General features: G+C 71.4%; 52 protein-coding genes (2 of these 52 only partly in view). 33 read left to right on the plus strand and 19 right to left on the minus strand.

Annotation, left to right across the window (positions count from 1 at the left end; genetic code table 11):
* Together ORG17_RS05385 and ORG17_RS05390 are read left to right on the plus strand one after the other, a co-directional pair.
* Window positions 1-1053: the 3' portion of a phosphotransferase enzyme family protein gene (locus ORG17_RS05385; protein ID WP_214527975.1), read on the plus strand. 192 nt of this gene lie to the left of the window's left edge; only the last 1053 of its 1245 coding nucleotides appear in the window; its start codon lies beyond the left edge, outside the window; its stop codon occupies window positions 1051-1053.
* 452 nt (window positions 1054-1505) lie between these two features.
* Window positions 1506-3632, plus strand: a complete 2127-nt coding sequence (locus ORG17_RS05390) for a DEAD/DEAH box helicase (RefSeq protein WP_071245021.1) — start codon at window positions 1506-1508, stop codon at window positions 3630-3632.
* Between the two features lie 120 nt (window positions 3633-3752).
* On the opposite strand, the gene ORG17_RS05395 is transcribed toward ORG17_RS05390, so the two are convergent.
* Window positions 3753-4025: a mycoredoxin gene (locus tag ORG17_RS05395; protein WP_027464730.1), complete on the minus strand. Its 273-nt coding sequence runs from the start codon at window positions 4023-4025 to the stop codon at window positions 3753-3755.
* 58 nt (window positions 4026-4083) lie between these two features.
* Here ORG17_RS05395 and ORG17_RS05400 point away from each other — a divergent pair, with 58 nt between their 5' ends.
* Complete coding sequence (locus ORG17_RS05400) at window positions 4084-5613, plus strand: CYTH domain-containing protein (RefSeq protein ID WP_214527974.1); 1530 nt, start codon at window positions 4084-4086, stop codon at window positions 5611-5613.
* Window positions 5614-5736: 123 nt separating this feature from the next.
* Here ORG17_RS05400 and ORG17_RS05405 read toward each other — a convergent pair whose 3' ends face one another.
* Together ORG17_RS05405 and ORG17_RS05410 are read right to left on the minus strand one after the other, a co-directional pair.
* A complete protein-coding gene (locus tag ORG17_RS05405) occupies window positions 5737-7908 on the minus strand; it encodes a S9 family peptidase (RefSeq protein ID WP_214527973.1) in 2172 nt (723 codons plus the stop codon).
* A gap of 29 nt (window positions 7909-7937) precedes the next feature.
* A complete protein-coding gene (locus tag ORG17_RS05410) occupies window positions 7938-9137 on the minus strand; it encodes a Fic family protein (protein WP_214527972.1) in 1200 nt (399 codons plus the stop codon).
* A gap of 104 nt (window positions 9138-9241) precedes the next feature.
* Here ORG17_RS05410 and ORG17_RS05415 point away from each other — a divergent pair, with 104 nt between their 5' ends.
* On the plus strand, window positions 9242-10441 hold the full coding sequence (locus ORG17_RS05415) for an amidohydrolase (RefSeq protein WP_071245016.1): 1200 nt from the start codon (window positions 9242-9244) through the stop codon (window positions 10439-10441).
* 167 nt (window positions 10442-10608) lie between these two features.
* Here ORG17_RS05415 and ORG17_RS05420 read toward each other — a convergent pair whose 3' ends face one another.
* Together ORG17_RS05420 and ORG17_RS05425 are read right to left on the minus strand one after the other, a co-directional pair.
* Window positions 10609-11499, minus strand: a complete 891-nt coding sequence (locus ORG17_RS05420) for an aminodeoxychorismate lyase (protein ID WP_111023183.1) — start codon at window positions 11497-11499, stop codon at window positions 10609-10611.
* 68 nt (window positions 11500-11567) lie between these two features.
* Window positions 11568-11918 (minus strand): tryptophan synthase subunit alpha, encoded by a 351-nt coding sequence (locus tag ORG17_RS05425; protein ID WP_027464736.1) that lies wholly within the window; start codon window positions 11916-11918, stop codon window positions 11568-11570.
* Between the two features lie 64 nt (window positions 11919-11982).
* Between ORG17_RS05425 and ORG17_RS05430 the strand changes: the two genes are divergently transcribed.
* Window positions 11983-12501: an 8-oxo-dGTP diphosphatase gene (locus ORG17_RS05430; protein ID WP_214527971.1), complete on the plus strand. Its 519-nt coding sequence runs from the start codon at window positions 11983-11985 to the stop codon at window positions 12499-12501.
* Between the two features lie 3 nt (window positions 12502-12504).
* On the opposite strand, the gene ORG17_RS05435 is transcribed toward ORG17_RS05430, so the two are convergent.
* Genes ORG17_RS05435 through ORG17_RS05445 form a run of 3 tightly spaced genes read right to left on the minus strand, consistent with a single transcriptional unit; the run spans window position 12505 to window position 16195 of the window.
* Window positions 12505-12792: a hypothetical protein gene (locus ORG17_RS05435; RefSeq protein WP_027464737.1), complete on the minus strand. Its 288-nt coding sequence runs from the start codon at window positions 12790-12792 to the stop codon at window positions 12505-12507.
* 27 nt (window positions 12793-12819) lie between these two features.
* Window positions 12820-14454, minus strand: coding sequence for an ABC transporter permease (locus ORG17_RS05440; protein WP_111057468.1), 1635 nt, complete (start codon window positions 14452-14454; stop codon window positions 12820-12822).
* Window positions 14455-14506: 52 nt separating this feature from the next.
* Window positions 14507-16195 carry a cation:proton antiporter gene (locus ORG17_RS05445; protein WP_110859250.1) on the minus strand — a complete coding sequence of 563 codons (1689 nt, stop codon included), beginning with the start codon at window positions 16193-16195 and terminating at the stop codon, window positions 14507-14509.
* A gap of 115 nt (window positions 16196-16310) precedes the next feature.
* Here ORG17_RS05445 and ORG17_RS05450 point away from each other — a divergent pair, with 115 nt between their 5' ends.
* The 3 genes from ORG17_RS05450 to ORG17_RS05460 all read left to right on the plus strand — a co-directional run bounded on the left by ORG17_RS05450 (window position 16311) and on the right by ORG17_RS05460 (window position 20371).
* On the plus strand, window positions 16311-17567 hold the full coding sequence (locus tag ORG17_RS05450) for an inorganic phosphate transporter (protein ID WP_035807670.1): 1257 nt from the start codon (window positions 16311-16313) through the stop codon (window positions 17565-17567).
* A 55-nt stretch (window positions 17568-17622) separates the two neighbouring features.
* Window positions 17623-17919, plus strand: coding sequence for a hypothetical protein (locus tag ORG17_RS05455; protein ID WP_027464739.1), 297 nt, complete (start codon window positions 17623-17625; stop codon window positions 17917-17919).
* 991 nt (window positions 17920-18910) lie between these two features.
* Window positions 18911-20371: an aspartate ammonia-lyase gene (locus ORG17_RS05460; protein WP_232749784.1), complete on the plus strand. Its 1461-nt coding sequence runs from the start codon at window positions 18911-18913 to the stop codon at window positions 20369-20371.
* A gap of 59 nt (window positions 20372-20430) precedes the next feature.
* On the opposite strand, the gene ORG17_RS05465 is transcribed toward ORG17_RS05460, so the two are convergent.
* Window positions 20431-21516, minus strand: coding sequence for a YihY/virulence factor BrkB family protein (locus tag ORG17_RS05465; RefSeq protein WP_051596533.1), 1086 nt, complete (start codon window positions 21514-21516; stop codon window positions 20431-20433).
* A 190-nt stretch (window positions 21517-21706) separates the two neighbouring features.
* Window positions 21707-23026: an MFS transporter gene (locus ORG17_RS05470; protein WP_027464741.1), complete on the minus strand. Its 1320-nt coding sequence runs from the start codon at window positions 23024-23026 to the stop codon at window positions 21707-21709.
* Between the two features lie 69 nt (window positions 23027-23095).
* On the opposite strand from ORG17_RS05470, the gene ORG17_RS05475 reads away from it, so the two are divergent.
* The 3 genes from ORG17_RS05475 to ORG17_RS05485 all read left to right on the plus strand — a co-directional run bounded on the left by ORG17_RS05475 (window position 23096) and on the right by ORG17_RS05485 (window position 26625).
* Window positions 23096-23467, plus strand: a complete 372-nt coding sequence (locus ORG17_RS05475; RefSeq protein WP_173035534.1) for an FKBP-type peptidyl-prolyl cis-trans isomerase — start codon at window positions 23096-23098, stop codon at window positions 23465-23467.
* Entirely contained in the window at window positions 23467-24303 is an 837-nt protein-coding gene (locus ORG17_RS05480) for an aldo/keto reductase (RefSeq protein ID WP_027464743.1), read from the plus strand. The genes ORG17_RS05475 and ORG17_RS05480 overlap by 1 nt, the downstream gene beginning before the upstream one ends.
* A gap of 78 nt (window positions 24304-24381) precedes the next feature.
* The gene (locus ORG17_RS05485; protein ID WP_301565382.1) at window positions 24382-26625 is read left to right on the plus strand and encodes a HelD family protein; all 2244 of its coding nucleotides are present in this window, start codon (window positions 24382-24384) and stop codon (window positions 26623-26625) included.
* Window positions 26626-26775: 150 nt separating this feature from the next.
* Here the strand turns inward: ORG17_RS05485 and ORG17_RS05490 are convergent, their stop codons facing one another.
* The 3 genes from ORG17_RS05490 to ORG17_RS05500 are packed head-to-tail and all read right to left on the minus strand — an operon-like array spanning window position 26776 to window position 29260.
* Entirely contained in the window at window positions 26776-27045 is a 270-nt protein-coding gene (locus ORG17_RS05490; protein ID WP_051596534.1) for a protealysin inhibitor emfourin, read from the minus strand.
* A 29-nt stretch (window positions 27046-27074) separates the two neighbouring features.
* Entirely contained in the window at window positions 27075-28124 is a 1050-nt protein-coding gene (locus ORG17_RS05495) for a M4 family metallopeptidase (protein ID WP_214526498.1), read from the minus strand.
* A 59-nt stretch (window positions 28125-28183) separates the two neighbouring features.
* A complete protein-coding gene (locus ORG17_RS05500) occupies window positions 28184-29260 on the minus strand; it encodes a glycoside hydrolase family 6 protein (protein WP_214526497.1) in 1077 nt (358 codons plus the stop codon).
* Window positions 29261-29443: 183 nt separating this feature from the next.
* On the opposite strand from ORG17_RS05500, the gene ORG17_RS05505 reads away from it, so the two are divergent.
* The 3 genes from ORG17_RS05505 (at window position 29444) to ORG17_RS05515 (ending at window position 31251) form a co-directional block, all read left to right on the plus strand.
* On the plus strand, window positions 29444-29893 hold the full coding sequence (locus tag ORG17_RS05505) for a VanZ family protein (protein ID WP_035807673.1): 450 nt from the start codon (window positions 29444-29446) through the stop codon (window positions 29891-29893).
* A gap of 100 nt (window positions 29894-29993) precedes the next feature.
* Window positions 29994-30263: a 30S ribosomal protein S15 gene (gene rpsO, locus ORG17_RS05510; RefSeq protein WP_017885935.1), complete on the plus strand. Its 270-nt coding sequence runs from the start codon at window positions 29994-29996 to the stop codon at window positions 30261-30263.
* Window positions 30264-30633: 370 nt separating this feature from the next.
* Window positions 30634-31251 (plus strand): CE1759 family FMN reductase, encoded by a 618-nt coding sequence (locus ORG17_RS05515; protein WP_214526496.1) that lies wholly within the window; start codon window positions 30634-30636, stop codon window positions 31249-31251.
* Window positions 31252-31269: 18 nt separating this feature from the next.
* Here ORG17_RS05515 and ORG17_RS05520 read toward each other — a convergent pair whose 3' ends face one another.
* A complete protein-coding gene (locus ORG17_RS05520; RefSeq protein ID WP_214526495.1) occupies window positions 31270-32487 on the minus strand; it encodes a coiled-coil domain-containing protein in 1218 nt (405 codons plus the stop codon).
* Between the two features lie 281 nt (window positions 32488-32768).
* On the opposite strand from ORG17_RS05520, the gene ORG17_RS05525 reads away from it, so the two are divergent.
* On the plus strand, window positions 32769-35048 hold the full coding sequence (locus tag ORG17_RS05525) for a polyribonucleotide nucleotidyltransferase (RefSeq protein ID WP_214526494.1): 2280 nt from the start codon (window positions 32769-32771) through the stop codon (window positions 35046-35048).
* A 183-nt stretch (window positions 35049-35231) separates the two neighbouring features.
* On the opposite strand, the gene ORG17_RS05530 is transcribed toward ORG17_RS05525, so the two are convergent.
* Both ORG17_RS05530 and ORG17_RS05535 read right to left on the minus strand, forming a co-directional pair.
* On the minus strand, window positions 35232-35759 hold the full coding sequence (locus ORG17_RS05530; RefSeq protein WP_111033188.1) for a YbhB/YbcL family Raf kinase inhibitor-like protein: 528 nt from the start codon (window positions 35757-35759) through the stop codon (window positions 35232-35234).
* A gap of 170 nt (window positions 35760-35929) precedes the next feature.
* Window positions 35930-36577: a TetR/AcrR family transcriptional regulator gene (locus ORG17_RS05535; RefSeq protein ID WP_071245004.1), complete on the minus strand. Its 648-nt coding sequence runs from the start codon at window positions 36575-36577 to the stop codon at window positions 35930-35932.
* A gap of 252 nt (window positions 36578-36829) precedes the next feature.
* Between ORG17_RS05535 and ORG17_RS05540 the strand changes: the two genes are divergently transcribed.
* Window positions 36830-38164, plus strand: a complete 1335-nt coding sequence (locus ORG17_RS05540) for a M16 family metallopeptidase (protein WP_071245003.1) — start codon at window positions 36830-36832, stop codon at window positions 38162-38164.
* An 8-nt stretch (window positions 38165-38172) separates the two neighbouring features.
* Complete coding sequence (locus tag ORG17_RS05545) at window positions 38173-38775, plus strand: histidine phosphatase family protein (RefSeq protein ID WP_027464756.1); 603 nt, start codon at window positions 38173-38175, stop codon at window positions 38773-38775.
* Window positions 38776-38827: 52 nt separating this feature from the next.
* Here ORG17_RS05545 and ORG17_RS05550 read toward each other — a convergent pair whose 3' ends face one another.
* Window positions 38828-39319 (minus strand): GNAT family N-acetyltransferase, encoded by a 492-nt coding sequence (locus ORG17_RS05550; RefSeq protein WP_214526493.1) that lies wholly within the window; start codon window positions 39317-39319, stop codon window positions 38828-38830.
* A gap of 23 nt (window positions 39320-39342) precedes the next feature.
* Between ORG17_RS05550 and ORG17_RS05555 the strand changes: the two genes are divergently transcribed.
* Window positions 39343-40089: a 4-hydroxy-tetrahydrodipicolinate reductase gene (locus ORG17_RS05555; protein WP_250892194.1), complete on the plus strand. Its 747-nt coding sequence runs from the start codon at window positions 39343-39345 to the stop codon at window positions 40087-40089.
* 15 nt (window positions 40090-40104) lie between these two features.
* Window positions 40105-40569, plus strand: coding sequence for a tetratricopeptide repeat protein (locus tag ORG17_RS05560; RefSeq protein ID WP_214526491.1), 465 nt, complete (start codon window positions 40105-40107; stop codon window positions 40567-40569).
* Between the two features lie 18 nt (window positions 40570-40587).
* On the opposite strand, the gene ORG17_RS05565 is transcribed toward ORG17_RS05560, so the two are convergent.
* The gene (locus ORG17_RS05565) at window positions 40588-41502 is read right to left on the minus strand and encodes a TIGR01777 family oxidoreductase (protein ID WP_071245000.1); all 915 of its coding nucleotides are present in this window, start codon (window positions 41500-41502) and stop codon (window positions 40588-40590) included.
* A gap of 38 nt (window positions 41503-41540) precedes the next feature.
* Between ORG17_RS05565 and ORG17_RS05570 the strand changes: the two genes are divergently transcribed.
* The 14 genes from ORG17_RS05570 to dapF all read left to right on the plus strand — a co-directional run bounded on the left by ORG17_RS05570 (window position 41541) and on the right by dapF (window position 56270).
* Entirely contained in the window at window positions 41541-42371 is an 831-nt protein-coding gene (locus ORG17_RS05570) for a thymidylate synthase (RefSeq protein WP_111057452.1), read from the plus strand.
* Window positions 42371-42856 carry a dihydrofolate reductase gene (locus ORG17_RS05575; protein WP_111057451.1) on the plus strand — a complete coding sequence of 162 codons (486 nt, stop codon included), beginning with the start codon at window positions 42371-42373 and terminating at the stop codon, window positions 42854-42856. The genes ORG17_RS05570 and ORG17_RS05575 overlap by 1 nt, the downstream gene beginning before the upstream one ends.
* Before the next feature lie 125 nt (window positions 42857-42981).
* The gene (dapA, locus tag ORG17_RS05580; RefSeq protein WP_017885921.1) at window positions 42982-43959 is read left to right on the plus strand and encodes a 4-hydroxy-tetrahydrodipicolinate synthase; all 978 of its coding nucleotides are present in this window, start codon (window positions 42982-42984) and stop codon (window positions 43957-43959) included.
* 49 nt (window positions 43960-44008) lie between these two features.
* The gene (locus ORG17_RS05585) at window positions 44009-45685 is read left to right on the plus strand and encodes a ribonuclease J (RefSeq protein WP_027464761.1); all 1677 of its coding nucleotides are present in this window, start codon (window positions 44009-44011) and stop codon (window positions 45683-45685) included.
* Window positions 45686-45781: 96 nt separating this feature from the next.
* Window positions 45782-48715 (plus strand): FtsK/SpoIIIE family DNA translocase, encoded by a 2934-nt coding sequence (locus ORG17_RS05590; protein WP_176708449.1) that lies wholly within the window; start codon window positions 45782-45784, stop codon window positions 48713-48715.
* Between the two features lie 5 nt (window positions 48716-48720).
* Window positions 48721-49365 carry a CDP-diacylglycerol--glycerol-3-phosphate 3-phosphatidyltransferase gene (gene pgsA, locus ORG17_RS05595; RefSeq protein ID WP_250892193.1) on the plus strand — a complete coding sequence of 215 codons (645 nt, stop codon included), beginning with the start codon at window positions 48721-48723 and terminating at the stop codon, window positions 49363-49365.
* On the plus strand, window positions 49362-49889 hold the full coding sequence (locus ORG17_RS05600) for a CinA family protein (RefSeq protein ID WP_173035507.1): 528 nt from the start codon (window positions 49362-49364) through the stop codon (window positions 49887-49889). Before pgsA ends, ORG17_RS05600 begins: the two co-directional genes overlap by 4 nt.
* Window positions 49890-50043: 154 nt before the next feature.
* Window positions 50044-50352 carry a helix-turn-helix domain-containing protein gene (locus ORG17_RS05605; RefSeq protein ID WP_027464765.1) on the plus strand — a complete coding sequence of 103 codons (309 nt, stop codon included), beginning with the start codon at window positions 50044-50046 and terminating at the stop codon, window positions 50350-50352.
* A gap of 86 nt (window positions 50353-50438) precedes the next feature.
* The gene (locus ORG17_RS05610) at window positions 50439-50663 is read left to right on the plus strand and encodes a DUF3046 domain-containing protein (protein ID WP_027464766.1); all 225 of its coding nucleotides are present in this window, start codon (window positions 50439-50441) and stop codon (window positions 50661-50663) included.
* A 272-nt stretch (window positions 50664-50935) separates the two neighbouring features.
* Window positions 50936-51997, plus strand: a complete 1062-nt coding sequence (gene recA / locus ORG17_RS05615) for a recombinase RecA (RefSeq protein WP_027464767.1) — start codon at window positions 50936-50938, stop codon at window positions 51995-51997.
* The gene (locus ORG17_RS18290; protein ID WP_214526489.1) at window positions 51994-52908 is read left to right on the plus strand and encodes a regulatory protein RecX; all 915 of its coding nucleotides are present in this window, start codon (window positions 51994-51996) and stop codon (window positions 52906-52908) included. Before recA ends, ORG17_RS18290 begins: the two co-directional genes overlap by 4 nt.
* A gap of 26 nt (window positions 52909-52934) precedes the next feature.
* Entirely contained in the window at window positions 52935-54431 is a 1497-nt protein-coding gene (gene miaB / locus ORG17_RS05625) for a tRNA (N6-isopentenyl adenosine(37)-C2)-methylthiotransferase MiaB (protein ID WP_027464768.1), read from the plus strand.
* Window positions 54418-55383, plus strand: coding sequence for a tRNA (adenosine(37)-N6)-dimethylallyltransferase MiaA (gene miaA / locus ORG17_RS05630; RefSeq protein ID WP_301565383.1), 966 nt, complete (start codon window positions 54418-54420; stop codon window positions 55381-55383). The genes miaB and miaA overlap by 14 nt, the downstream gene beginning before the upstream one ends.
* Window positions 55380-56270: a diaminopimelate epimerase gene (gene dapF / locus ORG17_RS05635; RefSeq protein WP_027464770.1), complete on the plus strand. Its 891-nt coding sequence runs from the start codon at window positions 55380-55382 to the stop codon at window positions 56268-56270. The genes miaA and dapF overlap by 4 nt, the downstream gene beginning before the upstream one ends.
* A gap of 191 nt (window positions 56271-56461) precedes the next feature.
* Here the strand turns inward: dapF and ORG17_RS05640 are convergent, their stop codons facing one another.
* Window positions 56462-56735: the 3' end of a class I SAM-dependent methyltransferase gene (locus ORG17_RS05640; protein ID WP_214526488.1), read on the minus strand. It continues 338 nt past the right edge of the window; only the last 274 of its 612 coding nucleotides appear in the window; its start codon lies beyond the right edge, outside the window — the gene reads right to left on this strand; its stop codon occupies window positions 56462-56464.

Consider the following 56735-nt stretch of genomic DNA (forward strand, 5'->3'; position numbering starts at 1 on the left):
CAGAACAGCGCGATCGTCACCGATCCGGCGACGGGCGACCCGGTGTCGGTGTGGGCGTACCCGAACGACCCCGGTCTGCCGGTGCTGCCGCAGGTCACCTACCGCGACGCCGTCGCCGAGCTCCTGACCACGCTCGGCATGCCCGTCACCGACCCGGTGCTCACCGTGGCGGCGTACCGGCCCGGCAAGCGCGCGGTCGTGCGCGTCGACGCCCCCGAGCGCACCCTGTTCCTGAAGATCGTCCGTCCGCACCGGGTCGCACCGATCGTGCAGTCGCACGAGCAGTTCGTCGCGGCCGGTCTGCCCGTGCCGCGTGTGCTGTCCAGCCGTGGCGACGGCCTGCTCGTGCTCGAGCGCATCCGTGGCGTGCCCGCCGGCAGCCGCATCCTCGACATCGCCGACGACCCCCGCTTCGTGGCGTCGCTCGCCGCGCTGAGCGGCCGGGTCGCCACCGTCCCGATGACCCAGCAGGCGCGCGCCGACGCGATGGACCACGCCGACTGGCACCGTCGCACGCTCATCGCCGCGCTGCCGCGCGACGCCGAGGAGATCGACCGCCTGTACGACGCCATCGGCCGCCGCTCCATCGGCTGGTCGAGCTCGACCAAGCAGGTCGTGCACGGCGACCTGCACCTGGAGCAGGTGTTCGTCGACGAGGACGAGCCGTGGCGCATCTCCGGCCTGCTCGACATCGACACCGCGGGCTGGGGCTTCCCGGTCCGTGACGTCGGCGCCGTCGTCGCCCACCTCGTGGTCACCGGGCTCTGGCACCGGTCCCGCGGGGACGCCGAGCGCGGCGCCGCCGCCGAGCGCCTGGCCGACGCGATCGCCCGCGACTGGGTCGCGCGCAACCCGCGCGAGGCGGACCGCATCGGACCCGCCATCGGCGCCCAGCTGCTCGCCCACGCCGGCGGCCAGGCGACCACCGGCTCCGCCAACGGGATCCAGACCGCCCAGCAGCTCCTCGCCGCGACGCAGGCCGCCCTGGCGGACGCGGCCCGGAGCCTCCCGACCGGTGGTTCGACCCGCCCGCGGTCCGCACCGCAGGTCTGAGACGCGACCGGAGGACGGACGGGAGGCGCGGGTCGGGCCCGCCACGGGCCTCCCGTCCGCTGTCGCGACGCGCGCGGGCAACGCGCCGGTCGCCTCTGTCGGTGGTCCGGGAGTAAACTGAGCGCGCACGCACCGCGTTCCCGCGTGCCGCGTCGATTCCGGACGCAGCCGTCGATCACTTGATCGACGCGGGGACCGGGCCGTGACCGCCCCGAGGGGGCATCACGTGCGTGTGACGACGCCGGATCCCGGCGCGGACCGTCCGAACCTGCTCCCGGCAGGTGCTCGTGTGGAACGGCTCGCGGGAGTCCACCGGACGTCCCGATGCGGGGACCGGCGATGCGGTGGGCCACGGTGGCCCGCAGCCGAACCGGAGCCGCGCCAGGCCCCGGTGCAGGACTTCCCGCCCCACGGGCGGATCGCCCCGACGTGTGGGCGGAACAGGAGGAGCGTTGGCTCGATCAGGCACCCGGCGTGCTGCCGGCGGGACGCGGACCGCGTCACGTCGCACCAGGCCGCTGGACAACGACGGCGTCATCCCCGTCCTCGCCCGCGCTGTGCGCGAGGTCGAGGCCGCGGCACAGCGCGGACCGCTCAAGGCATCGAACCGGACGAAGTTCCAGGCGGTCGCCCTGCTCATGCGCGAAGAGCGCGCGCGGGTGAAGGCCGACACGGAGCTCACCGACGCGCAGCGCGCCGAGCAGCTCAAGCGGCTCGACGGCGTGGCCACGATCCTGGCGAAGACGGCGGCGCGGGACACCAGCGTCATCCAGCTCCTCGCCGAAGAGGTCCAGGTGTCCGAGGCGACGCGTGCGGTCAAGCGCGACATGATGATCGCCGGTGGCATGGAACTGCAGCCGGAGGACCTCGTCATCGCGTCCGAGCCCGCCGCGGTGGTCGAGACCCCGGTGCGGGCCGTCGTGCCGCAGGCGGTCGTGCAGCGCCAGCTCGCGAACCCGTTCATGCCGCCGGACTTCGCCCTCGCCGACCAGCCCGTCGCACACCCGCGTCGTCTGGCGAACTGGGAACTGTTCGGACCGCTGTTCAAGTCGTTCGAGTACGGCGCGGGCGGGGGAGCGGCGTCGATGCCGCTGCCGGAGCCCACGACGCTGCACTCGCGCTCGGGCACCACGCTCATGAAGCACCAGGCGGAACTCGTCGCCGCAGCGGCGCAGGGGCACCGCACGTTCCTGCTCGCCGACGAGCCCGGCCTCGGCAAGACCGCACAGTCGCTGCTCGCCGCCGATGCCGCGAACGCGTTCCCGCTGCTGGTCGTCGTGCCGAACGTCGTCAAGACGAACTGGGCGCGTGAAGCCGAGCGCTGGGTGCCGAACCACCGCGCCACGGTGATCCACGGGGACGGCAACGACCTCGACGGGTTCGCCGACATCGTCATCGTGAACTACGAGATCCTCGACCGGCACGCCGGGTGGCTCGGCAACTTCGGGTTCAAGGGGATGGTCGTCGACGAGGCGCACTTCATCAAGAACAAGGACTCGCAGCGCGCCCGGTTCGTGCTGCAGATCGCCGAGCGGATCCGGCAGCGCACCGCCGCGCCGCTGCTCATGGCGCTGACCGGTACCCCGCTGATCAACTCGGTCGAGGACTTCCGCACCATCTGGGAGTACCTCGGCTGGATCGACGACAAGAAGCCGCGCGCGAAGCTCATGAACGAACTCGAGGAGATCGGCCTGACGCCGGCCGACCCCGGGTTCTTCGTCGAGGCCCGCCGTGCCGTCATCGACCAGGGCATCGTCCGACGCCGCAAGGTCGACGTCGCCGCGGACATCCCCGCCCGCCGGATCGCCGACATCCCCGTCGAGCTCGACGGTGACGAGGGTCGCTCCATCCGCGACGCCGAGCGCGAGCTCACCGCGAAGCTCGTCCGTCGCTACCACCAGGCGCTCGACGCCCGCACCGGGCAGGACCCGGTCGTCGGCATCGACCACAAGCTGGTCCGCCAGGTCGCGCGCTGGGAGCTCGAGGACCAGGACGCCTCGTCGACCGGCGAGAACGTGTTCTCGATGGTCCGCCGCATCGGCCGGGCCAAGGCCCAGCTCGCGGCCGACTACGCGGCACAGCTCGCCTCGAACGTCGGCAAGGTCGTGTTCTTCGCGAAGCACCTCGACGTGATGGACCAGGCGGAAGAGGTGTTCGCCCGTCGCGGGCTGCGCACCGCCACGATCCGCGGCGACCAGACCCCGACGCAGCGCACGGCCGAGATCGACTCGTTCGTGAACGACCCCGACGTCGCCGTCATCGTCTGCTCGCTGACCGCCGCCGGTGTCGGGCTGAACCTGCAGGTGTCGTCGAACGTCGTGCTCGCCGAGCTGTCGTGGACGAGCGCCGAACAGACCCAGGCGATCGACCGTGTGCACCGCATCGGACAGGAAGAGCCCGTCACCGCGTGGCGCATCATCGCCGCGCAGACGATCGACACCAAGATCGCTGAGCTCATCGACTCGAAGGCGTCCCTGGCCGCCCGCGCGCTCGACGGTTCGGACGAAGAGGTCGTCGACTCCGGTGACATCCAGCTCGACGCGATGGCTGCGCTGCTGACCGAGGCGCTCGGCGGCTAGGGCCGGCGCGCGGCGCGTCCGGCGCGCGGCTCTGACAGCAAAACACCGGTGTTCACACTCTGAACCGCGTCATGCGCGTGTTCGGAGCGTGAACACCGGTGTTTTGCGGAGGGCCGCCGCTCAGATGCGGGACTGTACCTCGGCCAGGGACGGGTTCGTCGCCGTCGTGCCGTCGGGGAACACGAGCGTCGGCACGGTCTGGTTGCCGCCGTTGACCTCGGCGACGAGTTCGGCGGTGCCCGGGGTCTGCTCGATGTCGACCTCGGTGAAGGGCACCCCTGCCTTCGACATCTGGTTCTTCAGCCGGGCGCAGTAGCCGCACCACGTGGTGGTGAACATCGTGACGCCGCCGGCTTCGGGCGTGAACTGCTCGCGGGTGATCGTGTCGCTCATCCCTGCAGGCTAACCCCGGGTGCGGGGAAACCTCGCAGTGCCTGGTAGACAAGAGCGTGTGAGCCACACGCACCTCGAGATCGAGCGCACCTACGACCTGCCCGAGGGCGGTGCCCTCCCCGACCTCCTCGGCGCGGGCGGCATCCTCCGCACCGAGCACCAGGAGCCGTTCGAACTGGACGCGACCTACTGGGACACCGAGCGGTACGACCTGGTGGCCGCGCGGGTGACCGTGCGCCGCCGCACGGGCGGCCCCGACGCCGGCTGGCACATCAAGCGCTCGGAGTCGGACACGGTCCGCCACGAGCAGCAGTTCCCCCTGACCGACGACGCCGACACGGTGCCCGACGAGGTCCTCGCCGCGCTCTTCACGGAGCGTCGCGGTCGCGGGCTGCGTCCCGTCGTCCGGATCACCACCACCCGCACCGTCACCCGACTGCTCGACGAGGACGGCGACCAGATCGCCGAACTCGCCGACGACCAGGTCACCGCCCAGCGCCTCGACGACGACGCTCCGGAGACCCCGCGCACCTGGCGTGAGGTCGAGGTCGAGACCGTCGACGGCGTCGACCCGCAGATCGCCCACGAGCTGTTCGCGGCCCTCGACGGGCGCTTCGCGGCCGTCGGTGCCGGCCCCGCCGCCGTCGCGTCCAAGCTGGCACGCGGGCTGGCAGGAGCACCGGCACCGCGCCTCCAGACCGAGGAGAAGCCGGCCAAGGGCACGACCGCACGCATCCTGGCGAAGCGGGTGCGCAAGCTGCGCGTCGCGCTGCTCGGCCAGGAGGCCCGGCTCCGCTCCGGCGACACGGCCGACCTCCGGCAGGCGGCCGACACCACCCTCGAGATCGCCGCGATCCTAGGCGCCTACCGCCCGGCGTTCCCCGACGGCGAGGCCGTCGACCGCGCCGCCGAGGCGGCGGACGGCCTGGCGGGCGTCACCGCGCGTGCGGCGCTGGCCGAGTACCTGATCGACCGGCTGCCGCGGGCGTCGTCGCCAGCGCAGGACGACCTGGTCGATGCGATGACCCGCGAGCGCATCCTCGCCTCGACCCGGGAACGTCGCGACCAGGCGGTGCGGGACGTCGTCGCGTTCCTGCACGGCGAGCCGTTCCTCGAGCTGCTCGACGCCCTCGACGACGCTGCCGAGCGCCCGGTGCCGACGGCGTGGTCGCTCCGCGCACCGAAGCAGGTCGCGCAGGACGTCGGCGCCGACGTGAAGCCGCGTGTGCGCGAACTCGTCCGGGCCGCCGTCGCCGACGACACCTCGGACACCGCCGCCGAGCGCGAAGCCGCTGACCGGACCACCACCGAGGCCGCGTGGCAGGAGACGATGCGCGCCCGGATGGCGATGGACGTGCTCGGCGACGACGCGTTCCCGCACGCGCTGTGGAAGCGGATCGGCACCGCGGCCGACGTGCTGACCGAACGGGTGCGGTCCCTGCACGCCCTCGACATCCTGCGGGCGAACGCGGCGATCGCGGAGCGCGGGGGTGAGGGCACGTTCGGGTACGGCGTGCTCGCGGGGGACCGGGTGCGCCTGGCCGAGGAGTCCTACGACGAGGCGGTGCACGCGCTCAACCGCGTGTGAGCGGGGTGCGTGCGCCGCGTGCGCCGGGTGCGCCGGGTGCGCCGCTGATCGCTTGGTGAGCAGAAGAGGTCGGGTCCCGCGTTCGGACCCGACCTCATCTGCTCACGAAGTGCGCGGTGCGGCTCAGCCCGCGGCGATCGGGTTGGTGGTCGCGGCGGCGGGCGTCTCGTCGGCGAGCCCGAGCACGTCGAGCAGCCAGGCGAGTTCGAACGCCCGCTCCTTCCACGACGCGTAGCGACCGCTGACACCACCGTGGCCGGCGGACATCTCGGTCTTCAGCAGCACCGGAGCGCCGACCTCGCGGAGCTTCGCGGTCCACTTCGCGGGCTCGACGTAGAGCACGCGGGTGTCGTTGATCGAGGTCACGGCGAGGATCTGCGGGTACCGCACGTCGTCGCGGACGTTCTCGTACGGGGTGTACTCGCTCATGTAGCGGTAGACCTCGGCGTCGTGCAGCGGGTCGCCCCACTCGTCCCACTCGATGACGGTGAGGGGCAGGTCCGGGTCGAGGATGCTCGTCAGCGCGTCGACGAACGGCACGGCGGCCAGGATGCCGGCGAACCGCTCGGGTGCGAGGTTGGCGACCGCGCCCATCAAGAGTCCGCCCGCGCTGCCGCCCTCGGCCACGAGCCGGTCGGCGCTGGTCCGGCCGGACTCGATCAGGTGCTCGGCGACCGCGACGAAGTCGGTGAACGTGTTCTTCTTCGTCAGGGTCTTGCCGTTCTCGTACCAGTGCCGGCCGAGCTCACCGCCACCACGGACGTGCGCGACGGCGAAGACGACACCGCGGTCGAGCATCGACAGGCGCATGACGCTGAAGCCGGGGTCGATCGAGTGCTCGTACGAGCCGTAGCCGTAGAGGTGCAGCGGTGCCGGGGTACCGTCCTCGACGGCGTCACGACGCCAGACGAGCGAGATCGGCACACGGGTGCCGTCCGACGCGGTCGCCCAGTCGCGCTCCTGCACGTAGTCGGCCGGGTCGTAGCCGCCGAGCACGGGCTGGCGCTTCAGGACGGTGACCTCGCCGGTGGCCAGGTCGAGGTCGCTGACCTCGGAGGGGGTCACGAACGACGTGTACCCGATGCGGAGCGTCGGCTGCTCCCACTCCGGGTTGCCGCCGAGCCCCGCCGAGAACAGTGCTTCGTCGAAGGGGACCTCGTGCGCGTCGCCGTAGCCGTCGCCCTCGATCGGGATGATCGCGACGCGGGGGAGCGCCTCGGACCGGTACTCCAGGGCGAGGTGCCCGGCGAAGGCGTCGACCGACTCGATGCGGCGCTCGGTGTGGTGCGCCACGACGACGCGGCGGTCACGCTCGGACGTCGGGTCGTCGGCGGGGACGTCGACGAGCTCGAAGTTCTCGGCGCCGTCGTTGTGCAGCACCAGGAACCGGTCGCTGCCGCCGACGATGGCGTGCTCGATCTCGTACTCGACGCCCTCGCGGCGGGGCCAGACGACCTGGAACTCACCGGTCGGGTCCGCGGCGTCGAGGACGTGCGCCTCGGAGGTGATCTTCGAGCCGAGCTCGATGACGATGTACTGCGAGGAGCGGGTGACACCGACACCGACCCAGTAACGGTCGTCGGGCTCCTCGAACACCAGGACGTCCTCGGACGCCGCGGTGCCGACCGTGTGGCGCCAGATCTTGTCCGGACGCCAGGACTCGTCGACCGTGGGGTAGAACACGTAGCGCCCGGCCGGGTCGAACGTGGCGCCGGCCCCGGTGTTCGGGATGGCGTCGCCGAGGTCGGTCCCCGAGGCCAGGTCGCGCACGTGCAGGGTGTAGCGCTCGTCACCCTCGACGTCGATGCCGTAGACCAGGCGGGTGCCGTCGTCGCTGATGTCGTACGTGCCGAGGGAGAAGAACTCGTGGCCGTCGGCCAGGGCGTTGCCGTCGAGGACCACCTGCTCGCCGGGGAGCGTCGACTCGCCCTCGACGACGGCGGGCGGCGTCCAGTCGTCGGGGCCGGCGACGGGCACGCGGCAGTGCACGCCGTACTGGCTGCCCTCGGCGGTGCGGGTGAAGTACCACCAGTCGCCCATGCGGACCGGTACTGAGAGGTCGGTCTCCTGCACGCGGCTCTTCACCTCGGCGAAGATGCGGTCCCGCAGCGGCGCGAGGTGCGCGGTGGCGGCGTCGGTGTGGGCGTTCTCGGCTTCGAGGTACGCCAGGGTGTCGGGGGATTCCTTGTCCCGCAGCCACTCGTAGTCGTCGACGAAGTCGATGCCGTGGTGGGTCCGTGTCACGGGCCGCTTGGCGGCGCTGGGCGGGGTGGATGCGGTGTGCTCGTTGCTCACCGTCCCACCCTATTCGCCCGTACCCCCGGTCAGGCCGCCGTGCGCTCGCGGCCGCCCACAGCGGCGTGCACCCGCTGCTCGAACGCCTCGAGCTCGGCGACCACGGCGGGTGCGACCCACGCGCGGTCACGGCGACGACCGGTGACCGGACGGAGCACTCCCGCCAGCACCAGGTCGTGCGTGACGCGCTCGACCTCGTCGGCGGTGAGCAGGGTGTCCAGGTGCGCTTCGGTCAGGACGGGGTCGTCGGCGAGTGCACGGCCGACCACGGCGTGCGGACCCGAGGCGCAGGGGCCTGCCGACAGGTCGGCGTCGTGCTCCTTGAGCAGCAGGGCGCTCAGCGTCGCCTCGTCGCACACTGTCCCGATCGCCAGGGCCAGGTCGACCACGAACCCGGTGACCCGGCCGTCGCGGTACTGCTCCAGGTGCCGGAAGTACCGCCGCCGGTCCGCCGCGAGCGCGGTGGCCACCGGTGCCGTGACCGTGGTCGTCACCCCGCGTCGCCGGAGCACGGCCCCGATCAGCGCCCGCCCGATCCGACCGTTGCCGTCGGTGAACGGGTGGATCGACTCGAACTGCGCGTGGGCGATCGCGGCCTGGGCGATCGGGTGCAGGTCCACGCGGTGCACGAACGCGAACAGGTCGGCCATCAGCGGTGCCACGAGCTCGGGCGGCGGTGGCACGTGGACGGCGTCGCGGGGTGTGGCGCCGCCGCCGATCCAGTTCTGCACGTCGCGGTACCGGCCGGCGTACCGTCCGTCGACCGGGTCGTCGCGCATCAGCAGGCGATGTGCCTCGAGCAGGGAGGCCTCGGTGACGGTTCCCGAATCCGCTCCGGACACCAGGTGCTCGACGGCTCCGCCGACCCGGACGACCGCGGTGGCACCCGCGTTCGCGCGGATGCCGACGAGTGCCCGCGCCAGGTCGTCGATCGACGCGGACTCGTCCTCGATCCGCGACGACGCCAGGGCGTCGGTCCGGCCGAGCACCGACCCGAGCGGTGCGAGCCGCGAGCCGTGGTGGACGTCGAGGGTGCGCAGGGCCGTGGCGCTCCGGTCGAGCAGCGCGACGGTGTCGTCGTCGGGCGTCCACCGAGCCCTCGCGATGGACGGGGGCAGCGACACCTGCACGGTGGTCACCAGCCGGTCGTCGCGGCACCCGCGGACGGTGCTCCGCCACGGTCGCTCGGTGCAGTCGTGCGTGGGCCAGGTGTCGATCCGGTGTGCCATCCCGCGACGGTAGAACCACCCGGACGCTCGACGCCAGGAATCGGTATTCCGCCCGCTCGCCCCCGCCCGCTCGCCGCCGCCCGCCCCCGCGTACCGTTGGTGCCATGAGCAACTCCTTCGCGATCACCGGTGCCCACGTCGTCCCCGTCTCCGCTCCCGCCTTCGACGGCGGCGCGGTCGTCGTCGAGGACGGCCGGATCACCGCGATCGGTCCGGACGTCTCCCCGCCCGAGGGGATGACGGTCATCGACGCCGCGGGTTCGTGGCTCGTCCCCGGCTTCGTCGAGGCACACGGCCACGTCGGCATCCACGAGGAGGCCAACGGCGAGGCCGGCAACGACACGAACGAGATGACCGCGCCGAACATGGCCGGCGTCCGGGCGATCGACGCGATCGACATCGACGACGAGGGCTTCCGGGACGCGCTCGCCGGCGGCATCACGAGCATCGTCGTCAAGCCCGGCTCCGGCAACCCGATCGGCGGTCAGAGCGTCGCCATCAAGACCTGGGGCGGCCGCACGATCGACGAGCAGCTCATCTCCGACTCGGTGAGCGTGAAGAGCGCCCTCGGCGAGAACCCGAAGCGCGTCTACGGCGGCAAGGGCCAGACACCCTCGACCCGGCTCGGCGTCGCGAAGATCATCCGCGACGCCTTCGTCGAGGCGCAGAACTACCGGGCCGCCCGTGACGCCGCCGCCGCGAAGGACGAGCCGTTCGCCCGCGACCTGACGAAGGAGACGCTCGTTCGGGTGCTCGACGGCGAGCTCGTCTGGGACCAGCACACGCACCGCCACGACGACATCGCCACCGCGATCCGCCTGTCCGAGGAGTTCGGCTACCGGCTCGTCGTGAACCACGGCACCGAGGCGCACAAGATCGCCGACGTGCTGGCCGCCAAGGACATCCCGGTCATCTACGGCCCGCTGTTCACCAGCCGCTCGAAGGTCGAGCTCCGCGACCGCGGCATCCCGAACCTCGCCGCCATCGCGGCGGCGGGGGTGCGGGTCGCCATCACGACGGACGCGCCGGTCGTGCCGATCAACATGCTCGTCGACCAGGCGACCGCCGCCGTGAAGGAGGGTCTGCCCGCCCAGACCGCACTCGAGGCGCTCACGATCAACCCGGCCGAGTTCCTCGGGTTCGGGGACCGCGTCGGTCGCCTGGCCGAGGGCTACGACGCCGACCTCGTGCTCTGGGACGGCGACCCGCTCGACGCGACCAGCCGCGCGACGCGCGTCTGGATCGACGGCAAGTCCGTCTTCACGTGGGCCGACGGAGCCGGCGTCACCACGCCGCGCTGGTAGCGAGCACGACACACAACTGGAGGCGCGGTGCCAGCTGGCACCGCGCCTCCAGTCCGTCGTGGGCCCACGCCCATTTCGCCGTGCGCGACACCTCACGCGCGCGCCGCCCCGTGACGTGTCGCTCAGCGCGAAACGCCCGCGGCACACGCGCCGGGGGCGCCGCGTGCTCAGACCTCGCGTGCCAGCAGGAAGTCGTTGATCCGCGTCGTGAGCTCGGCGTCGATCGGCCGCGCGTCGCCGTTCACCGAACGGATCGGCGCAGCCTGCCGCACGCTCGACACGAGCCAGAGCGCGTCCGCCGCCGCCAGGTCGGCGAGCGTGACGAGCTCGTAGGCGGTCTCGATGCCCTCCTGCTCGGCGAAGCGGAACACGTCGGCCTGCGTCGTGCCGGCCAGGATCCCGATGTCGGTGCGGGGCGTGACGAGCCGGTCGCCGACCTTCATGATCAGGTTGGCGCGCGTGCCCTCGAGCACGTAGCCGTCGCTCGAGACGAACAGGGCGTCGTCGGCGCCGCGGCGGACGGCTTCGCGCAGGGCGGCCATGTTGACGCCGTACGACAGCGTCTTCGCGCCCTGCAGCAGCCACGGCGAGGTGCGCTCGACGTCGTGCCGGTACCCGCGGTCCAGGACGACGACGGAGATGCCCTCGGTGCGTGCGGCCGTGGAGTCGCCCGACGGCGCCGCGTAGACCCACCCGGTCGGGCGGTCGGTGCCCTCGACGCCGCGGGTCAGGACGGTCTTGGCGAAGGCCTCGCGCACCGGGTCGAGGCGGGCGCAGACGGCCTCGATGGCCTGGCGCCAGGCCTCCGGGTCCGGGGCGGGCAGGTCGAGCATCGCGGCGGAGCGGCCGAAGCGGGCGAGGTGCGCCTCGAGGGCCTGGGGCCGACCGTCGATCACCGTGATCGTCTCGAACACGCCGTCGCCGCGCGTCACGCCGAGGTCCTGCACCTGGACGTGCTCCTCGAGCGGCTTCGCCCAGGTGAAGGCGTCGGCCGCGGGGTCGTGCGGCGCGGCGTCGCGGGAGGGCTGGTTGAGGACGGCGAGCACGATTTCGGTCATGCATCCATCCAACCGCACGCGGGTGCGTGCGTGCGCGGGGCCGGGGTGTGCGTGCGCCGACGCGCGCGTCAGCCCGCTTCGGGCAGCGCGCCCAGCAGCTTCCACACGGCGGGCGTCAGCTCGGGGTGCTGCAGCGCGATCCGGCGCAGCCGGTGGTACTCCTCGCCCAGCCTGGTGCCCTGCCCGGACGCCGGGTGGCTCGACCACTGCGCGTGCCGCTTGCCGATCGCCTCGTCCAGGTCGACGGCGTCCGCACGCAGGATCAGCACGACCTGCTCGTCGACGGTGGGGAGCGTCGGCATGAACTCCCACGGGTCCTCGCCCTGACGGCTCCGGTGCTCGACGAGCATCGAGATCTCCTCGGCGGCCTCGGCGCGCAGCACTTCGAGGCTGCGCCCGGTCCTGCGGGGCTCAGCCATGGTGCCCCCGCAGCACGCCTGCCATGGGAAAAGCGTACGACACTCCATCGGTCACACTGGACGCGTGACCCTTCGCGACGAGAGCAAGTCCCAGCATCCCCGGGTGGTGGTCGTGTACCTGCTGCGCGACGGCGAGGCAGGCCCCGAGGTGCTGCTGGGGGAGAAGCGCCGTGGCCTCGGCACGGGCCGTCTGGTCGGCCCCGGCGGCAAGCGCGAGCCCGGCGAGTCGGCGGTCGAGACCGCCGTGCGCGAGGTGCGTGAGGAGGTCGGCCTGCGGCTCGACACGGTCGACCTGGAGGCCCGTGGCACGTTGGACTACCGGTTCCCGTACCGGCCGTCCTGGTCCCAGGTCTCGGACGTCTTCGTCTGCCGCCGCTGGCAGGGAGACCCGACGGGCTCCGACGAACTCGAGCCGCGGTGGATCCCCGTCGACACCGTGCCCTACGACGCGATGTGGGACGACGCCCGCTACTGGCTGCCGGGGGTGCTCGCCGGGGGCAGCGTCCGCGCGCGGTTCACGTTCGCCGAGGACGACGCGACGGTCGCCGGGTTCACCGGGACGGGCGTCGGCGTGGGTGACTAGCGGCTAGCGCGGCTGCTGGGTACGGGTGCTGCCGGTGCGCGCTTCCTCGGCGGCGGCCATGACGTCGGCGTCGCCGCTCCGGCCGCCCAGGGGCCGCACGAAGAAGTCGATGATGCCGACGACGATCGCGCCGATCATCGAGAACATCGCCCACCCGACGAACAGCCCGGCGGTACCCCGGCCGTCGGCGGGCGCGAGCAGGACGCTCGCGGCGTAGAAGCCGACCGTCAGCACGAGGAACACGACGACGACGGTGATGAGGACGCGGTGCCAGGTGATGCGGGGGTTCATCCGATCAGGATACGCGTCAGCGGCGCCTCACCGGTCCGCGTGCCGGCCGTGCGGCGGCTCGTCCGACGTGTCGGACCGAGCCGGCGCCCTGGAGCCCTCGGAGCGTGGGACGGGACGCGTGCGCGGTCCGGTCCCCGCGCCTCCCCCCACGTGCTCGGCCGTCACGTCGCTCCGCAGGCTCCGCGACGCGCCGGTACCGGCCCGCGTGGGCCCAGGCCGCTGCACCGGGCCGGTGCGGTCCCCGGGGCGCTGCACGGCGATGCGACCGGTCGGCGTCCCGCCGGGCTCCAGGCCGTCGCGACCGCCGGTGAAGACGTCGCCGCCGGTGCGGTCGTCCTCCCAGTCGTCGTCCCGCAGCACGCTCAGGGTGCCGGTCTCGGTGGAGGTCAGGCCGTGGCGCTCGAGCTCGGCGTCGCGCTGCCCGCCGAGGAACTCGCGGTTGGCGGTGTTGGCGTCCTGGAACATCGTGGTCCGGCCGGTGACGATCGCCCGGATCCGTCGGCGCTCCCACCACTTCTTGCCGAAGTACATCAGCACCAGGCCGGCCGTGGCGTAGCAGGCCATCGTGATCAGGCCGCGAGCCGGGCCGGGGCCGACGCCGTAGACCTGGTGCTTGATCATGTCGACCATGCTCGAGCCGACGACGACGTTGTTCAGCCAGGCGAAGGGCTCGGGCATGAACCACTTCGGGTAGGCGCCGCCGGACGACGGCATGGACAGGAAGACGAAGCAGATCATCGCGGGTGCGGCGATGAACCGGCCGACGAAGTAGCTCAGGCCGTTCACCGCCAGGCCGATCGCCACGATCCAGCCCCAGGCGATGAGCACGAGCTGGATCCAGTGCCCGTGGATGGCGCCGAGCACAGGCCCGGCGAGCGTGTTCGTAATGAGCGAGATGACGAGGCCGCCGACCACGATGACCGTCATCCGGGTGCGGTGCCGGAGCGGGCCGCCCATGATGCCGATGAACATCGCGACCATGTAGCCGCCGATGCACCACGCGAGCATGACGTACATCGCGACGGTGCCGTACTCGTCCCACGCCGGCAGCGGTGCGAGCTCGGTGACCTTCGGGGTCGCCACGCCCAGGCCGGTCAGCACCGCGGTGAGGGTGGCCGGTACGAGGCTCGCGACCTGGAACTGGTGCGCGCTCGCCTTGAAGAACTCGTTCGCAGCGGGGTCGTACGCGACCGCCATCGAGCCGCCCACCACGTCGCGCTTCGCCTGCGCGAGCGAGTCGTACGTGTGGAACACGAACTCGCCGGGCAACGCCTGCTGCACCGCCTGCACGAACGCCGGGTCGCTGCCGATCAGGGCGATCGGGACGTCGTGCGGGTGCGGGGCGTGGAACGCGAAGACGTAGCACAGGCAGAACCCGACGATGAAGAACAGCGGCATCCAGAGCTGCAGGCCGATCAGCTGCAGCGACGGGTGCAGGGTCGAGTACCACCGGCGGTAGGCGCCGTGCTGCTGGGGCGCGGGTACCGGAGCCTGTCGCCGGGGTCCCGAGCGCGCATGCCCGGCGACCTTGCCACCACGACGCGGCTTGGTCCCACGCGCGGAGGGCCGGGTCCCGCGCGGCTTCGGCGGCGTGGGACGGGAACCGCCGGGGCGCTCCGGTCCGTCGTCGTTCCTGGGGACGTCGTTCCGCGGCGTGCTCACTCGGCGCTCTGCTCCTGCTCTCGATCGGAGCGCCAGGATACGCCCGGGGTGCTCAGGAGCGACTGCGCGACGCCTGCGCCGAGTCCATCGCGAGCTCCTCGGCGTCGAGGGTCACGAGCACGCGGCGCATGACCTCCTCGTCGAGGTTCCCCTTCTCCCGCTCCTCGAGCACGATCTCGCGGCGGCGGTCGAGGAGCTCGCGCCGGATGTCCTGGATCTGCGAGCCACGCAGGCGCAGTGCGACGTTCCGCCCCTCGTCCTCTTCTTCTTCGGCGTCCTGACGGAACGTCTCGGCCTGACGCTCGAGTCGCGCCTTCAGCCGGTTAACCACCGAGTCGACGGCCTCCGAGCCGTACTGCTTCGCCCATGCGGGGCGCCGCTTCTCGAGCAGCTCGATCGCGGCCTCGGTGGTGCGCTGGTTGAGTCGCATCTCGCTGCGCACGTCCTCCTCGCCCTCGGCGGGGTCCTGCACCTTGAGCGCGCGGATGACGAACGGCAGGGTGAGTCCCTGCAGCAGCAGGGTGCCGACGGTCACGAAGAAGGCGATGATGAAGATCGTGTCCTGCGCCGGGATCTGCGTGGGGCTCGCGACGACGGAGACCGCAGCCGCCAGGGTCACCACACCGCGCATGCCCGTCCACGAGATGACGGTGAGCTCTCGCCAGTTGAGCTTCGGCTCCGCGGAACCGCGCATCCACCGAAGCGAGGGGTGCCCGCGGGACAGCTTGATCCGCAGTGGCCGGAGCCACTTCCCGTTGATGCGGTTGCGCGCGTAGGACTCGAACACGAAGAGCGGCCGCACCAGGATCACGACGACGAGCACGACGGCCGCGGCGGTGAGGGTCTGCCCGAGACTCCGCTCGCTCTCGACCAGGTCCTGCACGACGGTGTTGAGCTGCAGGCCGATGAGCGCGAACACGAAGCCCTCGAGGATGACGTCGATGCTCGTCCAGAGCGGGCGCTCCTGCAGGCGGGTGGCGTAGCCCTCCTTCGGCGAGTTGTAGCCGATGTACAGGCCGGCCGTGACGACCGCGATGACCCCGGAGCCGGACAGGTCCTCGGCGAGGATGTAGGCGACGAACGGCAGCAGGATGCTCATGATCGTCTCGACCACGGGGTCGTTGATGCGCATCCGGATCCAGTGCACGACGACGCCGAGCACGATGCCGACGACCAGACCGACGCCGATCGCCAGGCCGAAGATGCCGAGGTCCTGCCAGATCGTCAGTGACGTGCCCGCGATGATGAGCGTGAACACCCGCACCAGGGTCAGCGAGGCCGCGTCGTTGATCAGGCTCTCGCCGGACAGCACGGTCATGACGCGGCGGGGGAGTCCGAGCTTCCGGCCGATCGCGGCGGCGGACACCGCGTCCGGTGGGGCGACGATCGCGCCGAGCAGGATCGCCGCCGGCAGCGTCATGTCCGGGATGAGCAGGTACGCCACCCCGCCGACGACCAGGGCGGTGACGATCACCAGGAAGATGCCGAGCCGTCGGATCTGCTTGATCGAGCCGCGGAAGCTCTGCCACGACACGTCGAGGGCCGCCGAGTAGAGCAGCGGCGGCAGGATCACCGTGAGGATGACCTCGGAGTCGATCTCCATCGGCGGCAGCCCGGGCAGGAACGAGGCAGCCAGGGCGACCGCCGTGACGAGCAGCGGAGCGGGGAGCCCCTTGGCCCGGGCGAACCCCGTCACCGCGAGCGATCCGATCAGCAGGATGAGGAGCTCAGCGGTGTCCATGGACGCATTCTCCCATCGGCATGGTTCCGAAGCTGAACGAGTGTGAAGCTGCGGTGAACAACAGGTTGCCGATCAGGTTTGCTCGAAGGGCCGACGCCTGGGACACTTGCCCGCGGTGGACATCACACTCATAGTCGTCCTGGTCATCGCGTTGGCCCTCTTCTTCGACTTCACAAACGGTTTTCACGACACCGCCAACGCGATGGCGACCCCGATCGCGACCGGCGCCATGAAGCCCAAGGTGGCGGTCACCGTCGCTGCGGTGCTCAACCTGGTCGGTGCGTTCCTCAGCACCGCCGTGGCGACGTCGATCTCGCACGGGTTGATCAACGAGGGGCCCGGTGGCGTCGCCATCAGCCCGGAGATGATCTTCGCGGGCCTGATCGGGGCAGTCGTCTGGAACATGATCACGTGGCTCCGCGGGCTGCCGTCATCGTCGTCGCACGCACTGTTCGGCGGGCTGATCGGTGCCGCGATCGTCGGCGCCGGGTTCCAGTCGGTCAACTACGTCGCGCTGCTGACGGTGGTGATCATCCCGGCGTTCGCCTCGCCCGTGATCGCCGCGCTCGTGTCGTTCCTGTCGACGCGCATCGCGTACCGGATCACGAAGCGTCCGGTGTTCCCGAACGAGCGCGGCGGGTTCCGCATCGGGCAGGTCTTCACCAGCTCGATGGTGTCCCTGGCACACGGCACCAACGACGCGCAGAAGACGATGGGTGTCATCACGCTGACCCTCATCGCCTCGGGCGCGCAGTCGTCGAACCAGGGCGTGCAGTTCTGGGTCGTCGTCGCCTGTGCCCTCGCGATCGCCCTCGGTACCTACACGGGTGGTTGGCGCATCATCCGCACCCTCGGCTCGGGCATCACCGAGATCCGCGCGACGCAGGGCTTCGCCGCCGAGGCCTCGACCGCCGCGACGATCCTCGCCTCCAGCCACCTCGGCTTCGCGCTGTCGACCACGCAGGTGTCCTCGGGCTCCATCATCGGTGCCGGTCTCGGCCGCCGCGGCTCGAAGATCCAGTGGTCGACCGCCGGCAAGATCGTCATCGCCTGGTTCATCACCCTGCCCGCGGCTGCCGCGGTCGGTGCGGTCGCCTCGGGCATCGCCCGCCTCGGCGTCATCGGGCTGGTACTCGACGCCGTGATCGGTGCCGTCGTCATCCTCGGCCTGTACCTGTGGTCGCTCCGCAAGCCGCACGAGCAGGCCTCCGCGATCGAGGTCGACGTCGCCGCGAACGCGGTCCTGACCCGCAAGGAGCTGCGTGACATGCAGCGCAAGAAGCGTGCCGATGCGGTCGCCCAGCGTCGTGCCGAACTGAGCCGCGAGCGCACGCTCCGTCGCATGGCGGCCCGCAAGGGAGGCCGTCGCTGATGGGCATCGCGCTTGACGGACGCAGTTTTGCATTCCTCGAAGGGGGAGACCGCTGATGGGCATCGACTGGTTTGCATTCCTCACCGTGGCGCTCGTCGCCGTGGTCTCGTCGTGCTTCGTCGTCGCCGTGTACTCGGTCGGCCTCCGTCTCTGGAGTGCCGCCGACACCCGCGAAGGCAAGTTCACCGTGAAGGACGACGGCACGATCGGCCCGGCCACCGCCGGCTTCCCGAACCCGGCCGGAGCCTCGGCAGCGGCACGTGCGCTCCGTGCCGCGGCCATCGCGTGCTTCGTCGTGTGCGGCGCCGTCGTGCTCTACGGCATCTACCTCATCGTCCCGCAGTTCCACTGACGGGCCCGCTCACCGGGTGAGCAGAAGACGCCGGGTCGCCCTTCGCGACCCGGCGTCCTCTGCTCCCTCGTCGCGCGTGCGCTGCGTGCGCTGCGTGCGCTGCGCTGCGTGCGCTGCGCGAGCGGGCGAAATGCCCGCGTCTTCGCGCGCAGGAACCCCGCCACCTCGCCCGCTCGCGTCCGGGCGTGCCCGCGGGTCGGACGGGAGGCCCGTGGCGGCCTGGCGCCGCGCCTCCGGGCCGTCGCGTGGCGAGTGGGAGAAATGCCAGCGCGCGTTGCCGAGGCGACCGCGGCATTTCGCCCGCTCGCGCGGGCGGCGCGTTCTCGGTGAGCAGAAGGTGTCGGGTCGCCGTCTGGGACCCGACATCTTCTGCTCACGAAGTGCGAGCGAGGGCGTCCGGGCGTGCCCGCGGGTCGGACGGGAGGCCCGTGGCGGCCTGGCGCCGCGCCTCCGGGCCGTCGCGTGGCGAGTGGGCGAAATGCCAGCGCGCGTTGCCGAGGCGACCGCGGCATTTCGCCCGCTCGCGCGGGCGGCGCGTTCTCGGTGAGCAGAAGGTGTCGGGTCGCCGTCTGGGACCCGACATCTTCTGCTCACGAAGTGCGAGCGAGGGCGTCCGGGCGTGCCCGCGGGTCGGACGGGAGGCCCGTGGCGGCCTGGCGCCGCGCCTCCGGTTCGTCGCGTGACGAGTGGGCGAAATGCCGGCGTGCGTTGCCGAGGCGACCGCGGCATTTCGCCCGCTCGCGCGGGCGGCGCGTTCGGTGAGCAGAAGATGTCGGGTCGCCGTCTGCGACCCGACGTCTTCTGCTCACGAAGCGCGAGTGAGGCCGGCCCCGGGCGAGCGGGCGGAATGCCGGCGTGCGTTGCCGAGGCGACCGCGGCATTTCGCCCGCTCGCGCAGGAACGCGCCGGTCCCACCAGCCGCGGCGCGTTCCCGGACCGGCCGGACGGACGGGACTAGCCTCGACGTGTGACCGGCAACGAGGAGGCACCTGTGACGACGACGACGCGGACCGAGAGCGACTCGCTGGGATCACGGGAGGTCCCGAACGACGCGTACTGGGGCGTCAACACGTTGCGGGCGCTGGAGAACTTCCCGATCACCTCCGTCCCGATCGCCGTGTACCCGGACCTCATCGAGGCGCTCGTCACCGTGAAGCAGGCGGCGGCGCGGGCGAACCGGGCGATCGGTGTCCTCGACGAGGAGCGCGCCGATGCGATCGACCGCGCGGCGCAGGAGGTCCGCGACGGGGCGCTCCGCGAGCAGTTCGTCGTCGACGTCGTGCAGGGCGGCGCCGGGACGAGCACGAACATGAACACGAACGAGGTGCTCGCGAACCGGGCCCTCGAACTCCTCGGGCGTGAGCGGGGCGACTACGGGTACCTGCACCCGATCGACCACGTGAACCGCAGCCAGTCGACGAACGACACGTACCCGACGAGCATCAAGATCGCGATGATCTTCGGGGTCCGTCGTCTGATCGTGCAGCTCGAAGAACTGTCGGCGGCGTTCGCCGAACGGGGCCGCGCCTTCGCCGACGTGCTGAAGGTGGGCCGGACGCAGCTGCAGGACGCCGTGCCGATGACCCTCGGGCAGGAGTTCACCGGGTTCTCGCACACGATCCAGGAGGACGCGGACCTGCTCCGCAAGGTGATGCCGCTGCTCGCCGAGATGAACCTCGGCGCCACGGCGATCGGCACCGGGATCACCGCGGACCCGCTCTACCGCGACGAAGTCCGTCGGCAGCTGCAGGAGGCGAGCGGCATCGACGTCGTCACCGCCCCCGACCTCATCGAGGCGACGAGTGACGCCGGTGCGTTCATGACCCTGTCCGGCACGGTGAAGCGCAGCGCCGCGAAGCTCTCGAAGATCTGCAACGACCTGCGGCTGCTGTCGTCCGGTCCGCAGGCGGGTCTCGGTGAGATCACCCTGCCGGCTCGCCAGGCCGGCTCGTCGATCATGCCGGGCAAGGTCAACCCGGTGATCCCCGAGGTCGTGAACCAGATCGCCTACGCGGTCGCCGGGGCCGACACCACCGTGACGATGGCGGCGGAGAGCGGGCAGCTGCAGCTCAACGCCTTCGAGCCGATCATCGCCCACTCGATCCTGCAGTCGCTGCAGTGGATGTCCCGCGGCTGCGCAACGCTGCGCGAGCACTGCGTCGTCGGCATCGAGGCGAACGAGGCGAAGCTCGCTGCGCAGGTCGACACGAACGTCGGCGTCGTCACCGCGCTCACGCCGTACATCGGGTACGCGGCGGCTGCGTCGATCGCGCACACGGCGCTGACCACCTCCACGCCGATCTCGACGCTCGTCGTGGCCGCGGGGCTGATGGAGGAGGACCAGGTCATGCGGGTGCTCAGCCCGGCACGGCTGTCGGGCATCGAGCTGGCGACGGGCGCGATCCCGATCATCACCGAGGAGATGCTGGACGCCGAGGCGCGCAAGCGCTGACGCGGGGCGTCCGCGCCGATAAGCACACGCGCCCACGCACGCGCGCCCGCACGCACCCGTCAGGGCAGCGGCCGCTCGCCCACCCGCACCTGCTGTGCCATCGCCCGCAGGTGCTCCTCGCCCGGGGTCAGCTCGGCGTCCTCTTCCTCGGCCACCCTTGCGGCCTCGGCCCGCACGTGCTGCGCGGCCGCGATGTCCTGGTCCCGCCAGCGCGCGAGCGTGAAGTTCCGCGTGACGTCCCGCAGCGGCAGCCGGATCGACTCGTCCGCCTCGATGCCGGCGAGTAGCTGCCGCATCCGGATCACCTCGGAGTCGAGCTCCCCGCCGACCACGAGCACGAAGTTCGAGATGTACAGGTACACGAGCAGCAGGATCGCGCCACCGAGCCACCCGTAGGCGCGGTTCCCGCCACCGAGGGTCTCCACGTACAGCGCGAACCCCACCGTGGCGATGGCCCAGGTCACGATCGCGAACGCGGCACCGGCCGACACCCACCGCAGCTGCGGGGTCTTCACGTTCGGCGTCGCGTAGTAGAGCACAGCCACCATCACGACGAGGTCGGCCGCGAGCACCGGCCACTTCACCACGTTCCACACGTCGTCTATCCAGGGCGCCCACCCGAGCTGTCGGATGACGGCCTCGGAGATCGTCGGTGTGCCGAGCAGGATGACGATGGCGACGGCACCGCCGACCATGACGAGCAGCGTGACGAGGAGCATCATGCTGCGGAACTTCCAGATCCGTCGGCCCTCCTCGACCTCGTAGGCGGTGTTCATCGCCCGCCCGAACGCCGTCGCGTAGCCGGACAGTGACCAGAGCGTCAGCACGACGCCGATCGTGAACCCGAGCCACGGGTTGTCCAGGGTCAGCAGCTGCCGGAGCGGCCCCTCGAGGTGCTCGGCGGTCTCCGGCCGGACGATGAACCCGAGGACCTCGACGATGTCGGTCAGGCTGTCGCCCTTGCGGTCGACGATGGACAGCGCCGACACGACCGCCAGCGCGGTCGGGAACACCGTCAGCAGCGCGAAGAACGTCAGCGACGCGGCCGCGTCGACGACGCGGTGCCGGATGACCGAGTGGTAGGTGCGCCGGACGACGGCGCGGACTCCGGTCCGCTGGAGGTCGCGCGATGCGCTGTCCGGCATGTCTCGTACGGTACCCGACACGTGCGGTCCTGGAGGCCCGTGGCGGGCCCGCCCCGCGCCTCCCGACCGCCTGTTGGTCGCGCTGGTGCGCCGGCAAGGCACCGGTGTTCACGCTCCGCACCGCGGAACGCGGGTGTTCCACCCGCGAACACCGGTGTTTTGCGGCCCCGACCCCGACCGCCGCCCGCCGTCAGTTGGCGTGCGGGTGCAGGGCGTCGTAGCGGCGGAACGACGGGACCATCCGGAGGAGCAGCGCGACGAGGCCGATGATGAGCACGCCGCCGATGACCGGCGGGTACGCGATGCCGGCCGCGACGACCAGGCCGGCGTACAGGTCGCCGAGCCGCGGGCCGCCCGTGACCACGACGATGAAGATGCCCTGCAGCCGACCGCGCATGCCGTCCGGCGACGCCGCCTGCAGGATCGTGTTCCGGAACACCGAGCTGACGTTGTCCGCGCCGCCGGCCATCGCCAGGAACAGCGCCGCGAGCCCGAGGGCGGGCAGGATCTCGACGCCGAACGCCTCGCCCGAGCGGCCGCCGAGCACGTGCGCCAGCGCGATGACCACACCGAACGCCGCGATCGCCCCGCCGTACGCCGTGATGGCCCAGCCGACGGCCTCGCCCTGGCGTCGGACGTGCCCGAGCGGCCCGGAGAACACGCTCGACAGCAGCGCCCCGATCGCGTACGCGGCGGTCAGGGTGCCGACGGTGATCGACCCACCGCCGATGACGAGCGCGCCGATCGCGGGGAACAGCACACGCGGCTGCCCGAAGGTCATCGCGATGATGTCGAGCACGAACGTCATCGTGATGTTGCGCGACCGCCGCAGGAACTTCGCGCCCTCGATGAGCGAACCGAGCCCGGGCCGCAGTGCGTCGTGGTCGGCGGCCATCCGGGGCAGCGTGAACACCCCGAGGAACGCGAACGTGAACAGCACGACGTCGATCGTGTAGGTCGGCGCGAACCCGACGCTCGCGATGAGCACGCCGGCGATCGCCGGACCCACGGTGACCTGGAACCCGGACGCGATCCCGCCCAGGGCGCTCGCCGCGGGCAGCAGGTCGGTACCGACGAGCCGCGGGACGATGGCCGAGCGGGAGGCGTTGCTGACGGTGGCGGCCACGGCGTTGACCGTCGCGAGCAGGTAGAGCAGTGCGACGCTGTGCAGGTCGAGCCAGGCGTGCGTGGCGATCAGGGCGACGGCGACCCACGCGATGATCGACGACACGAGCGCGACGAGCCGTCGGTCGAAGGCGTCCGCGAGCATGCCGCCGTACAGGCCGGCGACGATCATCGGCACGAGCGCGATGACACCCACCAGGGCCACGGCGAAGGTCGATCGGGTGATCTCGTAGACCTCGAGCCCGACGGCGACGGTGGTCATCTGGGTGCCGATGCCGGCGATCGCGGTGCCGGCCCAGAGTCGGGCGAAGGCGGGGGAGCGGCGGAGCGGGGTGAGGTCGGCGAGCAGGCGGCGGCGCGGCGGTGCGGGAGTCGATGGTGTCACGGTGAAACCATTCTGCGGGCTGGACGCTCGTTGCGCGTGCCCGGTGCGCGCTCTGGTTGACTGATCGGCATGACTGACCTGAACAGCAAGCCCGAGTTCGACGCCCCCGAGGGCCCCGCCCCCACCGAGCTCGTCATCACCGACATCGTCGAGGGCTCCGGCGAGGAAGCGTCCGCCGGCTCCACCGTCAAGGTCCACTACGCCGGGGTCGAGTACGAGACCGGCGAGGAGTTCGACAGCTCCTGGAACCGCGGCGAGCCCATCGACTTCCCGCTCGCGGCCCTGGTGCGCGGCTGGCAGGAGGGCATCCCCGGCATGAAGGTCGGCGGCCGCCGCAAGCTCGTCGTCCCGCCGGAGCTCGCCTACGGTCCCGCCGGTGGTGGGCACTTCCTGTCCGGCAAGACCCTCATCTTCGTGATCGACCTGCTCGGGGTCCGCTGATGCAGGTCGGTGCCCCGACGATCGAGCTGAACGACGGCCACCGGTTCCCGGAGCTCGGCCTCGGCACCTACGGCCTGAACGGCGACGAGGGCGCTGCGGCGGTCGGCACCGCGATCGCGAGCGGCTACCGGCTGCTCGACACGGCGCTGAACTACGGCAACGAGGACGCCGTCGGCAAGGCCGTCCGCGAGTCCGAGGTGGCGCGCGAGGACCTCGTCGTCACGTCGAAGCTGCCCGGTCGGCACCACGGCTACGACGAGGCGCACCGCTCGATCGACGAGACCCTCGGCAACCTGGGGCTCGACCACGTCGACCTGTACCTGATCCACTGGCCGAACCCGTCGGTGGACAAGTTCGTCGACACCTGGAAGGCGTTCGTCGACCTCCGCGACAGCGGCAAGGTCCGCTCGATCGGCGTCTCGAACTTCACGCCGGAGCACCTCCGCCGCATCGTCGACGCCACCGGGGTCGCCCCGGCCGTCAACCAGGTGGAGCTGCACCCGTACTTCCCCCAGGCGGAATTGCGGAAGGTGCACCAGGAGCTCGGCATCGTGACCGAGAGCTGGAGCCCGCTCGCGAAGCGGTCGGAACTGCTCACCGAGCAGCCGATCGTCGACGCCGCCGCGGCGCACGGTGTGGCCCCCGGCCAGGTCGTGCTGCGCTGGCACGTCCAGCTCGGTGCGGTGCCGGTGCCGAAGTCGGGCGACGCCGCCCGCCAGAAGGAGAACCTCGACGTCTTCGGCTTCGAACTGACCGACGACGAGGTGCAGGCGATCTCCGCGCTCGAGCGCGGTCGTCTGTGGGACGGCGACCCGGACACGCACGAAGAGATGTGACTCCGACGCGACCCTTCGGGGACAGCGGGGCTCCCGGTGGGCAGTACACTGGTTCCCCCTCTTCCCGAAGGGTTGCGTGTGTCCGAACCGACCGAGATCGACCGTGAACGCGGCTACGTCGACGGCCTCTTCCGTCGTCTCGACGAGCTGACCGCCGAGGCCGAGCAGCGCCTCGCCGAGACCCGCCGACAGGCGGTCGGCGGGAACCACCAGAGCCGCAGCGAGCGCGATGCGTACGCCCGGCTCTACGAGGACACCGTCGCGACGCTCGAGCGGGTGGGGGACCGTCTGGTCTTCGGCCGGCTCGAGGTTGCCGAGCCCGACAACCCCGACGACACCTTCCGGTACATCGGCCGTGTGGGGCTGCGCGACGCCGAGCACCGGCCGCTGCTGCTCGACTGGCGCGTCCCCGGCGCGAGCGCCTTCTACCAGGCCACCGCAGCGCACCCGATGGGCATGCGGTCCCGTCGGCACCTTTCCCTGCAGGGTCGTCGCGTGGTCGGCGTCGAGGACGAGGTGTTCGACGCCTCGCTCTACGACGACGAGCGCACCCACCTGCAGGGCGAGGGGGCGCTGCTCGCCGCGGTGACCGCCGAGCGCACCGGCCGGATGACCGACATCGTCGCGACGATCCAGGGCGAGCAGGACCGCATCATCCGCTCCCCGCTCGAGGGCGTGCTCATCGTGCAGGGCGGCCCCGGCACCGGCAAGACCGCCGTGGCGCTGCATCGGGCCGCCTACCTGCTCTACTCGTACCGCGAGCGGCTGCGGGGCTCCGGCGTGCTCATGGTCGGCCCGTCCCCGGCGTTCCTGACGTACATCGAGCAGGTGCTCCCGTCGCTCGGCGAGACCGGTGTCGTGATGGCGTCGCTCGGCTCGCTCTACCCGGGCGTGCACGCGACGACCCACGACTCCCGCGACGTCGCCGCCGTGAAGGGCGCAGCGCAGATGGCGTCACTCCTTCGGCGGGCCGTGCGCTCGCGCCAGGTCGTGCCGACCGAGTCGGTCACGCTCGACGTCGAGGGCGAGCGGCTCGTCGTCCCGCCGCAGCTCGTCGCCGACGCCATGAAGCGTGCGCAGGACCGCGGCAAGCCGCACAACGCCGCTCGCGTCACGTTCAACAAGAACGCCCTCGACGCGATGACCCGCCTGCTCGCCGAGCAGCTGCGGGAGCGCGGCACCACGGTGGACGAGGCCGACGAGAAGGTCCTGCGCGAGGACATCCGGAGTTCGTACGACGCCCGCGTGCTGCTCAACACCGCGTGGCTGCCGCTGCCGCCGGAGAAGTTCCTCGAGGACCTCTATGCCCGGCCGAACTGGCTCGCCTCGCTCACCCCGGACTGGACCCCAGAGCGCCGAGCCCTGCTGCAGCGCGCCCGAGGCGCAGCCTGGACCGTCGAGGACGTCCCCCTGCTCGACGAGGCCGCCGAACTGCTCGGCCCGTTCGACCCGACCGGCGGCGCCGCCAAGCGCGCGGCGAAGGCCAGCCGGAACCGCGACATCGAGAACGCCCGCCAGGCCATCGAGAACATGGGCGTCGAGGGCATCGTCAGCGCCGAGCAGGTCGCCGGCTCGTTCGCCGAGGGCGGCGACCCCCGCTCCACCGCCGAGCGCGCCGCCGACGACCGCGAGTGGACCTACGGGCACATCGTCGTCGACGAGGCGCAGGAGCTCTCGCCGATGCAGTGGCGCGTGCTCGCCCGCCGCAACCCGCTGCGCTCGTTCACGATCGTCGGCGACATGGCGCAGGGTTCCTCGCCGGGTGCCGCACGCACCTGGGACGACGTCATCGGAGCGCTCGCGCGTCGCCGACGCGGCCGTGCGCCGCAGGTGCCGCTCGACCACCGCATCGAGCAGCTCACGGTGAACTACCGCACCCCGCGCTCCATCGTCGAGGCCGCCGGGGCCTTCGCGGACAGCGCAGGCCTCACCGTCACGCGCAACGAGGCCGTGCGCGACGGCGACCCGGTCGAGCGTGTCCGCGTCGCCCGGGCCGACCTGCTCGACACCGTCGTGGCGGTCGCCGACGCCGAGCGCGCCCGGATCGGCTCCGGCACCATCGGCGTCATCGTCCCCGAGTCCCAGGTCGACACGGTCCGGCAGCGGCTCGCCCGCACCGAGGCGGACGTCCGGGGACTCGCCTCGCCGAACGCCGGCTCGCTCACGGTGCTGACGGGTGCGGACGCCAAGGGCCTGGAGTTCGACGGCGTGCTGCTCGTCGACCCGGACGGCGTGGGCGCCGACGCCGCCCGTGCCGCCGCCGCGGTGTACGTCGCGATGACGCGTCCGACCCGTCGCCTGACGGTCATCGACGTCGACTGACGGTGGTGCGCGCGTCGCCGCGCGCTTCGTGAGCAGGAACGGTCGGCTCCGGCGGTCCCACGCGACCGTTCCTGCGCACGATCGGTGGGTGGTGGCGTCACCGCGGGGCGGACGGGAGGCCCGGCGCGGGCCCGCCACGGGCCTCCCGGCTCAGGTCGGGTCGCCCTCGGAGCGCACACGCGCGACCAGGTCGGCCCACGGACCGTCGAGGCGGCGACCCGGGATCGTCACGGTGGTGCGCTCGACGGTGATCGTCCAGCTGAAGTCGTCGGGGACGGGCGCTGCCGTCGGCGCCGGGGTGCGCTGCAGCGCATCGACGACCTCGGACCACGCCGTGGGGTCGCTGCTCGTGTCGGTGTCGACCCGCCAGCGCCGTGTGGTGCCGGCGAAGCCCCCGGAGCGGCGGACCTCGATGCGCATGCCCTCGACGCTACGCCCGGGTGGCGCGGTCAGTCGAGCACGCCCACGCGCTGCCAGGCCTGACGCACCGCGGTCTGCTCGGCGGAGCCGTCCCCGAACCGCCGCCCGGCGACGTCGACGGTGACGTTGGCGAAGCCCGCGAAGTCGATCGAGGCGGTCACCTCGGGCGACGTCAGGGCGTCCCACCAGACCGCACCGGCGCCCAGCCACGCGGGGCCGCCGATCGCCGTGGCCGCCAGGAAGAACGCGTGGTTCGGGATGCCGGAGTTCGTGTGGACCCCGCCGGCGTCGTCCGTGGTGTCGACGAACCCGGCCATGGTCGCCGGTTGCGGGTCCTTCCCGAGCACCGGGTCGTCGTACGCGGTGCCGGGGGCTCGCATCGACCGGAGCGCGTCGCCCTGCACGGCGTCGGTGAACAGCCCCTCGCCGATGAGCCAACTCGCCTGCTCCGCCGTCTGCCCCGCCGCGTACTGGGCGACCAGGGAGCCGAAGACGTCGCTGATCGACTCGTTGAGGGCGCCCGACTGGCCCTGGTAGGTCAGGTCGGCGGTGTACTGCGTGACGCCGTGCGCGAGCTCGTGGCCGATGACGTCGAGCGCGACGGTGAAGCGGCGGAACACCTCGTCGTCGCCGTCGCCGAACACCATCCGGTTGCCGTCCCAGTAGGCGTTGTCGTAGTCCTGGCCGTAGTGCACGGTCGCGTCGAGGGGGAGCCCCGCGCCGTCGATCGACACCCGGTCGAACACCTCGAGCCAGAAGGCGTGCGTGGCGCCGAGGCCCGCGTACGCCTCGTCGACCGCGGCGTCACCGGAGTCGGCGTCGCCCTCGCGCCGGACGACGGTGCCGGGCAGCGTCGTGGTGCCGTGCGCGTCGGTGATCGTCCGCTGCGGGGAGCGGTCGACGGTGCCGCTGACGCCGCGCGGCGCGACCAGGTGCTCGTGCTTCGGCGCCTGCACGGCGTCGAGCGAGGCCAGTGCGGTGCGTGCCGCCGAGGCTGCCCGCGGGAACGCATCGGCATGGGCGACGGCGCGGAGCAGGTAGGGCGGGACGACGGAGCGGAGGCGGTCGGTCGCGGTCATGCACACATGCAACCACCGGGCACCGACACGGCCCTGCGCGGGCTGTCGGGCGGCGGCGGTCAGTCGCGCTTGCGGTGCTCGACGAGGGCCAGCGCGTACGACTCCCACCACTGGCCGGCCGCGGGGCCGCCGTTGCAGGTGCCGTCGCTGAGCCCCGGCGTCTTCACCCAGAGCAGGGCGTCGAGCCGGGTGCTGCCGCCGGTGACGTGCGGCTCCTGGCCGAGGCCGGCGCCCTCGGGGTTGCACCAGGTTCCCCGCCACCCCTGCCCGTTCCGGGAGACGTCGATGACGAAGTGCGGGTCGCCGCCGATCGCGTCGGCGAGCTCGTCGGCGTACGCGCGCTCCTGGTCGACGCGGTAGAAGTTCGACACGTTCGTGAAGAACCCCTGCACCTCGTCGACGCCGGCCTGCCGCAGCCAGTCGGCCATGGTGGCGGTCGGCACACGGTTCTCGTTGCCGCCGTCCAGGTACACGGTGAGCCCGTGGCCGGTCAGCGCGTCGACGGCTTTCCGCAGCAGGGGCAGGCGTTCGTCGCGCAGTCGCTCGCAGTTCTGGATCTGGGCGATCGAGTCGGGTTCGACGAGCACGACGGCGTGCGAACCCGCCATTGCACGGACGGCAGACCGGACCCACGGCAGGTAGGCGTCGTCCGCGGTGCCGCCCTTCGAGTAGCTGCCGCAGTCGCGGTCCGGGATGCTGTAGAGGACGAACACGGGGGTGCCGCCACGGTGCTTCGCCGTGCTGACCACCGACCGGATCGTCGAGCGGGTCTCGGCCTGCGAGGTGTTCGTCAGCCAGGTCGCGATCGGCTGGTCGGCGATCACGGCGATCTGCTCGGCGGTCGCGGCGTCGCCGGCGGCCCGTGCCTGTCGCTCGCGGATGCTGGCCTGGTTCACGGCGGTCGGCTGGCGCGCGAGCCCGCCCGGGAACGCCCCGGCGGCGGACTTCCGCTCGGCGACGGTGCGCCCGCTCGGGGTGCCGTCGCCGTCCGGCTGGCCGCCGTTCCACGGGCCGACGACCACGAGCGTCGTGACGACCGCGGCGACGACGACGGCGGCGACGGCGATCCACCCCCACTGCCGCGGGCCGCCGGTGCGGCTGCGGCGTGGGGTGCTGGGTGCCTCGTGCTCCGGCATGCTGCGGTGCTCCTGATCTGCCCGTGCGGTGTCGGTGGTGCGGGCACCGATCGCGCCCCGCGACCCATGCTGGCAGGTGCGGGGGAGTCCTGACCAGCGCCGAGCCCGATCCCCCAGGAGTCGTACCGCCGCCTGACAGGAGCGCTCCAGCGACCGGCCAGGGCCGTGCCGCACACTGTCCGGATGTTCCGTCGACTCCTCCTCCTCGCCCTGACCGCGGGCTACGCCTGGGTGATCTGGCGGATGACGCTGACCCCGCAGGTCTTCACCTCGGCCCAGAACTCGCTCGTGCTGCACGCGATCGCCTGGGTGCAGCAGCTGCCGCACGGTGCGTGGTTCACGTACGAGCGCACCGAGTTCCTCGCCAACATCGCCATGTTCGTGCCGGTGGGGGTGCTCGCGGCGCTGTGGCTGCCCCGGCGCTGGTGGATCCTCGGTGCGCTCGTCGCGGTCGCGCTGTCCACGGGCATCGAGTTCGCGCAGGCCACCTACCTGCCGTACCGCGTCGCGGACCCGCGCGACGTGCTGTCGAACGGCCTCGGCGGGCTGCTCGGCGCGACGCTGGTCGGACTCGTCCGCAGTCTGCTGCCGGAGCGTCGCCGCCGACGCCGTCTGCACCCCAGGACCGCCTAGGACTCTGGTAGTCTTGTGCGGTTGCCGTCGAACGGCCGCGGACAAAGAGCGCTCGTGCATCAGGCACGGGCACCGCGCAACGGACAGGAAGGGGATCACCATGGCACTTGACGCACAGGTCAAGCAGGAGATCATCGAAGAGTACGCGACCCACCCGGGCGACACCGGATCCCCCGAGGTCCAGGTCGCCGTTCTGACGCGTCGTATCAACGACCTGAACGAGCACCTCAAGGAGCACAAGCACGACCACCACTCGCGTCGTGGCCTGCTCCTCATGGTCGGTCAGCGTCGCCGTCTCCTCGGCTACCTCTCCGACGTCGACATCGCCCGCTACCGCACGCTCATCGAGCGCCTCGGCCTGCGTCGCTAGTCGACCGACACACGCTTGACCGAACGCCCCGGACCTCTTCGTGAGGACCGGGGCGTTCGTCGTTCCCGGGGCGGTCGACGCTCGACGGGGCACCGCTCCCACCGCGCTCCGTCCTCGGTCGGTCACGACGCCGGTCGCGAGGTCGGCCACGAGGTCGGCCACGCGGCTGGTCACGACACGTCGCCCGCGCTCGTCCCGCGGTCACGATTCGTCGGCCAGCGCGGTCCCAGTCGACACTTCATGACCGCTCCGCTGTCAGCGCGCGGGGAGTCGTGACCGATCGGCACGCCGCTCGACGGCGGGAATGGTTGTGGCGGTGACCCGGTTGGATGCTATGTTCATGCAAACGCATCGAAAGTCGGGAAGCATCATGACCACCATCGCCGTCGTCTCCGCCGGACTCTCCGAGCCCAGCTCCACCCGCCTGCTCGCCGACCGTCTGGGCGAGGCCGCCGTGGCGTCGCTCGTCGCCGAGGGCACCCCGGCACACGTCGTGCACGTCGAACTCCGGCCGCTCGCGCACGAGATCACCGACGCGATGCTCACCGGCTTCGCTGCCCCGGCGCTCTCCGCAGCGATGGCCGCCGTGGTCGAGGCCGACGCCGTCGTGTTCGTCACGCCGATCTTCACCGCGGGCGTCAGCGGACTGGCGAAGTCGTTCCTGGACGTGCTCGACAAGGACTCGATGGCCGACATGCCCGTCCTGCTCGGTGCCACCGGCGGGACCTCGCGCCACTCGCTCGCGATCGACCACGCCCTGCGGCCCGTCTTCGCGTACCTGCGCGCGGCGATCGTGCCCACCGGGGTCTTCGCCGCGACCGACGACTGGGGGACCGACGGTGACGCGGCCGCCCTGGAAGGTCGCATCCGCCGGGCCGGAGCCGACCTGGCCTGGGCGATCCGGGCCTCCAGGCGGGCCCCGCAGGAAGCCGACGCGCTCCCCGCGACCCCGGACTTCGCGAGCCTGCTCGGCGGCCTCGGCCACTGACCGCGGTCGACCCCTGGCTCAGTACCAGTGCGGGTTGACGCTCATCTCGTGACCCCACGCCCCGCAGGGTGAGCCGTAGGCGCTCTTGATGTACGCGAGCCCCCAGTCGATCTGCGTGTTCGCGTTGGTGCGCCAGTCGGCTCCGGCGACCGCCATCTTCTCGGCCGGGAGCGACTGCGGGATGCCGTAGGCGCCGCTCGAGGAGTTCAGGGCGTTCGCCCGCCACCCGGACTCCTGCGTCCAGAGCGACACCAGGCACGAGAACTGGTCGGAGCCCCACCCGTACGACCCGAGCGCGCTCCGTGCGTAGGCCTGTGCGGCCGCGGGGTCCACGGCGACGCCCCCGGTGCTCGGGTAGGACGAGCCGGTGCCGCCGCTGGTCGCGCCGCCGCTGGAAGCGCTGCTGCCGGCGTTCGCGGCGTTCGTGTTCGCCGCCGCCTCGGCCGCCGCCGCTGCGGCCCGCTTGCGCTGCTGCTCCGCCTTCTGCGCGGCGACCCGCTGGCCGAGCTCGTACCCGGCCTCCTGCTTCGCGGTGCTGTCCTTGAGCGACGCGAGCTGCGCGTACAGCTCGTCGCTGTGCTGTTCCGTCGACTCGACGGCGGCATCCGCCGCCTGTTCCGCCGACTTCGCCGCGGCCGAGCGTTCCTCGGCCGCCTGCGCGCGCGTCGCGCGTTCCGTCTCGGCCCGCTCGGCCTGCTCGTGCAGCGACGACGCCGTGCCGGCCGCGACGGACGCCTCGTCCATGACACCGGACCAGGTCTCCGACAGCTGGTCGAGCGCGCCGAGCTGGTAGAGCAGCTGGTCCGGGTCCTTCGCGGTCGCGATGCGGGTGGTCATCTGGTTCGTGCTGCCGTCGCGGTACAGGTTCGCGGCCAACTGGCCGGCCCGCTGCTGGGCCCGGTCCGCCGTCTCGCTCGCGTGCTGCGCCTGGGCCTGGAGGCTCGTGGCGGCCTGGGTGGCCGACGCCAACTCCGACTCGGCCGCGTCCGCCTTCGACGAGGCCACCAGGGCGGCCTGTGACTTCGCGGCTGCTTCGTCCTGCGCCGACTGCAGCGCGGCCTGCACCTTCTGCACCTCGGCGCGCTTCGCGGTCTCGTTGCCCTTGGCGCGCTGGACGTCCTGCCACGTGGGGTACTCGGTGGCGTTCGCGGGGGCTGCGGTCAGGGCCGGGGCGACGAGCGCGCCGACGACCACGGCGGCCGCGACGAGCACGCCCCGCGAGGGGGTGAAGCGCATGTGGGCAGGCTACCGATGTTCACCAGGAGTCCAGCGAGCCGCGCCGCCGACAGCCTGAGGACTGGTAAAGTCCATCCTGTCCGAGGACTCATTCCCCGGACGTCACACACAACACTGCGCAGGCCGGGCACGGAGCTGGTCATCGGTGGTGGCTCGCGGGCCGGAACGGTTTCCCGAGTGCTTCTACTGCTGGCCAGACATGCGTCCGGAACGATCGGCGCGCACGCACCATCGAGTGCCGTCGCCATGGCCTGCCGGAAACACATCAAGGAGGCGCCCTTTTGGAGGGTCCCGAGATCAAGTTCGCCGAAGCCGTCATCGACAACGGCAAGTACGGCAAGCGCACCGTCCGGTTCGAGACCGGTCGGCTCGCACAGCAGGCCCAGGGCGCGGTCGCCGCGTACCTGGACGAGGAAACGATGCTCCTCTCGGCCACCAGCGCCGGCAAGCACCCGCGTGAGGGCTTCGACTTCTTCCCGCTGACCGTCGACGTCGAGGAACGCTCCTACGCCGCCGGCAAGATCCCCGGTTCGTTCTTCCGTCGTGAAGGCCGCCCGTCGACCGAGGCCATCCTCGTGTGCCGTCTCATCGACCGGCCGCTGCGTCCGTCGTTCGTCGACGGCCTCCGCAACGAGGTGCAGATCGTCATCACCGTCCTGAGCATCGCTCCGGACGAGTTCTACGACGCGCTGGCGATCAACGCCGCGTCCGCGTCGACGCAGATCTCCGGTCTGCCGTTCTCCGGCCCGATCGCCGGTGTGCGCCTCGCGCTCATCGGTGACCAGTGGGTCGCGTTCCCGAAGGCCTCGCAGCTCGCCGACGCCGTGTTCGACCTGACCGTCGCCGGTCGTGTCGTCACGGACGAGGCCGGCAACGAGGACGTCGCGATCATGATGGTCGAGGCCGAAGCCACCGAGCACGCCTGGGACCTCATCCAGGGCGGGGCCACCAAGCCCGACGAGGCCATCGTCGCCCAGGGTCTCGAGGCGGCGAAGCCGTTCCTCAAGTCCCTCGTCGACGCGCAGGCCAAGCTCGCCACGCAGTCGGCCAAGGAGATCCAGGACTTCCCGGTCTTCCCGCCCTACGCGCCCGAGGTCTACTCGGCTGTCGAGGCACTCGCGCTCTCCGAGCTCGGCGACGTCTACAAGATCGCTGCCAAGACCGAGCGTCAGGACGCCGACGACGCGCTCAAGTCGCGCGTCAAGGCCGCCATCGCGGAGCAGGTCACCGCGGGCTCGCTGCCCGAGGTCGCCAACTCGCAGGTCAGCGCCGCCTACAAGTCGGTCACGAAGAAGGTCGTCCGCGGCCGCATCCTGACCGAGCAGATCCGCATGGACGGCCGCGGCCTCGCCGACATCCGTCCGCTCGACGCCGAGGTCGCCGTGATCCCGCGCGTCCACGGTTCGGCGATCTTCCAGCGCGGCGAGACGCAGATCCTCGGCGTCACCACGCTGAACATGCTCAAGATGGAGCAGCAGATCGACTCGCTGTCGCCCGTCACGAAGAAGCGCTACCTGCACCACTACAACTTCCCGCCCTACTCGACCGGTGAGACCGGCCGTGTGGGTTCGCCGAAGCGTCGCGAGATCGGGCACGGCTTCCTCGCCGAGCGCGCCCTCGTGCCGGTGCTGCCGTCGCGCGACGAGTTCCCCTACGCCATCCGTCAGGTCTCCGAAGCGCTCAGCTCCAACGGCTCGACCTCGATGGGTTCCGTCTGCGCCTCGACCCTCTCGCTGCTCAACGCCGGTGTGCCCCTCAAGGCCCCGGTCGCCGGCATCGCGATGGGCCTGGTCTCCGACACCGTCGACGGTCAGACCCGCTACGCGGCCCTGACCGACATCCTCGGCGCGGAAGACGCCCTCGGCGACATGGACTTCAAGGTCGCCGGTACCTCGGAGTTCGTCACCGCGATCCAGCTCGACACCAAGCTCGACGGCATCCCGTCGACGGTGCTCGACGCGGCGCTCAAGCAGGCCAAGGAGGCCCGCTCGGCCATCCTCGGTGTGCTGAACGAGGCCATCGACGCCCCCGACGAGATGGCGGACACCGCTCCTCGCGTCATCTCGGTGCAGATCCCCGTCGACAAGATCGGCGAGCTGATCGGCCCGAAGGGCAAGACGATCAACGGCATCCAGGACACCACCGGTGCCGACATCTCGATCGAGGACAACGGCACCGTCTACATCGGCGCCGTCGACGGTCCGTCGGCCGAGGCCGCTCGTGCCCAGGTCAACGCGATCGCCAACCCGACCAACCCGGAGATCGGGGACCAGTTCCTCGGCACCGTCGTGAAGATCGCCACCTTCGGCGCCTTCGTGTCGCTGCTCCCGGGCCGTGACGGTCTGCTCCACGTCTCCGAGGTGCGCAAGCTCGCCGGTGGCAAGCGTGTCGAGAACGTCGAGGACGTCCTGGGCGTCGGCCAGAAGGTCCTGGTCGAGGTCACCAAGGTGGACGACCGCGGCAAGCTGTCGCTCGCGCCGGTCGTGGCCGACGAGACCGAGGGTGACTCCACCTCGGCCGAGACGGTCCGCGCCCACGCCGAGGACCCGGCCGAGGGCTGATCCTCCTCCGCGTCCTGACGCACGAACGGCCGCCGTCCCTTCCGGGGCGGCGGCCGTTCGCCGTTGCGGGGCGTGTGTGCGTGTTGGCCGCGCGTGCTTTCGCGGCCGGCGACACCTCACGGGCACGGCGCCGCGTGAACTGTCGCTGTGCGCGAAAGACCGCCGCGCCGTGCCACGTGCCGGTCAGGCCGCGGGGGTCTCCTGCGTGCCCATGAGCTGCGCGCGCCCGAGCAGGTGCCCACGGAGCATGAAGCCCACGACCGCGGGGGTCGCGTCGGCGGGGACCTCGAGCACGGGGACGTCGAGGGCGCTCAGCGTGAAGAAGTAGCGGTGCACACCGTGACCCGCGGGCGGAGCGGCCCCGAGGAACGTGTCCGTGCCGAACTCGTTGCGGCGACGGAGCGCCTCGGCGGGCAGCAGGGCGTCATCGGTACCGGCGCCGGCGGGGAGCGAGGTCGCCGAGCCCGGGATGTCGGTCAGGCTCCAGTGCCAGAAGCCGGAGCCGGTCGGGGCATCGGGGTCGTAGACGGTCAGGACGAAGCTCTTCGTGCCCTCGGGTGCGTCCGACCACTCGAGTGCGGGGGAGCGGTCCTCACCGCCGACGTCGGAGCCGCGTGCCGAGGTGGGCAGCTCGCCTCCGTCGGTGAAGTCGGGGCTCGTCAGGGTGAAGGACGGGACGTCGGGCAGGTTCCAGTTGGGGTCGTTGGCCATGCCCCAAGCCAACACCCGCCGGCTCGGGCTGCGCTCGGTGCGCGCGCGGGGCTGTGGGAGTTCGCACGCGACGGCCTGGAGGCACGGTGCGGGCCCGTCACGGGCCTCCCGTCCGATGGCGGTCGCCTCGACCGCCCCGCCGGAGCGACAGCGTCGGCGACAGCCGGGCGTCAGCCCGCGAGCACCCGGTCGACCACGCGGTTGAGCGCAGCGGTGGCGGCGATCGCGTCACCGGCGTACGCGCCGGCCATCGCACCGTCGCGCGCGAGCATGAGCTCGTCGGCACCGTCCCCGGGAAGGGGATGTCCGGCCTCCTGCAGCAGGGTCGCCAGTCGTTCGGTGTACCAGTCGCGGTGCACGGCGACGACCTGGCGGACCGGGTCGCGCGGGTCGTGGTACTCGGCGGCGGCGTGCAGGAACGCACAGCCGCGGAACGCCGGGTCGTTGACGTCGTCGGCCAGTGCGGCGACCCACGCACGGACGGCCCGGTCGGGGGAGCCGGCGTCGGCGATCAGCTGCTCCATCCGCTCCTGCACGCGCTCGTGCTGGGTGCGGATGTAGGCGAGGATCAGGTTGTCCTTCGACCCGTAGTGCTTGTAGAACGTCGCCTTCGTGACGCTCGCCTCGGAGATGAGGCGGTCGACGCCGACGCCGTGGATGCCCTCTTCGTAGAAGAGCCGCGTGGCGGTCTCGAGGACGCGGACCTTCGCGCCGCCGGAGCGGGGAGTCGGGGGGACGCTCGACCCGTCCGGCGACGCGAGGTTCGTGCTCGGGCCGGGGAGACGCTGGACGGCCGGTTGGGGGGAATCGACCGTCACAGCGTGTACTCCTCGGACTCATCGGCTCCGCGACCGGAGTGGGGGGGACTCGGTGGTCGCGCAGGACTGATGTCCCGAGCCGCCGGATCGGAACTTAGGGGGGCTTTCGATCCGGCGTGGCCAACAGTAGCACAAGGAGGACAGACAGACGAGTCGGTCTGTCCACATTTTCTGTACCCCACTTCGAGTGGCACGCGACCGAGACCGGGAAACTGGGCAGGAGGCATCGACGGATCAGTAGGCTCGTCTGCGATGAACCAGCCAGTGCCACTGCCGCTCGGGGCCCCGGACACGTCGTTCCTGACGTCCGGCGGGGCCTTCGTCCGTCGCACCGTGCTGCCCTCGGGTGTCCGTGTGCTGACCGAGGCGGTGCCGGGTGCCGCGTCGACGAGCATCGGGTTCTGGGTCGGCGTCGGTTCGCGTGACGAGCGCGACGGGCAGTTCGGGTCGACCCACTTCCTCGAACACCTGCTCTTCAAGGGCACCGAGACCCGATCGGCGCTCGACATCGCCATCGCGTTCGACTCGGTCGGCGGTGAGCACAACGCTGCGACCGCCAAGGAGTACACCTGCTACTACGCACGGGTCCGGGACACCGACGTCCCGATGGCCGTGAACGTCATCGGTGACATGGTCACCGGCTCGGTGCTCGAACCAGACGCCTTCGCCGTCGAGCGCGGGGTCATCCTCGAAGAACTCGCGATGGCCGCCGACGACCCGGCCGACGTCGCGGGCGAGGCGTTCTTCGCCGCGGCCTTCGGTGGACACCCCCTCGGCCGTCCCATCGGCGGGACCCCGGACAGCATCCGTGCAGTCCAGCGCGACGAGGTGCTGGCCCACTACCGCGAGCACTACGCACCGAACGGCATCGTCGTGACCGCCGCCGGTGCCGTCGACCACGACCGGTTCTGCGAACTCGTCGCCGGCGTCTTCCACGACGCCCCCGATGCCGAGCCGCTGCCACGCCGCACGCCCGAGACCGTGGCCGACCCGGTCGAGGCGAAGCTGTCCGTGGTGCACCGCCCGACCGAGCAGGTCAGCATGCTCCGCGGCTCGCAGGGCCTCGACCTGCGCGACGACCGCCGTCCCTCGCTCAGCGTCCTGAACGCCGTGCTCGGTGGCGGCATGAGCTCGCGCCTGTTCCAGGAGGTCCGCGAGCGCCGCGGTCTGGCCTACGCGGTGTCGTCGTTCGCCCCCGCGTACCTGGACAACGGCGCCTTCGGTGTCTACGCCGGGTGCGCGCCGGACAACGTCGCCGGAGTCATCGACATCGTCGACGCCGAGTTCCGCCGGATGGTCGACCACGGCATCACCGACGACGAGCTCCGACGAGCCAAGGGCCAGATCGAGGGCGCGCTGACGCTCTCGCTCGAGGACTCCGACGCCCGCATGACCCGGCTCGGCCGTTCCGAGCTCGGCACCGGCGAGTACACCGACCTGTCGACGGCGCTCGAGCGTGTCGACGGTGTCACGACCGACGGCGTGCTCGAACTCGCGCGCGACCTGCTGACCCGGCCGACGATCACCTCGGTCGTCGGTGCCGTGCAGCAGGACGAACTCGCCGCGGCCATCGGGATCGGCAGCTGAGCACGGACATGTCGCACTACCTGTACCTCGTCCGGCACGGCGAACACCAGGACGCCGAACACGGCCTGCGGGACGGCAAGCTCTCCGAACGCGGCAAGCGTCAGGCGACCCTGATCGCGGACCGTCTCGGCGGCGTGCCCTTCGACGGCGTGTACCACTCGCCGCTCGAGGCCCCCAGTGAGACCGCCGCGTTCCTGTCGCAGCGGCTGCCGTCGATCCAGCCCGAGCCCTCGACCCTGCTGTTCGACTGCATCCCCTCGGGCCCGACCCCGGACATGCCGCACGCCTACCAGGGCTGGTACGGCGGCATCACCGAAGAGGAGATCGTCGCCGGGCAGGCCCAGATGGGCGACGCCGTGTCGGAGTGGTTCACCCCGGCGCGCGAGGACCGGCACGACCTGCTGATCACCCACAACGCCGTGATCGGCTGGTTCGTGCGTGAGGCGTTCCAGGCCCCCGAGTGGCGCTGGATGGGCACGAACGTCGCCCACACCGCGCTCACGATCATCCGGATCCGGTCGGCGAAGCCCGCCGAGGTCGTCACGCTGAACGACCTGGCCCACCTGCCGGTGGAGCTGCGCACGGGCCTGCCGGTCGACCAGCCCGTCTAGCGGCTGTCCGTCCGGTCCGCGGCGGCGGGGCGGACGGGAGGCCCGTGGCGGCTCAGACGATCGGCTTGCGGTACCAGGCGGTGGCGTTCGGGTTGTCGTTGAACGGCTCGACCCGCTGGTACCCGCGGCCGCGGTACATCGCGCCCGCCGCCACGAGCGAGTCGTTCGTGTCGAGGACGATGCTCGTCGCACCCAGGTCGGCCCCGGCCCGCTCGAGCAGGTCCATCACGGCCGTCGCCACGCCCGTGCCGCGCCCGGCCGGCGCCACGAAGACGTGCTTGACCTCGAACCGGACGTCGACGGCACCGGTCGCGTCGACCTCGTCCGCGATCCGACGGAGGCCGCCACAGCCGACCGCGACGCCGTCGTGGTACGCCACGGCGAACACCCCGTTCGGCGGCGTGAACTCGGCTGCGGGGGTGCGCTTCCGCGAGTACGTGCCCTGCGCGCTCGGGAACGTCGCCTCGCGCTCGTCCAGGTACGCATCGAGCAGCGCGTCGACCTCGGGCAGATCGGCCGGCACGGTCCTGACCTCGACTGACATGCGTCGATCCTAGGATGGACCGCATGGTCACTCCCGTCGCCGTCGTCGGCGCCACCGGTCGTCTCGGGGGCCTCGTGGCGTCCGTCGTCGAGGAAATCCCGGAGTTCGAGCTCGTCGCCCGCCTGTCGTCGAAGGACGGCGCGCACGAGGCGCCGCCGTCGGTCTTCGGCGGCGCGGCCCTGGTGGTCGACGTGACGGTGCCGTCGCTCAGCCCGGCGATCGTGGAGAACGCCCTCTCGAGCGGCGCGAACGTGCTCGTCGGCACCTCCGGCTGGTCGCTCGACCGGCTCGCCAAGCTCCGCACCGGGCTGCAGGAACGCCCGGACCAGGGGGTGCTCGTGGTCCCGAACTTCTCGATCGGCTCCGTGCTCGGCACGCACCTGGCGACGATCGCGGCCCCGTGGTTCCCCGCCGCCGAGATCGTCGAGACCCACCACGCCGGCAAGATCGACTCGCCCTCGGGCACCGCGGTGCGCACCGCCGAGCTGATGGCCGACGCGCGGCGCGAGGTCGGTCCCGTGGACGCCCCGCACGTCGACCAGCGCGCCCGCGGCCAGCAGGTCGCCAGCGTGCCCATCCACTCGCTCCGGCTCCCCGGGGTGAAGGCCGTGCAGGACGTGGTGCTGAGCGGCCCCGGCGAGACGCTGACGATCCGGCACGACACCAACGACGACGTCGCCTACGTCGCGGGCATCCGTGCGGCGCTGGCGAACGTGGTGTCGGCGCGGGGCCTCACCGTGGGCCTCGGCAGCGTCCTCGGGATCGGCTGAGGCGTCATGGGTCGGATGGAGCGGGCCGGACGCACGATCCGCTCGCCGTTCTGGGGTGCGGCGCTGATGGCGGTGCTGCTCGCCCTGTACATCGTGCTCGTCGGGCAGCGCGCCGTGGCCTTCATCGCCACCGGGATCCCGATCGGCATCGGCATCGGCGTCGCGCTGTTCGTCGTCGCCGCGATCGGGGCGCTCCTGCTCGTGCTCGAGTTCCGCTTCGGCATCCGCATCACCCGGCTCGGCGCACGGCTCGAGGCCGAGGGCGGCACCCCGGACGACGTCGTCCCGGTGCGGGCGTCGGGCCGGCCGATCCGCGACGCCGCCGACGAGCTGTTCCCGCGGTACCGCGACGCGGTCGAGCAGGACCCCGCCGACTGGCGTGGCTGGTACCGGCTCGGCGTGGTCTACGACGCCGCCGGTGACCGCAAGCGTGCACGATCGGCGATGCGCACAGCCCTGGCGCGCGCCGCCGACCGCTGACCCCGGGCCGGAGGCGGATCAGAAGACGGCGTCGATGGCGTCCGCCGCCTGCGTGTACCGGAACGTGTAGCCGGACTCGAGCAGCTTCGTCGGGACCATCCGCTGGCTCGACAGGAGCATGTCGTCGGCGGCGTCCCGCAGCGCCAGGCGCAGGGCGAACTCGGGGATCCGGAAGAGGTACGGGCGGTGCAGGACCTCGGCGACGTGCTTCGTGATGCGGTCGGCGACGACGGGCTCAGGACCCGCCAGGTTCACCGGGCCGGAGACGTCCGGGGCCGCGGTCGCCAGGTGCACGATCGCGCCCACCTCGTCCTCGAGCGCGATCCACGGCCAGTGCTGGCCACCGGTGCCCAGCCGGCTGCCGACGCCGAGCTTGGTCAGCGGGACGAGCGGCGCGAGCGCACCGCCGCCCTTGCCGATGACGATGCCGGTACGGAGCGTGACGACGCGGACCCCGGCGGGAGCGGCGTTCGCGGCGGCCTCCCACGCGGTGCAGACGTCGGCGAGGAATCCCGTGCCCGGGGCGGCGTCGTCCTGCAGCACGTCGGCCGGGCGGTCGCCGTACACACCCGAGGCCGAGCCCGACAGGAACAGGGCCGGGGGAGTGGCGGCGTGCCGCATCGCCTCGACCAGGGTGTCGGTGGCGTCGATGCGCGAGCTGCGGATCTCCCTGCGGTAGGCGTCCGTCCACGGCAGCTTGCCGATGTTCGCACCGGCCAGGTTGATCACCACGTCGGCGCCGTCGAGGATCGCCGGGTCGAGCGGACGCCGCCCCGGCGCCCAGCGGAACTCGGTCGCGGTGCGCGCTTCGCGGCGGACGAGCGTGGTGACGTGGTGCCCCGCCTCGCGCAGGGCGCGGACGAGGGGCGTTCCGATGAACCCGGACGAGCCGGCCACCAGGATCGAGAGCGGTTGTTCCGTCGTGTCGGGCATGCCCGCAACGCTACTCACACCGACGTAGGCTTCTGTGTGTGACCGACAGCGAGACCGTACAGCCCGACGCCTCCGTCCCGACCCCCTACGAAGACCTGCTCCGCCGGGTCCTGACCGAGGGCTCGCCGAAGGGTGACCGCACCGGCACCGGCACCCGCAGCCTGTTCGGCGCGCAGCTCCGCTACGACCTGTCGAAGGGGTTCCCCCTCGTCAGCACGAAGCGCGTGCACTTCAAGTCGGTCGCGTACGAGCTCCTCTGGTTCCTGCGCGGCGAGGGCAACGCGACCTGGCTGCAGGAGCACGGTGTCCGGATCTGGAACGAGTGGGCGGACGCCGACGGCGACCTCGGCCCGGTGTACGGCGTGCAGTGGCGCTCATGGCCCACCCCCTCGGGTGAGCACGTCGACCAGATCGCCCAGGTCATCGACCAGATCACGACCAACCCGGACAGCCGCCGGCTCATCGTCTCGGCGTGGAACGTCGCCGACGTGCCGGACATGGCGCTCGCCCCGTGCCACGCGTTCTTCCAGTTCTTCGTCAACGACGGCAAGCTCTCGTGCCAGCTCTACCAGCGGAGCGCCGACATGTTCCTCGGCGTCCCGTTCAACATCGCCTCGTACGCGCTGCTGACCCACATGATCGCGGCGCAGACCGGACTCGAGGTCGGCGACTTCGTCTGGACCGGCGGCGACTGCCACATCTACGACAACCACGTCGAACAGGTCGAGGAGCAGCTGTCCCGCACGGCGTACCCGATGCCGACGCTCGAACTCGCACCGCGCGACTCGATCGACGACTACGAGTACGAGGACTTCACCGTCGTCGGCTACGAGCACCACCCGGCGATCAAGGCCGCGGTCGCCGTCTGATGATCGGCATGGTCTGGGCCCGCTCGACCACCGGTGTCATCGGTGCCGACGGCGGCATGCCCTGGCACGTGCCCGAAGACCTGGCGCACTTCAAGCAGGTCACCGGCGACGCGACCGTGCTGATGGGCCGACGCACCTGGGAGTCCCTGCCCGAGCGCTTCCGGCCGCTGCCCGGTCGCCGCAACGTCGTGCTCACCCGGGACACGACGTGGACGGCCGACGGCGCCGAGGTCGTGCACGACCTGCACGCCGCCCTCGACACCGACGAGACCGTCTGGGTCATCGGCGGCGGCCAGGTGTACGACGCCGCACTCGACGCGGCCGACCACGTCTCCGAGACCCTGATCGACGTCGACGTCGTCGGCGACACCGTCGCACCCACGCTCGGCGAGGCTGCCGGCTGGACGCTCGCCGACGAGGGCCCCTGGCAGGAGTCCCGCACGGGCACCCGCTACCGGTTCCTGGAGTGGCAGCGCCGCGCCTGAGTGCCCGGTGTCGCCGGGCGTGACCGGCGGGACGGACGTGATCCGGGCCTCCCGGCCGCGCCGCAGGCGGTCCACCGTCCACACGGACGGCGGTCCTCGCGCGCATCCCCGGTACGCTGGTGCCCGTGTCCCCGCGTGAGAATCCCTTCGGTCAGGTCCTCGTCGCCCTCGTGACCCCGTTCACGGCCGACGGCGAGGTCGACTGGCCCGGCGTCGAGCAGCACATCGACGACTGCATCACCGCCGGCGCCGACGGCATCGTCGTCACCGGCACGACCGGCGAGACGTCGACGCTGACCGACCCGGAGAAGCTCCGTCTGGTCGAGGTCGGCAAGTCCGTCGCCGCCGGCCGCGCGAAGATCATCACGGGCGGTGGCTCGAACGAGACCGCGCACGCGATCCACCTGTACAAGCAGAGCGAGAAGGCCGGCGCGGACGGCGTGATGATCGTCACGCCGTACTACAACAAGCCGACGCAATCGGGTGTCCTCACCCACTTCCGGATGATCGCGGACGCCACCGATCTGCCGGTGATCCTGTACGACATCCCGGGCCGCACCGGCATCCCGATCACGTACGACACGATCCTGCGTGCGTCGAAGCACCCGAACATCCTCGCCGTGAAGGACGCCAAGGGCGACTTCGCCGAGGTCTCGCGGGTGCTGAACAACACCGACCTCATGTACTTCTCCGGCGACGACACGAACGTGCTCCCGCATCTGTCGATCGGCGCCACCGGCCTGATCGGCGTGACCGCGAACATCACGAGCGCGCCGTACCGCACCATCGTCGACGCCGTGAACCGGGGCGACCTGGCCACCGCGACGGCCGAGCACAAGCGACTCGAGCCGCTCGTCCGCGCCGTGATGACGCACGTTCCGGGTACCGTGGCCGCGAAGTACATCCTGCACGGGCTCGGCCGCATCGGCAGCCCGCGCGTCCGGCTGCCGCTCGTCGGCCCCGAGGACTCCGAGGCGTACGCCATCGAGACCTCCCTCGAAGCCGTGCGCGACGTGCCCGGCGCCGACTTCTCGAACTTCCGCCCCGACCGCAACGCGGCGGCCGGCGGTGCACTACCGAAGGTGCCAGGCACCACCCGCTAGCGAACACCGCGGCGCGCAGCACGCGCGTCGCCCGAATCCGTAGGACCGAATGCCCACACAGATCTCCGAACCGCAGCCGCTCGAAGCCGGCACCCTCCGCGTCGTCCCCATCGGGGGCCTCGGCGAGATCGGTCGCAACATGACCGTCTACGAGTACGAGGGCAAGCTGCTCATCGTCGACGCTGGCGTGCTGTTCCCCGAGGAGCACCAGCCCGGTGTCGACCTGATCCTGCCGGACTTCTCGCCGATCCGTGACCGCCTCGACGACGTCCTCGGTGTCGTGCTCACGCACGGCCACGAAGACCACATCGGCGCCGTCCCGTACCTGCTCAAGCTCCGCGACGACATCCCGCTGATCGGCTCCACGCTGACCCTCGCGCTGGTCGAGGCGAAGCTCAAGGAACACCGGATCAAGCCGTACACGCTCGTCGTGGCCGAGGACCAGACCGAGCAGATCGGCCCGTTCCACCTCGAGTTCGTCGCCGTGAACCACTCCATCCCGGACGCCCTCGCCGTCGCGATCACGACCCCCGCCGGTCGTGTGCTGCACACGGGTGACTTCAAGATGGACCAGCTCCCGCTGGACGACCGCATCACCGACCTCCGTGCGTTCGCCCGTCTGGGCGAGGCCGGCGTGGACCTGTTCCTGCCGGACTCCACGAACGCCGACGTGCCGGGCTTCACCGCTCCGGAGCGCGACATCGGCCCGGTGCTCGAGAACATCATCATGCGCGCCCGCAAGAAGGTCGTCGTGGCGAGCTTCTCGTCGCACGTGCACCGCGTGCAGCAGGTCCTCGACGCCGCCGCGGCCGCGAACCGCAAGGTCGCGTTCATGGGGCGCTCGATGATCCGCAACATGACGATCGCCGCCGACCTCGGGTACCTGCGGGTGCCGGAGAACGTGCTCATCGACACGAAGAAGGCGAAGAACGTCCCCGACGACCAGATCGTCTACATGTCGACCGGGTCGCAGGGTGAGCCGATGGCCGTCCTGGCCCGCATGGCGAACCTCGAGCACCAGATCGAGATCGGCGAGGGCGACACCGTCATCCTCGCGTCGTCGCTCATCCCGGGCAACGAGAACGCCGTGTACCGCGTCATCGACGGGCTGACCAAGCTCGGTGCGAAGGTCGTGCACAAGGGCAACGCGAAGGTGCACGTCTCCGGACACGCCTCCGCTGGCGAGCTGCTCTACTGCTACAACATCCTGCGGCCGCGCAACGTGCTCCCCGTCCACGGCGAGCACCGCCACCTGTACGCGAACGCCGACCTGGCGATCCAGACGGGTGTCCCGCCGCGCAACGTGATCCTCGGGCAGGACGGCATCGTCGTCGACCTGAAGGACGGCGTCGCGACGGTCGCCGGTCAGCTCGACATCGGCTACGTCTACGTCGACGGCTCCACCGTCGGCGAGATCACCGACGCCGACCTGAAGGACCGCCGCGTCCTGGCGGAAGAGGGCTTCATCTCGATCTTCTGCGCGGTGGACTTCACCACCGGGCAGTGCGTGATCGGCCCGGAGATCCAGTCGCGTGGCTTCGCCGAGGACGACTCGGTGTTCGACGACGTCCGCCCGCAGATCGCCAAGGCGATCTCCGAGGCTGCCGCGAACGGCACGCGCGACTCGCACGCCTTCGCGCAGGTCGTCCGTCGCACGGTCGGTCGCTGGGTGAACACGAAGCACCGTCGTCGTCCGATGATCGTCCCGGTGGTCATCGAGGCGTAGCGTCCGTCCCCGCTCTGGAGGCCCGTCCAGCGTCCGTCACGGACGCTGCGGCGGGCCTTCCTGCGTTTGTCCTGAGCGGGCGTTAGGGTTCTGCCCATGGCCGGAGGCACCAAGTCGACCACGCGCTCGCGCGCGTCCACGTCGTCCCGTGGCAACGGGACGCGCGGTTCGTCGCGCACCCAGGCCACGACGAAGAAGCTGCCGCAGGCTGCGCCCACGCCGGTGTTCCGCGAGCAGAACCCGCTCGTGACCTTCTGGCTCGCGATGGCGCACGGCGTCGGCGCGATGTTCCGGCTGCTCGGCAAGGAGACCCTCGAGAAGGACCAGCGGCGCGACGGGTTCCCGTTCCTGCTGTTCCTGCTGGCCATCGCCGGCGGGGTCGTCGAGTGGCTCAACCCGACGAACAGCGTCTCCGTCGCACTCGACGCGTACACGTTCGGTGGGCTGTTCGGCCGCCTGGCGTTCGCCCTGCCCGTCATCATGATCGTGTTCGCCGGGTGGCTGTTCCGGCACCCGGCCTCGGTGCACGACAACACCCGGATCGGCATCGGCCTGGGCATTCTGATCGTGTCGATCGCCTCGCTCTGCCACGTCTTCGGTGGCCGACCGAGCGCGGCCGACGGCATGCCCGCGCTGGCCGCCGCCGGTGGGGTGCTGGGCTGGGTGGTCATCGGCTGGCTCGTCACGATCGCGACCGCCTGGGTGGCCGTCCCCGTGGCGATCGTGCTGCTCGTGCTGTCGCTCTTCATCATCACCAAGACGCCGCCGAACAAGCTCGGGCGACGCCTGCACGAGCTCTACGCCTACCTGTTCGGCGCACCGGCCCCCGCAGCCGAGCCCGAGGCCGACGCCGCCGCTGCGGCGGAGCCCGCCGCCCGCGCCCGCACGTCGAAGCGCGGCAAGAAGGGCGACGCCGACTTCCAGCTGTTCGACGACCTCGGGTTCGGTGACGAGCAGGCCGCTGCCGACGCCGAAGCCGGTGGCGACAACGTGCCGTGGTGGCGCCGGAACAAGTCCGGGCGCGAAGAGGACCCGGCGTACGACAGCCCGGTGCTGCCGCCGGCCACCGGGGTCGCCCCGGCTGCCGCTGCCGTCGCACCAGCTGCGCCCGTCGTGCCCGCTGCCCCCGCCGTGAGCCCGAACGCCGGTGCCGCCGCCGGGCTCGTCGACCTCACGCCGGCCGAGCCCGCGTCGGTCAACCTCAACGACTCCGTCGAGCAGGACCTGCAGGACGCCGAGCAGGCGCTCCGCGCGTTCGGCACCGACGTCCCCGCGCGGCCGGAGCCGACGGCCGACATCCGTCCCGCGGTGCCCGAGGTGCTGTCCGAGCCCGAGATCGTCGACGAGCCGGAGGACATCGACGCCGCCGCCGAGCTGAGTGCGGCCGCCGCCGGTTCCGACGACGATCCGTCGAAGCCCTACCGACTGCCCGCCGCCACGACGCTGAGTTCCGGGACCCCCTCGGTCGCGCGGAGCCAGGCGAACGACGACATCGTCGCCGCCATCACCGGGGTGCTCACCGAGTTCAAGGTCGACGCGAAGGTCACCGGGTTCTCCCGCGGGCCGACGGTGACCCGGTACGAGATCGAGCTCGGCCCCGGCGTCAAGGTCGAGCGCGTCACGGCCCTGTCGAAGAACCTGTCGTACGCGGTCGCCTCGAACGAGGTCCGCATCCTGTCGCCGATCCCGGGCAAGAGTGCCATCGGTGTCGAGATCCCGAACACCGACCGCGAGATCGTCTCGCTCGGTGACGTGCTGCGCTCGAACGCCGCCCGCAAGTCGAAGCACCCGATGACGATCGGCGTCGGCAAGGACGTCGAGGGCGGCTTCGTCGTCGCGAACCTGGCGAAGATGCCGCACCTGCTCGTCGCCGGCTCCACCGGTTCCGGCAAGTCGGTGTTCATCAACTCGATGATCACGTCGCTGCTGATGCGCGCGAAGCCGTCCGAGGTCCGCATGGTCCTGGTCGACCCGAAGCGCGTCGAACTCTCCATCTACGCCGGCGTCCCGCACCTCATCACACCCATCATCACGAACCCGAAGAAGGCGGCCGAAGCGCTGCAGTGGGTCGTGAAGGAGATGGACATGCGGTACGACGACCTGGCGTCGTTCGGGTTCCGCCACGTCGACGACTTCAACAAGGCGATCGAGAACAACGAGATCGTCCTGCCGGCGGGTAGCGAGCGGAAGCTCAAGCCGTACCCGTACCTGCTCGTCGTCGTCGACGAGCTCGCCGACCTCATGCTCGTGGCGCCGCGTGACGTCGAGGAGTCGATCGTCCGCATCACCCAGCTCGCCCGTGCCGCCGGCATCCACCTGGTGCTCGCGACGCAGCGCCCCTCGGTCGACGTCATCACCGGCCTGATCAAGGCGAACGTGCCGTCGCGCATCGCCTTCGCGGTGACGAGCGTCACGGACTCCCGCGTCATCCTCGACCAGCCCGGCGCCGACAAGCTCATCGGTCAGGGCGACGCGCTCTTCCTGCCGATGGGCTCGTCGAAGTCGCTCCGCGTGCAGGGTGCCTGGGTGCAGGAGGGCGAGGTCGCCGAGGTCGTCCAGCACGTCACGCGGCAGGCGCAGCCCGAGTACCGCCAGGACGTCCAGGCCGTGGTCGAGCGCAAGGAGATCGACGCCGACATCGGCGACGACCTCGAACTGCTGCTCGCGGCCGTCGAGCAGGTCGTGTCGACCCAGTTCGGTTCGACGTCGATGCTGCAGCGGAAGCTCCGCGTCGGCTTCGCCAAGGCCGGTCGTCTGATGGACCTGATGGAGTCGCGCGACATCGTCGGGCCGTCCGAGGGTTCGAAGGCCCGCGACGTCCTGGTGACCGCCGACCAGCTGCCCGCGGTGCTCGCGAAGCTCCGCGGCGAGGAGCCGCCCGCCGCGGCCGCTCCGGCAGCGCCGGCCCCGACGCCGTCCGGCGACGGTGACCGCTACGGAGCAGACCCCGTGGGGGACATGACCCGCGGGTACGATGAAGTCCACGACGAGCCCGATGAGGACGCGTGGGGACTGACGGGCAGGGAGTGACGGCGATGACCGCCTCGGACAGCACGAACACCACGCACGGCGCACGGTTCCCGTGGCGCGGGCGGCTGCTGCGCAAGGGCCCCGGCCCGGCGTCGACCGCGAACGTCGCGAACATCGTCACGGTGGTGCGCATCTTGATGGCGCCGCTGTTCTTCGTCCTGCTGCTCGCCGACGCCGGCAACGACGGACCCCTTCGCATCTGGGCCGCGGTCGTCTTCGTCGTGGCGATCGTCACGGACAGCGCCGACGGCATCATCGCGCGTCGGCAGAACCTGGTCACGGACTTCGGCAAGCTCGTGGACCCGATCGCCGACAAGGTGCTCATCGGTGGTGCGCTCGTCGCGCTGTCGATCCTGGCCGAGCTGCCCTGGTACGTGACCGTGCTGATCATGGTGCGCGAGATCGGCATCACGGTCTTCCGGTTCGCGGTGCTCTCCGACCGGGTGATCCCGGCGAGCCGCGGCGGCAAGATCAAGACCGTGCTGCAGGCCGTCGCTCTGACGGCGGCGCTGTTCCCGTGGTGGAACCTGGTCGGCGACTGGGCGCACTGGGTCAACGGCATCCTGATGACGGCCGCGTTCCTGGCAACGATCCTGAGCGGGATCGACTACCTCTGGCAGGCATGGAAGCACAACCGCACGATCGCATGACCGGACCCGAGCGCTCGACGCAGGCCGCGCCTCCCGTCCCGGTCGCACCGGGACTCATCGCCGAACTGACGGCGCGGGGCGAGACCCTCGCCGTGGCGGAGTCGCTGACCGGCGGCCTCGTGGTCGCGACCCTCGTCGACGTGCCGGGCGCGAGTGCCGTCGTCCGCGGTGGCGTCGTGGCCTACGCGACGCCCGTGAAGCACTCGGTGCTCGGGGTCTCGGCAGAGCTGCTCGAGGCCGAGGGCGCCGTGCACCCCGAGGTCGCCCGGCAGATGGCCGCCGGTGTCCGGATCGCGCTGTCCGTCGACGGGGAACCCGCGACGTGGGGGATCAGCACGACCGGCGTCGCCGGCCCGGATCCGCAGGACGGCAAGCCCGTCGGCACCGTGTACCTCGGGATCGCCTCCGCCGCGGGGGCAGAGGCCTTCGAACTGCACCTCGACGGTGACCGAGGAGCAATCCGGCACGCCACCGTCTCCGAACTCCTTGCACGGATGTCGTCCGAGGTCCGGGGCCGGGAATAGGTCCCGTTTCCACTGGGTTACATCTCACGAAATCTCCAGCAGTACGGCAGCCAGCCTGGCTAACATGCTGCAACCGGCAACGCTATTGTTGCTGAACCCGAACTCGATCCACCGGACCGAGCGGGCGCGGAGACGACAGAGAGGAGGAGTTCTCATGGTTCTCGTTCGTCAGGAAATCGGCGATGTGCTCCGGGACTTCCGCTTGCAGAAGGGCCGGACCCTCCGTCAGGTCGCGTCCAAGGCCAGTGTCGCGCTCGGGTACCTCAGTGAGGTCGAGCGCGGGCAGAAGGAAGCCAGCTCGGAGATCCTCGCGTCCGTCGCGGATGCTCTGGACACGCCCATCTCGACCATCATGCGCGAAGTGGGCGACCGCCTCGCGATCGTCGAGGGGCTGACCCCCGTCCCCGACACGCTCCCGGACGACCTCGTCGCCGAGTTCGACAACGACCTCGCGGTGCGCTGAGCGCATCGCACCGAACGCCCTCGCCGGTCCTTCCCGGCGGGGGCGTTCTGCGTTCCGGCCCGCGACCACGCGCCTAGGCTGGTCGGATGCGCGTGAGTGAGTTCTGGCGAGCCGTCGACCAGGTGTTCGGTGAGGCCTACGGTTCCGTGGTCACCCGTGACGTCGTGCTCGAAGGGCTCGGCGGTCGCTCCGCCGTGGACGCCCTCGCCGCCGGTGTCGACGCCCGCCGGGTGTGGGACGCCCTGTGCGACTCGCAGGACGTCCCGATGGACCGTCGGCACGGCAAGGGCCTGGCCGAACCCCAGGACTGAGCCGGTTCCGCGGGGCCGAGCACCCGAAACTGTGTTCGGCGTGTTGCTCGAACGCGTGTTCGATCGGTGGTAGCTTCCTCCACAGCGGCGTCGCCCGGGTGTTCCATCCACAGATCGCGTGACCGTCGGCAGTGATGTCGGTGGCTCGCCATAGGTTGATGGACATCGGGAACAGCCCGAAGCCTTGTCGCAGAACCATCGGCCTTGCACCATCGGCCGGCGTGGACGCGACAGCCTACAGGCGGCCGAACACGAGCACGAAGGAGCACCCCATGCCATCACCGGCAGACCGCGAAAAGGCCCTCGAGACCGCACTCGCACAGATCGACAGGCAGTTCGGCAAGGGTGCGATCATGCGCCTCGGTTCGGACGAACGCGCCCCCGTCAACGTCATCCAGACCGGGTCGGTGGCGCTGGACGTCGCGCTCGGCATCGGTGGCCTGCCCCGCGGCCGCATCGTCGAGATCTACGGCCCCGAGTCGTCGGGTAAGACGACCCTCACCATCCACGCCATCGCCAACGCCCAGCGCGCCGGTGGCATCGCGGCCTTCATCGACGCCGAGCACGCGCTCGACCCCGAGTACGCCAAGAAGCTCGGTGTCGACATCGACGCCCTGCTCGTGTCGCAGCCCGACACCGCCGAGCAGGCGCTCGAGATCGCGGACATGCTGGTCCGCTCCGGCTCCATCGACCTCATCGTCATCGACTCCGTCGCGGCCCTCGTGCCCCGTGCCGAGATCGAGGGCGAGATGGGCGACTCGCACGTCGGTCTGCAGGCCCGCCTCATGTCCCAGGCCCTGCGAAAGCTCGCCGGTGGCCTGAACCAGACGCAGACCACGATGATCTTCATCAACCAGCTGCGCGAGAAGATCGGGGTGTTCTTCGGTTCGCCCGAGACCACCTCGGGTGGTAAGGCGCTGAAGTTCTACGCGTCCGTCCGCCTCGACATCCGTCGCATCGAGACGCTCAAGAGCGGCACCGACGCGGTCGGCAACCGCACACGCGTCAAGGTCGTCAAGAACAAGATGGCGCCGCCCTTCAAGCAGGCCGAGTTCGACATCCTGTACGGCGTCGGCATCTCGCGCGAAGGCTCGCTGCTCGACTTCGGTGTCGACCACGGCATCGTCAAGAAGTCGGGTGCCTGGTACACCTACGACGGCGACCAGCTCGGGCAGGGCAAGGAGAACTCGCGTTCCTTCCTCATCCAGAACCCCGAGATCGCTGCCGACATCGAAGGCAAGATCCTCGCCAAGCTCGGCGTCGGCGGCGCCAAGGCCGAAGACGCCCCGGTCGAGTCGATCGCGCCGAAGCTCGCGGAGCGCAAGGGCGCGTGAGCACCGACCACGACGACGACGGCCTCGCACCGGTCACCGACCTGTTCGGTGCGAGGTCGCGTCGTCGCGCTCCTGTCACGCCGGTGATGCCCGCCATCCCCGAGCCTCCGGTGTCACCGGACGAACCGCGCGACTCCGACGGCTGGGTCCTGCCCGAGTCCGACGAAGGCCGGGCGGACGAGTTCCCCGCATCGTTCGACGCCGATTCGCCGGTGCCCCTGCACGGTGCCCGGGGGCCGGCAGCGTGGGTGTCGCCCGTGATCGGCGACGGCAGCGGGCGCTCGAGCCGTGCGGAGCAGGACGGCTACGACGCCGAGACCGCTGACGCCACCACCGCGTCGGTGTTCTCCATCGCCGGCGGCGAGGAGATCGACCCGGCCGACGCACCGCGTCCGCTCGACGAACAGCGGGCGGATGCCGAACGGATCAGCCTGCGCGCGCTCGGCCGCAAGGGCGTGAGCGAGTCCGAGATGCGGACCCTGCTGCTGCAGCAGGACCTCGACCCCGACGTGGTCGAGTACGAGATCGAACGGTTGACCCGTGTCGGGCTCCTCGACGACGTCGCCCTCGCCACCGACCTGGTGGATCGACTGCACGCCCGCAAGGGCCTCGGTCGACAGGGTGTCGTGACGGAGCTCCGTCGCCGGGGCATCGACCAGGTGGCGATCGACACGGCGCTCGACGAAGCCGCCGACGACGAGGACGACGAGTTCCTCCGTGCGCAGGAACTCGCCGACAAGCGGGCGCCGCAGATGCGCGGGCTCGACCGCGCCACTGCGGAACGCCGGCTGTCCGGCTTCCTGATGCGCAAGGGCTACAGCTCCGGCGTCGTCCGGATCGCTGTGGCACGTGCCCTCGACGGTGGCGGAAAGCGACCGCAACCCGGCCGCGGGACCGTCCGGTTCGAGTAGTCGCTCCGACCTACACTGGAACGACCATGGCCACCGTCGAAGCGCGCCCCCGCACCTACGAAGTCCGCACCTACGGGTGCCAGATGAACGTGCACGACTCCGAGCGGTTGAGCGGCTCGTTGCAGGCCGCGGGCTACACCGCGGCGGACGGTGCGCAGGCCGACGTCGTCGTCATCAACACCTGCGCGGTGCGCGAGAACGCGGACAACCGTCTCTACGGCAACCTCGGGCAGCTCGCGGGGATCAAGCGCGAGCACCCCGGCATGCAGATCGCCGTCGGCGGGTGCCTGGCGCAGAAGGACAAGAACGTCATCCTCGAGAAGGCGCCGTGGGTCGACGTCGTCTTCGGCACGCACAACATGGGGTCCCTGCCGACCCTGCTCGAACGCGCACGGCACAACGACGAGGCGCAGATCGAGATCCTCGAGGCACTCGACGTCTTCCCGTCGACGCTGCCCACCAAGCGCGACTCGACGCACAGCGGCTGGGTCTCGATCTCGGTCGGCTGCAACAACACCTGCACGTTCTGCATCGTCCCCTCGCTCCGCGGCAAGGAGAAGGACCGCCGACCCGGTGACGTCCTGGCCGAGATCCAGGCGCTCGTCGATGACGGCGCGATCGAGGTCACGCTGCTCGGGCAGAACGTGAACTCCTACGGGGTCGAGTTCGGCGACCGACAGGCGTTCGGCAAGCTGCTGCGGGCCACCGGCACCATCGAGGGGCTCGAGCGCGTCCGCTTCACGAGCCCGCACCCGGCGGCCTTCACCGACGACGTCATCGACGCGATGGCCGAGACCCCGAACGTGATGCCCCAGCTGCACATGCCGCTGCAGTCGGGTTCCGACCGGGTGCTCAAGGCGATGCGCCGGAGCTACCGCAGCGAGCGGTTCCTCGGCATCCTCGACCGCGTCCGCGCGAAGATCCCGAACGCGGCGATCTCCACCGACATCATCGTCGGGTTCCCCGGTGAGACCGACGCCGACTTCGAGGACACCCTGCGCGTCGTCGAGCAGGCGCGGTTCGCCTCGGCGTTCACGTTCCAGTACTCGATCCGCCCGGGCACGCCGGCGGCGACGATGGACGACCAGCTGCCGAAGCACATCGTGCAGGAGCGCTACGAGCGACTCGTCGCCCTGCAGGAACGCATCACCGCGGAAGAGAACGCGCTGCAGGTCGGCCGGAGTGTCGAGGTGCTCGTCGCCTCCGGTGAGGGCCGCAAGGACGACGCCACCCGCCGGCTCTCCGGTCGCGCGGAGGACTCCCGGCTCGTGCACTTCACCGTGCCCTCCGGGTCCGAGGTCCCGCGCCCGGGCGACGTGGTCACCGTGGACATCACCCGCGCTGCACCGCACTTCCTGCTCGCCGACGACGACGCTCCGCTGCGCATCCGACGCACCCGGGCCGGTGACGCCTGGGACCGCGCGCAGGCCGAGAGCTGCGGCGTGCCCACGCCCGCTGCCGCCGCCGGCGACGGGCCCCGTCCGGTCTCGCTCGGGCTGCCCACGCTCCGTGTCGGGCGCTGACCTGCCGCCCGCCGGTGCCACTGCGGCTGCCACTGCCGACCTGATCGCGGTGGTCGGGGCGACGGGCACCGGGAAGTCCGACCTCGGCATCGCGATCGCGGAGCGCCTGCGTGCTGCCGGCCGCCCCGCGGAGATCATCAACGCGGACGCCATGCAGCTGTACCGGGGCATGGACATCGGTACCGCGAAGCTCCCGCCGGCCGAACGGCGCGGCATCCCGCACCACGAGCTCGACGTGCTCGACGTCACCGACGAGGCGAGCGTCGCCGCGTACCAGGTCGCCGCCCGTGCCGACGTCGACCGGATCCAGGCCGACGGCGGCGTGGCCGTCCTCGTCGGCGGCAGCGGCCTCTACGTCTCCGCGGTGCTGTTCGACCTGGCGTTCCCGGGTACCGACCCCGCGCTCCGTGCGCAACTCGAGCGCGAGCACGAGGAGCTCGGTCCGGGCATCCTGCTCGAGCGACTCCGCGCCCTCGACCCGTCGGCCGCCGCGACGATCGACGCACGCAACCCACGGCGGTTGATCCGAGCACTCGAGATCGCGAGTAGATCCGAGGTCGTGACCCCGAGCCTCCCGGCCGCGCCCCGCGCCTGGCGACCGTCCCGGATCCTGCACCTGCGGCGTGACCGCGAGCAGCTCGTGTCGGCGCTGCACGAGCGGGCCGCGCGGATGTTCGAGGCCGGACTCGTCGACGAGGTCGCGGCGCTCCGCGAGCAGGGACTCGAGCAGGGCAGGACCGCGCGGGGCGCCATCGGGTACTCGCAGGCGCTCGAGGTGCTCGCCGGCACGTCGACCCGCGAGCAGGCGGTCGAGGCGACCGGCATCGCGACCCGGAAGTACGCCCGGCGGCAGGTGTCGTGGTTCCGCCGGTACGCCGAGGCCGAGACGCTCGACGTCACGGGGGCGGACCGCGGCGACCTGTCGGAACTGGCCCGTAGGATCGTGCCGTGACCGAGCTGCACTTCACCAAGGGCCAGGGGACCGGCAACGACTTCGTCCTGTTCGCCGACCCCGACGCCACCGTCGACCTGACCCCCGAGCGGATCCGCGCCATCGCAGACCGACGCTTCGGCGTGGGCGGCGACGGCGTGATCCGGGCGGTGCGGTCCGAGGCGATCCCCGAGGGGCGTGCGCTCGTGGCCGTCGAGCCCGAGGCGACCTGGTTCATGGACTACCACAACGCCGACGGCACGGTCGCGGAGATGTGCGGCAACGGCATCCGCGTGTTCGCCCGGTACCTGACCGAGTCCGGCCTGGTCGAGCTCGCTCCCGGCGAGACGCTCACCGTCGGCAGCCGCAAGGGGCTGGTCGACATCCAGCGCACCACGAACGGGTTCGCCGCCGACCTCGGCCGCTGGGGCCTGGGCATCGAGGGCGGTGGTTCCGACGACGTGCTCGTGCGGGCCAAGAACCTCGACGGGGCGCGGCCCGGCATCGGCATCGACGTGGGCAACCCGCACGTGGTCGTCGCCGTCGAGACCGAGGACGAACTGGCCGACCTCGACCTGACCTTCCTGCCGGTGCTCGACCCGGCACCGGAGCACGGTGCGAACGTCGAGTTCGTGCTGCCCGGCGACCCCCTCATCAAGGACGGCGTCGGCGAGATCACGATGCGGGTGCACGAGCGGGGGAGCGGTGAGACGCTCTCGTGCGGCACCGGGGCCGTCGCGGCAGCCCTCGCCACGCGCTACTGGGTCGGTGCGGGGGCGCCGGACACCTGGCGCGTGCGAGTGCCGGGCGGGCTGCTGACGGTGCGGATGACGGCGACCGAGGACGGCGAGCACGTGTCGCTGTCCGGGCCCGCCGAACTCGTGTTCTCGGGCGACCTGACGGTCTGACGCGGGCGCGGGCGCGGGCGCGGCGCGGCGCGGCGCGGTGCGCGGGCGCGCTTCGCCCCGCTGCGCTTCGTGGGCAGAAATGGTCGGGTGCCCAGCGGCGACCCGACCATTTCTGCTCACGATGTGCGCGCTCGCGCTACGCGCTGCGCTCGCGCTACGCGCTGCGCTCGCGCTACGCGCTGCGCTACGCGCTACGCGCTGCGGCGAACCCGGATGATGCGGAAGCCCTTGGCCGTCGACTCGCGGGTGACGGAGAACCCCTCACCGAGCGCACCGACGAGCCACTTCTGCAGCGAGTCGCCCCCGAGGTCCTTCGACACGACGAGCCAGGCGTCGCCCCCGACCTCGAGTCGGGGCAGCCACGTCAGCAGGATCTGGTGCAGCTCGTCCTTGCCGACACGGATCGGCGGGTTCGACCAGATCGTGCGGAAGCGCAGGTCGGCCGGGACGTCGTCGGGCAGCGCG

Source organism: Curtobacterium flaccumfaciens pv. betae (genome assembly GCF_026241855.1).
Classification (GTDB): domain Bacteria; phylum Actinomycetota; class Actinomycetes; order Actinomycetales; family Microbacteriaceae; genus Curtobacterium; species Curtobacterium flaccumfaciens.

Excerpts from the sequence above, each read along its gene's own strand:
- ORG17_RS05395 (WP_027464730.1), bottom strand. The coding sequence starts at position 4,025 with ATGAGCGACACGATCACCCGCGAGCAGTTCACGCCCGAAGCCGGCGGC.
- ORG17_RS05410 (WP_214527972.1), bottom strand. The coding sequence starts at position 9,137 with ATGGCACACCGGATCGACACCTGGCCCACGCACGACTGCACCGAGCGA.
- ORG17_RS05415 (WP_071245016.1), top strand. The coding sequence starts at position 9,242 with ATGAGCAACTCCTTCGCGATCACCGGTGCCCACGTCGTCCCCGTCTCC.
- ORG17_RS05420 (WP_111023183.1), bottom strand. The coding sequence starts at position 11,499 with ATGACCGAAATCGTGCTCGCCGTCCTCAACCAGCCCTCCCGCGACGCC.
- ORG17_RS05425 (WP_027464736.1), bottom strand. The coding sequence starts at position 11,918 with ATGGCTGAGCCCCGCAGGACCGGGCGCAGCCTCGAAGTGCTGCGCGCC.
- ORG17_RS05435 (WP_027464737.1), bottom strand. The coding sequence starts at position 12,792 with ATGAACCCCCGCATCACCTGGCACCGCGTCCTCATCACCGTCGTCGTC.
- ORG17_RS05445 (WP_110859250.1), bottom strand. The coding sequence starts at position 16,195 with ATGGACACCGCTGAGCTCCTCATCCTGCTGATCGGATCGCTCGCGGTG.
- ORG17_RS05455 (WP_027464739.1), top strand. The coding sequence starts at position 17,623 with ATGGGCATCGACTGGTTTGCATTCCTCACCGTGGCGCTCGTCGCCGTG.
- ORG17_RS05465 (WP_051596533.1), bottom strand. The coding sequence starts at position 21,516 with ATGCCGGACAGCGCATCGCGCGACCTCCAGCGGACCGGAGTCCGCGCC.
- ORG17_RS05475 (WP_173035534.1), top strand. The coding sequence starts at position 23,096 with ATGACTGACCTGAACAGCAAGCCCGAGTTCGACGCCCCCGAGGGCCCC.
- ORG17_RS05480 (WP_027464743.1), top strand. The coding sequence starts at position 23,467 with ATGCAGGTCGGTGCCCCGACGATCGAGCTGAACGACGGCCACCGGTTC.
- ORG17_RS05490 (WP_051596534.1), bottom strand. The coding sequence starts at position 27,045 with ATGCGCATCGAGGTCCGCCGCTCCGGGGGCTTCGCCGGCACCACACGG.
- ORG17_RS05495 (WP_214526498.1), bottom strand. The coding sequence starts at position 28,124 with ATGACCGCGACCGACCGCCTCCGCTCCGTCGTCCCGCCCTACCTGCTC.
- ORG17_RS05500 (WP_214526497.1), bottom strand. The coding sequence starts at position 29,260 with ATGCCGGAGCACGAGGCACCCAGCACCCCACGCCGCAGCCGCACCGGC.
- ORG17_RS05505 (WP_035807673.1), top strand. The coding sequence starts at position 29,444 with ATGTTCCGTCGACTCCTCCTCCTCGCCCTGACCGCGGGCTACGCCTGG.
- rpsO (WP_017885935.1), top strand. The coding sequence starts at position 29,994 with ATGGCACTTGACGCACAGGTCAAGCAGGAGATCATCGAAGAGTACGCG.
- ORG17_RS05515 (WP_214526496.1), top strand. The coding sequence starts at position 30,634 with ATGACCACCATCGCCGTCGTCTCCGCCGGACTCTCCGAGCCCAGCTCC.
- ORG17_RS05520 (WP_214526495.1), bottom strand. The coding sequence starts at position 32,487 with ATGCGCTTCACCCCCTCGCGGGGCGTGCTCGTCGCGGCCGCCGTGGTC.
- ORG17_RS05530 (WP_111033188.1), bottom strand. The coding sequence starts at position 35,759 with ATGGCCAACGACCCCAACTGGAACCTGCCCGACGTCCCGTCCTTCACC.
- ORG17_RS05540 (WP_071245003.1), top strand. The coding sequence starts at position 36,830 with ATGAACCAGCCAGTGCCACTGCCGCTCGGGGCCCCGGACACGTCGTTC.
- ORG17_RS05545 (WP_027464756.1), top strand. The coding sequence starts at position 38,173 with ATGTCGCACTACCTGTACCTCGTCCGGCACGGCGAACACCAGGACGCC.
- ORG17_RS05550 (WP_214526493.1), bottom strand. The coding sequence starts at position 39,319 with ATGTCAGTCGAGGTCAGGACCGTGCCGGCCGATCTGCCCGAGGTCGAC.
- ORG17_RS05555 (WP_250892194.1), top strand. The coding sequence starts at position 39,343 with ATGGTCACTCCCGTCGCCGTCGTCGGCGCCACCGGTCGTCTCGGGGGC.
- ORG17_RS05560 (WP_214526491.1), top strand. The coding sequence starts at position 40,105 with ATGGAGCGGGCCGGACGCACGATCCGCTCGCCGTTCTGGGGTGCGGCG.
- ORG17_RS05565 (WP_071245000.1), bottom strand. The coding sequence starts at position 41,502 with ATGCCCGACACGACGGAACAACCGCTCTCGATCCTGGTGGCCGGCTCG.
- ORG17_RS05575 (WP_111057451.1), top strand. The coding sequence starts at position 42,371 with ATGATCGGCATGGTCTGGGCCCGCTCGACCACCGGTGTCATCGGTGCC.
- ORG17_RS05585 (WP_027464761.1), top strand. The coding sequence starts at position 44,009 with ATGCCCACACAGATCTCCGAACCGCAGCCGCTCGAAGCCGGCACCCTC.
- ORG17_RS05590 (WP_176708449.1), top strand. The coding sequence starts at position 45,782 with ATGGCCGGAGGCACCAAGTCGACCACGCGCTCGCGCGCGTCCACGTCG.
- pgsA (WP_250892193.1), top strand. The coding sequence starts at position 48,721 with ATGACCGCCTCGGACAGCACGAACACCACGCACGGCGCACGGTTCCCG.
- ORG17_RS05600 (WP_173035507.1), top strand. The coding sequence starts at position 49,362 with ATGACCGGACCCGAGCGCTCGACGCAGGCCGCGCCTCCCGTCCCGGTC.
- ORG17_RS05605 (WP_027464765.1), top strand. The coding sequence starts at position 50,044 with ATGGTTCTCGTTCGTCAGGAAATCGGCGATGTGCTCCGGGACTTCCGC.
- ORG17_RS05610 (WP_027464766.1), top strand. The coding sequence starts at position 50,439 with ATGCGCGTGAGTGAGTTCTGGCGAGCCGTCGACCAGGTGTTCGGTGAG.
- recA (WP_027464767.1), top strand. The coding sequence starts at position 50,936 with ATGCCATCACCGGCAGACCGCGAAAAGGCCCTCGAGACCGCACTCGCA.
- miaB (WP_027464768.1), top strand. The coding sequence starts at position 52,935 with ATGGCCACCGTCGAAGCGCGCCCCCGCACCTACGAAGTCCGCACCTAC.